Origin of the sequence: Diaphorobacter sp. (assembly GCF_050251835.1) — a bacterium.
Taxonomy (GTDB): Bacteria; Pseudomonadota; Gammaproteobacteria; order Burkholderiales; family Burkholderiaceae_C; genus JBFXIE01.
Genome location: NZ_JBFWLZ010000004.1, coordinates 20,854 through 77,440, shown reverse-complemented (window position 1 = coordinate 77,440; position 56,587 = coordinate 20,854). Strand labels below are relative to the sequence as shown.

Genomic DNA, 56,587 nt, shown 5'->3' with positions numbered 1-56,587 from the left:
TGGTGGTTACCAGGATAGACATTCGCCGTCCACGAAAACGCGCATTTCTCCCGTCTGGAAGGCGGTCCATTGCTCGTTGGATGTGAGTGGCGCAGTCACCACAATGGCTGCTTTGTCGTTGGGTGTGGTGTGGGCGGAGAAGTCCACGCGCAGGTCTTCGTCGCACAGTTGCGCCTGCGAGAACGGATGGCAGCGCTGGATGTAATACAGATGGGTGGAGGCATGCGCCCACAGGGCCTGCCCATTGGAAAGCAAGAAGTTGAAGGTGCCCTGCGGCGCTATGCGTGCGGCCAGCTCGCGCAGCGTGAGCGTGAGCTCCTCGATGCGGGGCATGCCTGCGTGGGCCTTTGACAGCTCCTGCATGAGCCAGCAAAACACGTGCTCGCTGTCGGTGGTGCCTACGGGATGGAAGTGCGCGTGCAGGCGCGGGCGAAAGTCCTTCAGGTCGCCATTGTGTGCAAACACCCAGTAGTGGCCCCACAGCTCGCGCACGAAGGGGTGGCAGTTTTCCAGGCTCACCACGCCCTGGGTGGCCTTGCGGATATGGGCGATGACGTTGCGGCTCTTGATCGGATAGCTGCGGATGAGCTGTGCCACGGGCGAGTCGGTGGCGCGCTCATGATCCACGAAGTGGCGCAGGCCGCGTCCCTCGAAGAACGCGATGCCCCAGCCGTCGGTGTGGTCGGCGGTGTTGCCGGCGCGCTGCGCGAACCCTGTGAAGCTGAAAGTCACGTCGGTTGGGGTGTTGGCATTCATGCCGAGCAATTGGCACATGGGCGGAGCTGCCTGCGGTACGGAAGCTGTTTACTGGCGATCCAGCCAGAGCTTGCCGCCGGTGGCCCAGTTTTCACGTTTGACGTCGGTGATCACCACGTCCACCGACTCGGGCGAGCCGCCCAGCACTTCAACCGACACTCGGGTGATTTCTTCGACCAGTTTGCGTTTTTGCTCGACGGTGCGGCCTTCCAGCATTTCGACATGGTAGGTGGGCATGGTGTTGGACTTGCTAGGTTTCAGGGGGCGGCAATGATATCTGTGGGTGCCCCGGGAGGCGTTGATGCGCCGTGGGCGGGGGACGGTTCGCGCGCGCAGTGCGGGCAGATGCACGATGGCTCCCGCGCCTGCTGTGGCAAGCGCTCCAGCGCCTGGGCACAGACGTCTTCATGCATGCACCAGCATTCCTGGGCGGGCCGGCCGGCGGCGATGGCGCACTGGTTGGGCTGATGGCACAGCGGGCAGCGCGCGGTGTCAGCCTGGGCGTTGAGGGCGGTGGCGGGCATGGGTGGGACCGGTCTGGGTTTCAAAAACGCGGCAGATCGGGGTGGTGCAGTTGACCGCCGCGCACCAGCATCTTGCCGTATTCGGCGCACCGGTGCAGCGTGGGGATGGCTTTCCCGGGGTTGAGCAGGCCGGCCGGATCGAAGGCGTGTTTCAGGGCGAACATCTGCGCGTTTTCCTCGGGGGTGAACTGGGTGCACATGCTGTTGAGCTTTTCCACGCCCACGCCGTGCTCACCCGTCACCGTGCCGCCCATGGCCACGCTGGTCTCCAGGATGTCGGCGCCGAACAGCTCGCAGCGGCGCAGCTGGTCGGGGTCGTTGGCATCAAACAGAATCAGCGGGTGCAGGTTGCCATCGCCCGCATGAAACACGTTGCAGCAGCGCAGCTGGTATTTCTTCTCCATCTCCTGGATGGCAAGCAGGATGTCCGCCAGGCGCTTGCGCGGGATGGTGGAGTCCATGCACATGTAGTCGGGGCTGATGCGGCCGCTGGCCGGAAAGGCGTTCTTGCGCCCGCTCCAAAAGCGCAGGCGCTCGTCCTCGCTGGTGCTGACCGAGATGGCCGTGGCGCCAGCGCCGCGCAGCACTTCACTCATGCGGGCAATCTCTTCTTCCACCTCTTCGGGCGTGCCGTCGGATTCGCACAGCAGGATGGCCTCGGCCGTCAGGTCGTAGCCGGCCTTGACGAAGTCCTCCACGGCGGCGGTCATGGGCTTGTCCATCATCTCCAGCCCGGCCGGGATGATGCCGGCGGCGATCACTGCGGCCACGGCGTCGCCGGCTTTGCGCACGTCGTCAAAGCTGGCCATGATGCAGCGCGCCAGCTGCGGCCTGGGCACCAGCTTGACGGTGACCTCCAGCGCCACGGCCAGCATGCCCTCGCTGCCGATCACGGCGGCCAGCAGGTCGTAGCCGGGCGCGTCCAGCGCCTCGCTGCCGAAGGTGACGGGCTCGCCCTCGGCGGTGAAGCCGCGCACGCGCAGCACGTTGTGCACCGTCAGGCCGTATTTCAGGCAGTGCACGCCGCCGGAGTTTTCGGCCACGTTGCCGCCGATGGTGCAGGCGATCTGGCTGCTGGGGTCGGGCGCGTAATACAGGTTGTGGGGCGCGGCGGCCTCGCTGATGGCCAGGTTGCGCACGCCGCACTGCACGCGCGCGGTGCGGGCGACCGGGTTCAGGTCCAGGATGCGGTTGAACTTGGCCAGCGACAGCGTCACGCCCATGGCGTGCGGCATGGCGCCGCCCGACAGGCCCGTGCCCGCGCCGCGTGCCACCACGGGAGCGCCCAGGCGATGGCAGGTCTTCAGCACGGCCTGCACTTCGCCTTCAGTCTCGGGCAGGCACACCACCAGCGGGCGCTGGCGGTAGGCGGTGAGGCCGTCGCATTCGTAAGGGGTGGTGTCTTCGGTTTGCCACAGCAGCGCGTGCGGGGGCACACAGGCCGATAGGGCCTGCACGACTTCGGCCTGGCGCCGGGTGCGTTCGGTGGGGGGTGCGCTGGGCACGTCCTGTGGCATGAGCTGACTGTAGGCGGTGTTGTGCGCGAGCGTGAAGAGGGTTGATGCGTAAGAGCGTGTTTACGATCTGAGGCCCGCCCGGCGCCTGGGTCAGCGAAAGACGACGGTCTTGTGCCCGTTGAGCAGCACGCGGTGCTCGCTGTGCCACTTCACTGCGCGTGCCAGCACCAGGCTTTCGGTGTCGCGGCCGCGGGCCGTCAGGTCTTCCACAGTGTCTGTGTGATCCGCTCGGGTGACGTCTTGCTCGATAATCGGCCCCTCGTCAAGGTCGGCCGTCACGTAATGCGCCGTGGCGCCAATCAGTTTCACGCCGCGGTCATGGGCCTGGTAGTAGGGCTTGGCGCCCTTGAAACTGGGCAGAAAGCTGTGATGGATGTTGATGGCGCGGCCTGCCAGCTTGGTGCACATGTCGTTGGACAGCACCTGCATGTAGCGCGCCAGCACCACAAGTTCGGCCCCTTCGGCCTGGATGATCTCGTACTGCCTGGCCTCGGCCTGGGCCTTGGTGGCGGCAGTCACGGGGATGTGGTGAAAAGGGATGTTGTAGCTGGCCGCAAGTTGATAGAAGTCGCGGTGGTTGCTGATGATGGCGCGAATGTCGATGGGCAGCAGGCCGCTCTTGCAGCGAAACAGCAGATCGTTGAGGCAGTGGCCTTCTTTGCTGACCATCAGCACAGTCTTCATGGCCGTGCTGGCGGCATGCAGGCTCCAGCGCATGGCGTGGCCTTCAGCCAGCGTGGCCAGCGCGCTGTGCAGGGCGGCCTCATCGGCGGTGGCGGGGCAGGCGAACTGCACGCGCATGAAGAACAGGCCGGTGCCGTGGTCGTTGTACTGAGCGGCTTCCTCGATGTTGCCGCCGTGCTCCAGCAGGAAGCCGGAAACGGCGTGCACCAGCCCCAGCCGGTCGGGGCACGATAGTGTCAGGATGTATGAATGGGTCATAGGCCGCGATTGTCGCAGTCCAAAGCGACTGCCAATGGAGACAAGAGACAGATATGAAATCAGGCACGCGGATACGGATCACGCCCATGCTCGGCATGGCTCTTTATCTCTTGGTGGGGCTGGCGTGGGTTCTGCTGGGGGACGAGCTGATCGAGGTCTTCGTAGATGACCCGCACCTGCTCACCCGCTACCAAACCTGGAAGGGCTGGGTCTATGTGATTGTCACTGCGGTGCTGGCATGGTGGCTGCTGCGCCTGCGCAGCGCAGACGCCGCGGCAGCGCACCAGGCCCAGCAACGGCTGAACCTGGCAGCGGCGGTGCTGGACAACACCATCGAGGGCGTGGTGGTGACCGACGCGCAAAGCCGCATCCTGTCCATCAACCCGGCAGGCACACGGTTGCTGGGCTATACCGAGGAAGAGCTGCTCGGCCGCAACCCGCGCGCCTTCAAGTCGGGCCGGCACGACAAGGCGTTTTATGACGCCATGTGGGACACAGTACGCCGCACCGGCCACTGGCGTGGCGAGATCTGGAACCAGCGCAAGAATGGTGAGGTCTTTCCCGAGCGCATGTCGATGTCGGCCCTGCGCGGCACCGACGGCGTGGTGACGCACTACGTGTGCATGTTCACCGACATATCGCAGGAAAAATCCCAGCACCAGCGCCTGGAGTTTCTGGCGCATTTCGACCCGCTGACGGGCCTGAACAACCGCGCCTGGTTTGGCGAGCAGCTGGAAGAAGCGGTGCAGCAGGCGCGCGCCACCGGCGAGCAGATGGCCCTGCTGCTGCTGAATCTGGACCGCTTCAAGGACGTGAACGACAGCTACGGCCATGCCGTGGGCGACGACGTGCTCAAGCACATCACCCGCCAGGTGGGGCAGAGCCTGCGCCCGGGTGACCTGCTGGGGCGCCTGGCGGGCGACGAGATTGCGGTGCTGGCGCGACACATGCGACATGCAGACAGTGCTGCCGCAGTGGCGCAGCACCTGATCGCCGCTGCCAGCAAACCCTGGCTGACGCCCGAGGGCATCGAGGTGGTGGTCGGCGTCAGCGCGGGCATCTGCATGTTCCCCGAACATGCCCAGTCGGCAGAGCTGCTGCTGCAGGGCGCGCACTCCGCCGTCTATGGCGCCAAGGCGCGCGGGCGCGGCGCCCACTGCTTTTTCGACGAGTCCATGATCCAGGCCGCGCGCGAGCGCCTGGAGCTGGAGTCGCGGCTGCGCACCGCTATGGTGCATGGGCATTTGCGGCTGTACTACCAGCCGCAGGTGCACATCGCCACCGGCCGCATCGTGGGTGCCGAGGCGCTGCTGCGCTGGCTGGACCCTGCGGAGGGGCTCATCTCGCCGGCGCGCTTCATTCCCGTGGCCGAGACCTCCGGCGTGATCGGTCCGCTGGGCCAGTGGGTCATCGAAGAGGCCTGCCGCCAGGGGCGGCTGTGGCGCGATGCCGGGTTGCCCAGGATCCGCATCGCGGTCAACGTCTCACCGCGCCAGTTTCAGCTGACCGATGTGGCTGCCTGCTGCGCCCAGGCCCTGCAAAGCTGCGCCCAGGCCCTGCAAAGCAGCGCCCTGCCGTCCGATTGCCTGGAGCTGGAGCTGACCGAATCCGTGCTGGCCCAGCGGCCCGACGAGATGCGCCAGGTGTTGCAGCGCCTGCAGGCGCTGGGCGTGCGCATTGCGGTGGACGACTTCGGTACCGGCTATTCGTCGCTGGCCCACCTCAAGCGGTTCCCGATCGACGTGCTCAAGATCGACCAGGGCTTCACCCGCGACATTCCACGCAGCGCCGACGACATGGCCATCAGCGCGGCCATCATCGCCATGGGCCACAGCCTGGGCCTGACGGTGCTGGCCGAAGGGGTGGAAACGCCTGAGCAGCTGGCCTTTTTGCGCGAGCGCGGCTGCGACGATTACCAGGGCTACCTGTGCAGCCGGCCCGTGCCGCCTGACGAGTTTGCCCGCCTGCTGCTGGCGCAGGCAGCGGCCTGATCGCTGGGTGCTCGGTCAGCGCTGCGCACCCGGCGGCCGGGCGCGCAGCGCGGCGCAATGGTCCTGCGGGGGCAGGGCAGGCGTCAGGTGGATGTGGTCTGCTTCTGATTTGATAGCTTCTGACGCTGGTTCTGCCTGGGCTATAGCCACTTTTGACGTAAATCCGGCAGGCAGCCAGGTGGGCACGCCGACATCCCGGCGCGCGTGGCCGTAGCCCGCCACCAGCAGCACCGTGCGGCCGTCCTGGCGCGCCTGCACCACGGCGCGTGCCAGGCTGGCGTCGCGTGCCAGCTGCACGCGCACCATGGGCATCAGGCGATCGGCGGGTATCAGGCCGCAGTGACCGTCGTCAATGGCCTGGCGCTGTAGCGCCAGCGCCGCGGGCGGCAGGTGGGTGTCCAGCGCCGTGTCGTGCATGGCGCCGCGCATGCGGCTGCGCGGCAGGTTGCCGCCGCGCACTGGCACGCCCGCGGCTACCGCCGCCATCACCACGGGGGCGTAGCGCTGCCAGGGCCAGGCCTCGTCGCGCCACAGCAGCGCGGCGCGTACCTGCGCTTCGTCGGCATCCTGCGGCAGACCGTCGGTGCCCGCGCCGGCATCGGCCATCTCCAGCACCACGGCTGCCAGACGCCCGCGGTCGGCAAGCCAGCGCACGGTGCCCTGCTGCCAGCGCTGGTGCGCGTCGGCATCGTGCTGCTCGCCCAGCAGCAGCGCATCTACCGTCGGCCAGCGTTCCAGCCGGGCCAGCCAGGCGGCGTCGGCATCGGCAGACGGCCCCGGGGCGGCGCAGCCTTGCACCAGGCCCAAGGACAGGGCCAGCAGCAGGTAATTCATCAGCCGGGCGGACCAGGCCGGGCGCATGGCAGTGCCGGGGCAACGGCGCAAAAAAGGCAGCAGAAAAGTGCGCAGCGGCAGTGACGGCAGGGGCGGGTGCATACCGCGATCGTAGGCGCCAGCGCAAGTGCAATCGCTGGTAACTGTTGCTTGCAGCACTGCGCCGCGGCCGCCCGAGCCGGTGAACCGCATGGCCTGTGGCCGGGGTGCTATCGGAACAAAAGCAAAGGCGGGGTTGGGCTTGTTTCTTGGGGGATGGTCGGGGCAGGGTCTTGGCGGAAATTGGGGGCAGGGCTGGCCGGGCAGTGTGAAAATCGCCGCCTTGCGCGCTCTGACGCGCCCGTCACATTCCTCCACCGGAGCCTCTTTCCATGCAACGTGAAATCACCGACCTCGCCCCCAGCCTGTCCCCACAGCCCATCAGTCTGGACGTGCTGCAGGAAAAATACCTGAAAGACGGCGAGAGCGATGTCGAGGATCTGTTTCGCCGTGTGGCGCGGGCCCTGGCATCGGTAGAGCGCGAAGAGCTGCGCGAGCAGTTCCAGGCGCGTTTTCTGGACAACCTGCGCGCTGGCGCCATTGGCGCCGGGCGCATCATGAGCGCCGCCGGCACCGACATCCAGGCGACGCTGATCAACTGCTTCGTGCAGCCCGTGGGCGACTGCATCCAGGGCGTGGACGAGGAGGGCTTTCCCGGCATCTACGAGGCCCTGCGCGAGGCCGCCGAGACCATGCGCCGCGGCGGCGGCGTGGGCTACGACTTCTCGCGCATCCGCCCGCGCGGCGCGCGCGTCAAGGGCACGGCGTCCATGGCCTCCGGGCCTTGCAGCTACATCAATGTTTTCGACCAGTCCTGCTCCACGGTGGAGAGCGCCGGCGCGCGCCGCGGCGCCCAGATGGGCGTGCTGCGCATCGACCACCCGGACGTGCTGGACTTCATTACCGCCAAGCGCACGCCCGGGCGCTGGAACAACTTCAACGTGTCCGTGGGCGTGCCCGACGCCTTCATGCAGGCCGTGGAGCAAGACGGCGACTGGGAACTGGTGCATATCGCCACGCCCGGCGCCGAGCTGCAGGCCCAGGGCGCCTACCAGCGTGGCGATGGCAAATGGGTCTATCGCAAGCTGCGCGCGCGCGAGCTGTGGGACACGATCATGAAGTCGGCCTACGACTTTGCCGAACCCGGCATCCTGTTCCTGGACCAGATCAACAGCGACAACAACCTGCGCTACACCGAGACCATCCAGGCCACCAACCCCTGCGGCGAGCAGCCGCTGCCGCCCTACGGCTGCTGCGACCTGGGGCCCATCATCCTCACGCGCTTCGTGCGCAACCCCTTCGGCGTGCACGGCGAGGCGTCGTTCGACTTCGACGCCTTCGAGCAGGCAGTAGCCACCCAGGTGCGCGCGCTGGACAACGTGCTGGACGTGACCTTCTGGCCGCTGCCGCAGCAGCAGGCCGAGTCCGCGGCCAAGCGCCGCATCGGCGTGGGCTTTACCGGCATGGGCAACACCCTGGCCATGCTGTGCAAGCGCTACGACCGCCAGGAAGGGCGCGACATGGCGGTGCAGATCGCCGAGCGCATGCGCAACGCGGCCTACCGCGCCTCGGTGGAGCTGGCCAAGGAAAAAGGTGCGTTCCCCAGGTTTGACGCCGACGGCTACCTGGCCAAGGGTACGTTTGCCAGCCGCCTGCCCGCAGACATCCAGAAGGCCATCCGCAAATACGGCATCCGCAACAGCCACCTGCTGTCCATCGCGCCCACCGGCACCGTCAGCCTGGCGTTTGCCGACAACGCCTCCAACGGCATCGAGCCGCCTTTTTCCTGGACCTACACGCGCCGCAAGCGCGAGGCCGACGGCAGCAAGAGCGAGTACGTGGTCGAGGACTACGCCTGGCGCCTGTACAAGACCCTGGGCGGCGACGTGAACCAGCTGCCCGAGTACTTCGTCAGCGCCATGGACATGGCCGCCGCCGACCACGTGGCCATGATGGAGGCGGTGCAGCCCTTCGTGGACACGGCGATCTCCAAGACCGTGAACGTGCCCGCGGACTACCCCTATGACGACTTCAAGGGCCTGTACCTGCAGGCCTGGCACTCGGGCCTGAAGGGCCTGGCCACCTACCGGCCCAACAGCATCCTGGGTGCGGTGCTGGAAGTGACACCCGCGCCCGAGCAGGCGGCGCAGCCCGCCAGCAGCGCCCCGGCGCCCGAGCCCGCCCAGCCCATCGATCCGATGCGCATCATGATCGAAAGCCGCCCCAAGGGTGGACTGGATGCCGTGGCAGAAAAGATCGAATACTGGACCCAGGAGGGCCACAAGCGCCTGTACCTGATCGTGTCCTTCCTGCCCGTGCCCGACGGGCGCGGCGGCACGGTGGACCGCGCCATCGAGTTCTTCATGCCCGTGGGCCAGAGCAGCGAATCGCAGCAGTGGATCACCTCCAGCATGCGGCTGCTGTCGCTGGCCGCGCGCGGTGGCTTTCTGGAGCGCGCGCTGTCGGACATGCGCAAGGTGGCCTGGGATCGCGGCCCCGTGCGTCTGGGCACGCACCAGCGTGCCGACGGCACCCAGGTGCCGCTGTGGCACGACTCCGAGGTGGCGGCCATGGCCTGGGCGGTGCAAAACATCCTGGCGCGCCGCGCCCAGGCGCCGCAGCAACAGGTGCTGCCGCTGGACGAGCCCGAACTGCCCACCGGCATGCCGCCCGCCATGGCCGGCAAGAAATGCCATGAATGCGGCGCGCACGCCGTGATCCGCAAGGACGGCTGCGACTACTGCACGCAGTGTGGCGCGCTGGGCAGCTGCGGCTGATCGGCCAGGTCACCGCCGGGGATGCCCGCCGGCGCGGGAATGACGGCGAGGTGGCCTGCTTTTGCTACGTTATTGATAGCTGCTAGCGCTTGATTCGCAAGGGCTGGGGGTTGATTAGGCATCCTTGCTGGCATTTTCGCGCCGCAGGCCTACACTTTGGCGATGCGCAAAAAGCCCACGCTGTCCACCAAGCTGCTCGCCATGGGCGCGGTGTACCTGCTGGTAGCGCTGGCGTCGATCGGCTTCACCCTGTGGGTCACCTGGCAGCTGGAGGGCGGCGCCGCGGCCGTGAACGAGGCCGGCCGCCTGCGCATGAACGTGCTGCGCATGGAGCTGGCGCAGCAAAGCGAATCCGCCCAAGAGCTTGAGCAACTGCGCCAGCGCTTTGATGCCGGGCTGGAGCTGCTGCGCACGGGTGATCCGTCGCGGCCGCTGTTTGTGCCCTGGAGCGATGAAACCCGCGCGCGCTACGGCGATATTCAGCGCCAGTGGCTGGCCTTGCAGCAGCAATCGGCGTCCACACACCCCGGCAGTGCCGCAGCCACCTTGGATCGCAGCGACGCCTTTGTGCGCGAGATAGACGGCTTTGTCGAGGCCATCGAGGTGCAGATCGTGCGCTGGACGGCGATGCTGCATCTGTTTCAGTTGTTCATGGTGGCGATTGCCATCGGCTCGGCTGTGACCTTCATGGCCTTGAGCTATCTGCTGGTGCTCAACCCCGTGGCGCGGCTGCAGCAGGCGCTGGCCCGCGTGCGCCAGGGTGACCTGGCCACGCGCCTGGAGGTGGAGTCGGACGACGAGTTCGGCCAGCTGGCGGCAGGCTTCAACCTCATGACCCACGCGTTGCAGACCTCGCACGAGGGCCTGGAGCGCAAGGTGCGCGAAAAGACTGCCAGCATCGAGGTGCGCAACGAGCGCTTGTCCGCCCTCTATGCAGTGAGCGCGCTGGCGGCCGATGCGAGCAGCCTGGAGGTGCTGACCCAGGGCTTCGTGCGGCAGATTCGCCGCGTGGCCGGCTGTGATGCGGCGGCGGTGCGCTGGTCCGACGAGGCCAACAAGCGCTACGTTTTGCTGGCCGCCGATGGTCTGCCTCAGTTGCTGGCCGAGCACGAGCAGTGCCTGGACACCGGCGTCTGCGAATGCGGCCAGGCGCAGGCGCAGGCCCGCCTGCGGGTCATTCCGATTGCCCTGGCGGGCGGCCTGCACCTGCCGCATTGCCGTGAGGCGGGTTTCAAGACCGTGGTCAGCATTCCGGTGCAAGTCCATCATCGGGTGCTGGGCGAGGTGACGCTGCTGTACCGCAGCACCCTGGAGCTGTCCCAGGGCCTGCGCGAACTGCTCGAGAGCATGGCGCGCCACCTGGCCAGCGCGATGGAGAGCCTGCGCGCCAGCGCACTGGAGCGCGAGGCCGCAGTAACCGAAGAGCGGCGCCTGATCGCACGCGAGCTGCACGACTCCATTGCCCAGTCGCTGGCCTTTCTCAAGATCCAGACCCAGCTGCTGCGCGACGCCGTGGCCAAGGGCAACGAGCAGGCGCGCGACCGCAGCATTGCCGAGCTGGATGTGGGCGTGCGCGAGTGCTATGCCGACGTGCGCGAGCTGCTGGTGCACTTTCGCACCCGCACGCAAGACGAGGACATCGAGGACGCCTTGCGCTCCACGCTGTCGAAGTTCGAGCACCAGACAGGCGTGGCCACGTCGCTTTCGATGTCGGGCCAGGGGCTGCCGCTGGCGCCCGACGTGCAGATCCAGGTGCTTCACGTGGTGCAGGAAGCGCTGTCCAATGTGCGCAAGCACGCCGGTGCGCGCCATGTGCAGCTGCGCGTGCAGCGCCATCCGCAATGGCGCTTCGAGGTGCACGACGATGGCTCGGGCTTTGACCCGCAGGGCGTGATGCCCGATTCGCTGCATGTGGGCCTGGGCATCATGCGCGAGCGTGCCCAGCGTATCGGCGCCCGGCTGCAGGTGGTCTCCAGCCCCGGTGGCGGGGGCACCCGCGTGATCCTGGAGCTGCTGCCCTCTGAACGGGGCGACGACAGCCGGCTGTCCGGCCCGCCCGCGTTTGCCGGCGCCGCTAGCTGAGCGCCGCGCGAGCGCACGCCAGACCGGCAACGTATAGACAACGTACAGACAACGGATCGACACCCCATCGCCACATGACCCAACCCATCACCCTCTTCCTGATCGATGACCACACGCTGCTGCGCCGCGGGCTGGTGGCGCTGCTGTCGCAGCAGCCCGACCTGCGTGTGGTGGGCGAGGCGGGCGATGCCGCGCAGGCGCTGCGCCTGCTGCCGGCCCTGCGCCCGGATGTGATCTTGCTGGACAACCACCTGCCCGGCGTGCTGGGCGTTGACGCCATTGCCGGCCTGCGCGAGGCCTCGTCCGAAAGCCGTGTGATCATGCTGACGGTGAGCGAGGACGGGCAAGACCTGGCGGCCGCGCTGCGTAACGGGGCCCAGGGCTACCTGCTCAAGACCATCGACGGGGATCTGCTTGCCGACGCCATACGCCGCGCCGCACGTGGCGAGCCCGTGGTAAGCCCCGAGATGATGGCCAAGCTGGTGGCGGCCTTTCAGTCGCAGGGCGCCCCCGAGCCGGAGCCCGTTGCGCAGGAGGGTGAGCCGACGTCGCCGCTTTCGCCGCTTTCGCCGCGCGAGGAAGATGTGCTGCGCGAGATTGCCCGCGGCGCCAGCAACAAGGAGATTGCGCGCCAGCTGTCCATTGCAGAGACCACGGTCAAGATCCATGTGCAGCACATCCTGCGCAAGCTGGGCCTGAGCTCGCGCGTGCAGGCGGCCGTGTATGCCTCTGACCGGCAGCGGCAGCCGGAATGACTCTGCCCGCGTGATGTAGTTCTTTGGTAGTACGGGGCCGCGATGGCCCTAGTTCTTTTGCGTTGCCCGCCGTGTACCTGCGAGGGATAGGCACAGTGCCCGCTTTTCCCGACGATGCACCCCATGTCATCCAGAGAGGAAAGCGCAATGGGCAAAGCATCACAGGCGGTGGTTGACGACCCCGGCCGCAGCCGCAAAGCATGGTCGGTGCTGATCGTCAGCACCCTGGCCTTTACCGTCTGCTTCATGGTCTGGATGATGTTCGGCGTGATCGGCATCCCGATCAAGAAGATGCTGAACCTGAACTCCACCGAATTCGGCCTGCTCACGGCCATGCCGGTGCTGACGGGCTCGCTGGTGCGCGTGCCGCTGGGCATCTGGACGGACAAGTACGGCGGTCGCATCGTGATGGCGCTGCTCATGGCCGCCACCGTTCCCGCCATCTGGATGATGGGCTATGCCACCGAGTACTGGCACTTTCTCGTCATCGGCCTGTTCGTGGGGCTGGCCGGCGGTGCATTCTCGGTCGGCACTCCCTACGTGGCACGCTGGTTTCCCAAACACCGCCAGGGCATGGCCATGGGCGTGTACGGCGCGGGCAACTCCGGCGCGGCGGTGAACAAGTTTGTGGCGCCGGTGATTCTGGTGGCCTTTGGCTGGGCGGCCGTGCCGCATGTGTACGCCGCCATCATGCTCGGGGCGCTGGTGCTGTTTTGGCTGTTCAGCCACAGCGACCCATCCCACCGCGTGCCCAGCAACGTGCGCTTTGTGGATCAACTCAAGGCCCTGAAGGACCCCAAGGTGCTCAAGTACTGCCAGTACTACAGCATCGTGTTCGGCGGCTATGTGGCGCTGTCGCTGTGGATGGTGCAGTACTACGTGGGCGAGTACGGCCTGGACATCCGCGTGGCGGCTTTGCTGGCGGCGTGCTTCTCGCTGCCCGGCGGCGTGCTGCGCGCCATTGGCGGCGTGCTGAGCGATAAGTTCGGCGCGCATGCCGTGACCTGGTGGGTGATGTGGGTCAGCTGGATCTGCCTGTTTTTGCTGTCCTACCCGCAGACCGACTTCACCATCCAGACCGTCAACGGGCCCACCACCTTGCACATCGGCCTGAACGTGTACCTGTTCACCGCGCTCATGTTCGTGCTGGGCATTGCCTGGGCCTTCGGCAAGGCCAGCGTGTTCAAGTACATCAGCGACGACTACCCCAAGAACATCGGCGCCATCAGCGGCATCGTGGGCCTGGCGGGCGGCATGGGCGGCTTCATCCTGCCCATCCTGTTCGGCATGCTCATGGACTGGACGGGCATCCGCTCCAGCGCCTTCATGCTGATGTACGGCGTAGTCTGGGTGTCGCTGATCTGGATGTACTTCACCGAGGTGCGCCGCACCGACGTGATGGGTTCCGGGGGCTGCGCACCGGCAGCGCGTTGACTTGCACCGGAGATTTACACATGTCCAACAACAACGTTTCGCAGGGCAGCGGCCGCAAAGGCCGGGTGCTCACGCTCTGGACCCCCGAGGACAAGCAGTTCTGGGAGCGCGAGGGCGAGGCCATTGCCAAGATCAACCTCTGGATCTCGGTGCCCGCGCTGTTCCTGGCCTTTGCCATATGGCAGGTCTGGAGCGTGGTGGCCGTCAATCTGCCCGCGCTGGGTTTCAGGTATTCGACCAACCAGCTGTTCTGGCTGGCTGCGGCGCCGGCGCTGTCGGGCGCCACGCTGCGTATCTTTTACTCGTTCATGGTGCCCGTCTTCGGGGGGCGGCGCTGGACGGCGCTGTCCACTGCGTCGCTGCTGATCCCGGCCATCGGCATTGGCTATGCGGTGCAGGACAACACCACCAGCTACCCCACCATGCTGGTGCTGGCGCTGCTGTGCGGACTGGGCGGGGGCAACTTCAGCTCCAGCATGGCCAACATCAGCTTCTTCTTCCCCAAAGAGCGCAAGGGCTCGGCGCTGGGCGTCAACGCCGGTCTGGGCAACCTGGGTGTGTCGGTGGTGCAGTTTCTGAGCCCGCTGGTCATCACGGCGGGCATCTTCGGCATCTTTGGCGGCGATCCGCAGACCATCGTGAAGAACGGCCAGGAGCAACTGGTGTGGGCGCAGAACGCCGCCTTCATCTGGGTGCCGTGGATTGCGCTGGCTGCCATTGCCGCGTGGTTCGGCATGCACGACATCGCCGACGCCAAGGCCAGCTTTGCGGCGCAGGCAGCCATCTTCAAGCGCAAGCACAACTGGATCATGTGCGTGCTGTACCTGGGCACGTTCGGCTCGTTCATTGGCTTTGCCGCGGGCTTTCCGCTGCTGATCAAGGCGCTGTTCCCTGATGTGAATCCGCTGGCCTACGCCTGGCTGGGCCCGCTGGTGGGTGCCGTGGTGCGTCCGTTCGGCGGCTGGCTGTCGGACAAGGTGGGTGGCGGCGTGGTGACCTTCTGGAACTTCATCGTGATGGCGCTGGCCGTCGTGGGCGTTCTGTACTTTTTGCCCAAAGGCTCGGGTGGCTTTGCGCTGCCTTTCGGCCCCGCAGAGGGCAGCTTCACTGGCTTCTTTCTGATGTTCCTGGTGCTGTTCTTCACCACGGGCATCGGCAATGGCTCCACGTTCCGCATGATTCCCGTGATCTTCCTGACCCAGAAGATGCGCGAGCTGCGTGGCAACGACGAAGCAATGCGCGCCCAGGCCGTCAAGGACGGCAACACCGAAGGCGCGGCCGCCGTCGGCTTCGCAGGTGCGCTGGGTGCATACGGCGGGTTCTTCATTCCCAAGAGCTACGGCAGCTCCATCGCGGCGACGGGCGGGCCGGAGTTTGCGCTGTGGATGTTTGCGCTGTTCTATGTCGTCTGCATTGTGATCACCTGGTGGTACTACTCGCGCAAGAACGCCGAGATGCCTTGCTAAAGCCGCCCCACAAGCCACAAAGATTTCCAAGGAGTTCCACGATGAGTCATTTTCTCGACCGTCTCTCGTACTTCGCGCAGCCGCGCGAAACCTTCTCGCAGGGCCACGGCCAGACCAACGGCGAAGACCGTACATGGGAAGACGCCTATCGCGACCGCTGGGCGCACGACAAGATCGTGCGCAGCACGCACGGCGTGAATTGCACCGGCAGCTGCTCATGGAAGATTTATGTAAAGGGCGGCATCGTCACCTGGGAAACCCAGCAGACCGACTACCCGCGCACGCGCCCCGACCTGCCCAACCACGAGCCCCGCGGCTGCGCACGCGGCGCCAGCTACAGCTGGTACCTGTACAGCGCCAATCGCGTGAAATACCCCATGGTGCGTGGCCGCCTGCTCAAGCACTGGCGTGCCGCACTGGCCATCGCCAAGAGCCCCGTGGACGCCTGGGCCGCCATCGTCGAGAACGACAGCGCGCGCCGCGAATGGCAAAAGCAGCGCGGCCTGGGCGGCTTCGTGCGCAGCACCTGGGACGAGGTCAACCAGATGATCGCTGCGGCGAACGTCTACACCATCAAGAAGCACGGGCCGGACCGCATCATCGGCTTTTCGCCGATCCCGGCCATGTCGATGATCTCGTACGCCGCGGGCAGCCGCTACCTGAACCTGATCGGCGGCGTGCCGATGAGTTTTTACGACTGGTACTGCGACCTGCCGCCGTCCAGCCCGCAGGTGTGGGGCGAGCAGACCGACGTGCCAGAGTCGGCCGACTGGTACAACTCCCACTTCATCATCGCCTGGGGCTCCAACGTGCCCCAGACGCGCACGCCCGATGCGCACTTCTTCACCGAGGTGCGCTACAAGGGCGCCAAGGTCGTGGCAGTGACGCCCGACTATTCCGAGGTCGCCAAGCTGGCCGACCTGTGGCTGCACCCCAAGCAGGGCACCGACGCCGCCGTGGCCATGGCCATGGGGCATGTGATCCTCAAAGAGTTCTACTTCAAGGATGGCGGCAAGGGGCGCTCGGCGTACTTCGACGACTACGCCCGCCGCTACACCGACCTGCCGCTGCTGGTGGTGCTGCAGGAAAAGACACTGCCCGACGGCCGCACGGTGATGGTGCCAGGCCGCTACGTGCGCGCCAGCGACTTTGCCGACAGGCTGGGCCAGAGCAACCACCCCGACTGGAAGACCGTGGCCTACGGGGTCGATGGCCAGGTGGCGCTGCCCAATGGTTCCATCGGCTTTCGCTGGGGCAAGGATGGGCGCGACGACAAGGGTCTGTGGAACCTCGAGTCCAAGGAGGCGCGCACCGGCAACGATGTCAAGCTCAAGCTGTCGGTGCTGGAGGACGGCGCGCAGGCGCATGACGTGACGGACGTCGCCTTCCCGTACTTTGGCGGTATCGAGACGCCCAACTTCCAGTCCAACGACCAGGGTGGCGACGTGATCGTGCGCCGCGTGCCCATCACCCACCTGGAACTGCAGGGCGAGGGCGTATCCGGCCGCGTGGCCGTGGCCACCGTGTTTGACTTGCAGGCGGCCAACTACGGCATCCTGCGCGGCCTGCCGGGCGAAGAGGCGGACGGCGGCTACGATGCCAACGCGCCCTACACCCCAGCCTGGCAAGAGCGCATCACCGGCGTGCCGCGCGACCAGGTGATCGCCATTGCGCGCCAGTTTGCCGACAACGCCGACAAGACCCACGGCAAGTCCATGGTGATCATCGGCGCGGCCATGAACCACTGGTACCACTGCGACATGAACTACCGCGGCATCATCAACATGCTGATGATGTGCGGCTGCATCGGGCAAAGCGGTGGCGGCTGGTCGCACTACGTGGGCCAGGAAAAGCTGCGCCCGCAGACGGGCTGGACCGCGCTGGCCTTCGCGCTGGACTGGATCCGCCCGCCGCGCCAGCAGAACTCCACCAGCTTCTTCTATGCCCACACCGACCAGTGGCGCTACGAAAAGCTGGGCGTCGAGGAAGTGCTCTCGCCCCTGGCGGACCCCAAGGACTACCAGGGCTCGATGATCGACTTCAACGTGCGCTCCGAGCGCATGGGCTGGCTGCCCAGCGCGCCGCAGCTGCAGACCAACCCGCTGCAGGTGGTGCGGGACGCGCAGGACATGGGCATGGATCCCAGGGACTATGTGGTGCAGTCGCTCAGGAACGGCTCGCTCACCATGAGCTGCGAAGACCCCGACAACCCGATGAACTGGCCGCGCAACATGTTCGTGTGGCGCTCCAACCTGCTGGGCAGCTCGGGCAAGGGGCATGAGTACTTCCTCAAGCACCTGCTGGGCACCACCCATGGCGTGCAGGGCAAGGATCTGGGCAAGGACGAGGCCAAGCCGCAGGAGGTCAAGTGGCATGCCAATGCCCCCGAGGGCAAGCTGGACCTGCTGGTCACGCTGGACTTCCGCATGAGCACCACCTGCCTGTATTCAGACATCGTGCTGCCCACGGCCACCTGGTACGAGAAGAACGACCTCAACACCAGCGACATGCACCCCTTCATCCACCCGCTGTCGGCGGCCGTCGATCCGGCGTGGCAGTCGCGCAGCGACTGGGAGATCTACAAGGGCTTCGCCAAGGCATTCAGCGAAGTCTGCGTGGGCCACCTGGGCGTTGAAAAGGAAGTGGTGCTCACGCCCATCATGCATGACACCCCGGCCGAACTGGCGCAGCCCTATGGCGTGAAGGACTGGAAGCGCGGCGAGTGCGATCTGATCCCCGGCGTCACGGCGCCGCAGGTGACGGTGGTGGAGCGCGACTACCCCAATACCTACAAGCGCTTCACGGCCCTGGGCCCGTTGATGGACAAGGTGGGCAACGGCGGCAAGGGCATTGCCTGGAACACCGAGACCGAAGTGACGCAGCTGGGCGACCTGAACGGCCGGGTGCGCGAGGAGGGCGCCACGCAGGGCCGCCCGAAGATCGTCACCGACATCGACGCCACCGAAGTGGTGATGATGCTGGCCCCCGAGACCAACGGCCATGTGGCCTGCAAGGCCTGGGAGGCGTTGTCCAAGATCACCGGGCGCGACCACGTGCACCTGGCGCTGCACCGCGAGGATGAAAAAATCCGCTTCCACGACATCCAGGCGCAGCCGCGCAAGATCATCAGCTCGCCCACCTGGAGCGGGCTGGAGAGCGAGAAGGTCAGCTACAACGCCGGCTACACCAACGTGCACGAGCTGATCCCATGGCGCACCCTCACGGGTCGCCAGCAGTTCTACCAGGATCACCCCTGGATGCGTGACTTCGGCGAGGGCTTTGTGAGCTACCGCCCGCCGGTGCAACTGAAGACGCTGCACGAGGTCGAGGGCCAAAAGCCCAACGGCAACCCCGAGATCGCGCTGAACTTCATCACCCCGCACCAGAAGTGGGGCATCCACAGCACGTACAGCGACAACCTGCACATGCTCACGCTCAACCGCGGCGGCCCGGTGATCTGGCTCAGCGAGGACGACGCCAAGCGCGGCGGCATCGTGGACAACGACTGGGTGGAGCTGTTCAACGCCAACGGCGCCATTGCGGCCCGTGCGGTGGTCAGCCAGCGCGTGAACCCGGGCATGGTGCTCATGTACCACGCGCAGGAAAAGATCATCAACACACCCGGCTCGGAGATCACGGGCACGCGCGGCGGCATCCACAACTCCGTCACGCGCGTGGTGCTGAAGCCCACGCACATGATCGGCGGGTACGCGCAGTACAGCTACGGCTTCAACTATTACGGGACCATCGGCACCAACCGCGACGAGTTCGTGCTGGTGCGCAAGATGCGCCGCATCGACTGGATGGACGATGAGGCATCCACCAGCGCCGCCCACGCCTGAGCGACAAGGAGAGACACGATGAAAATTCGCGCACAAATCGGCATGGTGCTGAACTTGGACAAGTGCATCGGTTGCCACACCTGTTCCGTCACCTGCAAGAACGTCTGGACCAGCCGTCCCGGCGTGGAATACGCCTGGTTCAACAACGTCGAGACCAAACCCGGCATCGGCTACCCCAAGGAATGGGAAAACCAGGACAAGTGGAACGGCGGCTGGGTGCGCAACCCGGACGGCTCCATCGCCCCCCGCCAGGGCGGCAAGTGGAAGCTGCTGATGCGCATCTTCGCCAACCCCAACCTGCCGCAGATCGACGACTACTACGAGCCCTTCACCTTCGACTACGACCACCTGCAGTCGGCCCCCGAGATGAAGGCCGCGCCCACGGCGCGCCCGCGCAGCCTGATCACGGGCCAGCGCATGGAAAAGATCGAATGGGGCCCGAACTGGGAGGAAATCCTGGGCGGCGAGTTCTCCAAGCGCAGCGCCGACGTGAACTTCGAGCAGGTCCAGAAGGACATGTACGGCCAGTTCGAGAACACCTTCATGATGTACCTGCCGCGCCTGTGCGAGCACTGCCTGAACCCGGCGTGCGTGGCGTCATGCCCCTCGGGCTCGATCTACAAGCGCGAGGAAGACGGCATCGTGCTGATCGACCAGGACAAGTGCCGCGGCTGGCGCATGTGCGTCTCGGGCTGCCCCTACAAGAAGATCTACTACAACTGGCAGACCGGCAAGGCCGAGAAGTGCATCTTCTGCTACCCGCGCATCGAGGCGGGCCAGCCCACGGTGTGCTCCGAGACCTGCGTGGGCCGCATCCGCTACCTGGGCGTGCTGCTGTATGACGCCGACCGCATCCAGGAAGCCGCCAGCGTGGAGCGCGACCGCGACCTGTACGAGGCGCAGCTGGACATCTTCCTGGACCCGAACGACCCGGATGTGATCCGCCAGGCCCGCATCGACGGCATTCCCGACGCCTGGATGGATGCGGCGCGCAACAGCCCCGTTTACAAAATGGCGGTGGACTGGAAGGTGGCGCTGCCGCTGCACCCCGAGTACCGCACGCTGCCCATGGTCTGGTACGTGCCGCCGCTGTCGCCCATCACCGCTGCGGCCAACGCAGGCCACATGGGCGTGAACGGCGAGATTCCTGATGTGTCGCAGCTGCGCATCCCCGTGCAGTACCTGGCCAATCTGCTCACCGCCGGTGACACCGGCCCCGTGGTGCGCGCCCTTGAGCGCATGCTGGCCATGCGCGCCTACCAGCGCGGCGTGCATGTGGACAAGGTGCAAAACCTGGCGGTGCTGCAGCAGGCGGGCCTGTCGGTGCACGACGTGGAAGACATGTACCACGTGATGGCCATTGCCAATTACGAAGACCGCTTCGTGATCCCGTCCACCCACCGCGAATACGCCGAAAACACCTTCGACGTGCGCGGCGGCTGCGGCTTCTCGTTTGGCAACGGCTGCTCCGACGGCAGCACCGAGGTCAGCATGTTCGGCGGCAAAAAGCCCCGCACGATTCCCATCAAGGCCGTGGTCTGAGGAGCGCGCACATGTTCAAGAAAACACCCGAATCCCTGCGCCTCACGCTGCGCGCCCTGGCCCGGCTGGTGGGCTATCCCGATGCCGAGCTGCGCGCGCAGCTGCCCGCCCTGGTGGACGCGGTGCGCCTGGAGCAGGCGCTGCCCGCGGCGCGCGTGGCCGAGATCGAGGCCCTGTGCGCCCAGATCGCCGCGCTCGATGCCTTTGAGGCCGAGGCGCGCTATGTCGATACCTTCGACCGCGGCCGCCAGACCTCGCTGCACCTGTTCGAGCATGTGCACGGCGACTCGCGCGAGCGCGGCCCCGCGCTCATCGACCTGCTGCAGACCTATGAAAAAGCCGGCCTGCAGTTCAATGCGCCCGAGCTGCCCGATCACCTGTCGGTGGTGCTGGAGTTCGCCTCCACCCAGCCGCCGGCCGTGGCGCGGGAGTTTCTGGGCGAGATGGCCCACATCCTGAACGCGCTGTTCACGGCCCTGTCCGGCCGCGGCAATGGCTACGCCAGCGTGATTGCCGCGGTGCTTGAAGTGGCGGGCCAGCGCGTGCAGGCCGTGGCCCTTGCCCCCGAGCCAGCGCTGGACGATGCCTGGGCCGAGCCCGAGGCCTTTGACGGCTGCGCCACCAAGGGCCAGAACCGCCCGGGCCAGCCGCAGCCCGTGCATTTCGTGCGCAATGCGCACGCATCCAACCACCAAGGAGCATCGGTATGACCGCCTGGATCGACACCCTGCTGTTCGGCATCTACCCCTACATCTGCCTGTCCGTGTTCTTCATCGGCAGCTGGATGCGCTTTGACCGCGACCAATACACCTGGAAGAGCGATTCCTCGCAACTGCTGCGCACAGGCAGCCTGCGCTGGGGCAGCAACTTGTTTCACATCGGCGTGCTGTTCCTGTTCTTCGGCCATACCGTGGGCATGCTCACGCCGCACTTTGTGTACGAATCGTTCATGAGCGCGGGCGCCAAGCAGCTCATGGCCATGGTCACTGGCGGCATTGCCGGCGTGCTGGCCTTCATCGGCGTCACGCTGCTGCTGCACCGGCGCCTGTCGGACGCGCGCATTCGCGCCACCAGCAAGACCAGCGACATCGCGCTGCTGTGGATTTTGTGGGTGCAGCTGGCGCTGGGCCTGGCCACCATCCCGCTGTCGGCGCAGCACCTGGACGGCTCCATGATGCTGCTGCTGGCCGAATGGGCGCAGCGCATCGTCACCTTCCGCACGGGCGCCGTCGAGCTGCTGGCCAGCGCCGGCTGGGTGTTCAAGGCGCACATGTTCCTGGGCATGACGGTGTTCCTGATCTTCCCGTTCACCCGTCTGGTGCATGTGTGGAGCGGCTTTGGCACGCTGGCCTACATCGCGCGGCCCTACCAGCTGGTGCGTGCGCCGCGCCTCAACCTGCCTGCCGACCACAACCAGTCCAGCAATCACAGTGCTACTCATTAAATAGCAGCTAGCGCTTTATGTAAAAGGGCTGAAGACCCATTTGATGCAAATTTTCTGCGGCACACCCTTGCCGGGAGAACACCATGAACGACACCCCCTGCGGATCAGGCGCCTGCGGTTGCGCCACCCGTGAAGCCCCGGTTGCCGACGCTGCCGTGGCCCGCATCAACGGCGTGCCCCTGCATGCGCCCGGCCAGCAGCCGGCGCCCGAAGAGCTGCGCCAGCGTGCCTGCACCGAGCTGCTGCGCCAGCAGGCGCAGCGCCAGGGCCTGCTGGAGGGCAGCGATGCCCCCGGCACCGACGGCGCCACCAGCGCTGCGGCATCCGCCGCCATTGAGCAATTGCTCGAGCGCGCGCTGCAGGTGCCCGACCCCTCTGAAGACGCCTGCCGCCGCTACCACGCCGCCCACCCCACGCTGGGCGGCCAGGGCGAGCGCCTGCGCCTGCGCCATGTGCTGTTTGCAGTCACGCCGGGGGTGGACGTGAAGCTGCTGCGCCAGCGCGCCGAGGCGCTGCTGCTGGAGCTGCGCTGCGCCAACGACGCGGGTGAGCGCTTTGCCCAGGCTGCGCGCGAATGGTCCAACTGCCCCAGCGGCCAGCAAGGCGGCGACCTGGGCTGGCTCACGCGCAGCGACTGCGCGCCCGAGTTCGCGCGCGAAGTCTTCGGCACCGCCGAGGTCGGCGTGCTGGCCCGCCTGGTGCACAGCCGCTTCGGCCTGCACGTGGTGGAGGTGTGCGAGCGCGAGGCCGGCCAGACCCTGCCTTTCGAGCAGGTGCATGCCTCGGTCGCACTGCTGCTGCGCCAGCAGGCCTGGGTGAATGCGCTGCGCCAGTATCTGCAACTGCTGGCAGGGCAGGCGCAGGTCGAAGGCGTGCAGCTGGACGCGGCCGACACGCCGCTGGTGCAGTAGCGCGGCCGCCAGGGAGACAGCCCATGCCCGACGACGAATTGCTGCAGCGGCTGCGCCGCTTTCATCTGGACGCCTTTCCCCAGTACCGCGAGCAGTTCCAGACCCTGGTGAACGAGGGCCAGCGCCCCTCCACGCTGTTCATCGGCTGTTCGGACTCGCGCCTCGTGCCCTACCTGCTCACGGGCGCCGGCCCGGGCGAGCTGTTTCTGGTGCGCAACGTGGGCGCCTTCGTGCCGCCCTACGACGGGTCGCACGGCCACCACGGCACGGCGGCGGCCATTGAATTTGCGGTGCTCAACCTGCAGGTCAGCCGCATCGTGGTCTGCGGCCACAGCCACTGCGGGGCCATCAAGGCACTGTACGGCGAGGTGTCGCCCGAGGCCCACAACCTGCAGCGCTGGCTGGACCTTGGCCGCGAGGCCACGCTGCCCGTGCAGCCCAGTCCCGAAGCCCTGCGCCGCACCGAGCAGCGCGCCGTGGTGCTGCAGCTGGAGCGGCTGATGGACTACCCCATGGTGCGCCGGCGCGTGCAAGGCGGCGGCCTTACCCTGCACGGCTGGCATTACGTGATCGAGGATGGCGAAGTGCATGTGTTCGACGTTCAGCACGGCGGTTTTGTCGCCGCGTCAAAGGCGCAAAGCAGCGGCACCGGCCCCTATCACCCGTATGTGGAGCATGATGGCCAGGTGCTGTTGGACTGAGGACGCCGTGCTTGCGCCGCTACTGCTGGAAGGCTGTGCCCCATGACTGAAAATCAGCGCCCTGCTGTGCCCCTGCGGGCCGAAGCCCGTCGTGCTGCCGCGCAGCCGCAGCCGGATGACCAGTGGCGGCTGCAGCATGTGGCGCTGGCGCCGCACCGGCTCGGCTTCTTCCTGGCGATGGTGCTGTTGATTGCGTCCGGCCTGTGGTGGGCGCTGGTGCAGGTTGACCGTGTCAGCACGGCGCTGTCCCTGCCATATGCCGTGGCGCCGTCGCTGGTGCATGCGGCCGTGATGAGTTTTGGCTTCTTTCCTTTGTTTTTCGCGGGCTTCTTGTTCACGGCCGGCCCCAAGTGGCTGCATGTCGATCCGCCGCCGGTATCAGCGCTCATGGCGCCGCTGCTGCTGCAGGCAGGCGGCTGGCTGGCCTGGCTTGTGGGCGCCGCCTGGGCGCAGGGCCTGGCGCTGGCGGGCTGCACGGTTGCCTGGGCCGGGCTGTTGTGGATGAGCGGGCTGTTCGTGCGCCTGGTGCTGCGCAGCCCGCAGCAAGACCAGATGCATGCGCGCAGCATTGCCGCGGCCTGCCTGTGGGGCTGCCTGTGCGTGGCCGGCCTGGGGCTGAGCCTGGCGGCAGGGCGCGCAGACCTGGCGCGGCTGTGGGTGCTCAGTGGCCTGTGGGGCTTCATCACCGTGGTGTTTGCCGTGGTGGCGCACCGCATGATTCCGTTCTTTACCGCCAGCGCACTGCCCGCGGTGCAGGCCTGGCGCCCCTACTGGGTGCTGTGGCTGATGCTGGTGGCCCTTGCGGCGCAGGCCGCTGCCGTATGGCTGCAGGCCGCCGAGTGGACGCCCGTTGCGGCACGCGCCGTGCTGCGGGTGCGCGGCCCGCTGGAGCTGGTCGTCGGCATTTTGCTGCTGTGGCTGGTCTGGCGCTGGGGCTGGGTGCAGAGCTTCAGGAACCGGCTGCTGGCCATGCTGCACGTGGGTTTCATGTGGCTGGGGCTGGCCTTCGTGCTTCTGGGCGTGGCCCACGGGTGGGGCGGGCTGCAGGGCGCGTCGGTGTGGGATCTGGGCGCGCTGCATGCGCTCACCATGGGCTGCCTGGGCTCGCTCATGCTGGCCATGGTCACGCGCGTGTCCTGCGGCCACAGTGGGCGCGCCCTGGTGGCCGATCAACTGGCCTGGGGACTTTTCTGGCTGCTGCAGCTGGCGACGGTGCTGCGCCTGGCGGCCACCGCGCCGCTGGCCCTGGCGCCGTGGCTGCTGGCGCTGGCTGCGCTGCTGTGGGCCTTGATCATGGCGGTGTGGGGCCTGCGCCTGGTGGCCTGGTATGGCAAGCTGCGGGTCGATGGAAAACCGGGCTGAAACCGCTATGCGACACATCCACTCCCAAGATCACGCGCAGACCCAGGCCGCGGCCGCGCAGGCTTCCACGGCCGAGCTGGTGTCCGCACTGGTGCAGGCGCGCCAGACCATCCTGCCCAAGCGGCTGGGTGGCCCCGGGCCCGATGCAGCGCAACTGCAGGCCATTTTGGCGGCGGCCGGCCATGCGCCAGACCACGGCTGCCTGCTGCCCTGGCGCTTCATCCTGGTGCCGCAACAGGCGCGCGCCGCGCTGGGCGATGCGTTTGCGCAGGCCCTGCTGGAGCGCGACCCGCTGGCGGCCGCCGCGCAGCAGGAGCAGGCGCGCGAGAAGGCTTTCCGCGCCCCCGTGCTGCTGCTGGCGGTGGTGGACGAGCAGTGCGGCGACCCCGAGATCACCCCCAGCGAGCGCATGGTGTCTGCCGGCTGCGCGGTGCAAAACCTGCTGCTGATGGCCACGGCGCAGGGATTTGGCTCGGCGCTCACCAGCGGCAAGGCGCTGCATTCGCACGCGCTGCGCACCTTGTTTGCGCTGCGCGGCAGCGAGCGCGCGCTGTGTTTTGTCAGCCTGGGCAGCGTGGTGTCGCGCAAACCGGTACGCCCGCGCCCCATGCCGGCGCACTACATAGGCACCCTGGTGCCGGGACAGGGCGTGCAGCCCTGGACATCTTGACGAAGAACCCATGACCGCAACCACCGAGATCCATTGCTTTGACGACCTGCTGCGCGCAGCGCGCACGCTGCGCGAGCGCCAGCGCCTGCTGTTCGTGTTCGCCGGCGCAGAGTTGCCCGCAGACGCCACGCCCGCGCAGCGCGAGCGCTTTGCGCAGGGCGAGGGCGGCGCGCTGGTGCCGCTGATGTGCGTGGACAAACTGCCCGAAGAGCTGCAGTCCTTCGACGCGCTGGTGCGCGAGTCGCAACAGTTCGAGCTGCCCGGCCAACCCTGGCGCCTGGTGTTCACGGCCGCGCTGTCGGGCACGCCCACGCAGGCGCCGTCCGAGGCCGATGCAGAAAAAGTGCTGAACCGCATGGTGGAGGCCGTGAAGAGCGGCGCCCTGGGCGCCTACCTGCCCTTCAACCGGCAGGGCGTGCCCGTGCAGCTGGGTTGATGTGCAACACCCCCCTGCGGCGCTTCGCGCCATCCCCCCGCTCTCGCAGCGCTGCGCGCTGCGGGCAGGGGGACGCAGCCCTCGCTGCGGGGCGGCCCTTGCTTGGCTGCCCTCGCGTGGGCCCACTATGAAAGGCTGATACGGTCATGTCCACCCGCGTTTCCCTGCCCGGCATGCACACGCCGGGCGCCGGTTTTGACGAGCCCTTTGAGATGCTGGACGCCTGCCACGACCGCGTGCGCCGATCGCTGGACTTGTTGCGGCGCCTGCGCCAGCACCTGCACGCGCGAGGCTGCGATGAGTCGGCCCGCCAGGCCGCGCGCGACGTGCTGCGTTACTTTGACATTGCGGCGCCGCTGCACCACCAGGACGAAGAACTGCACGTCTTCCCGCCGCTGCTGGCGCCGGGCGGCGACGAACAGCTGGCGGCGCTGGTGCGCCAGATGCAGCGCGACCATGTGCTCATGGCCGAGCGCTGGGCTGCCGCACGTGGCGCGCTGCAGGAGCTGGCCCAGGGGCGGCTGACAGCCTTCGCGCCCGCGCACGAGGCGGCCTTCGACCGCTTTGCCGACTGCTACGCCGACCACCTGCGCCACGAGGACGACCGCATCTACCCCGCGGCCCGTGCAGCGCTGGCCCCCGACGCCCGCCACGCCATGGGAGGCGAGATGGCTGCGCGCCGCGGGGTGCGCCAAGGCGCTATTTAAATAATAGCTACTGCCGCTTGACTCATAAAGGCTAAAGGCCAAAACAACCACAACCGTCATGCCCGCGCATGCGCGGATTCATGCGCCCCCCCCAACCGGATCGCTGTTGGGTCAGCGCGGTGGATTCCCACCAGCGCGGAAATGGCGGGGTGCAGGCGTCACGTTATGGCAATGACTGCGGCCGCACCCCTGCGCTGAGATACTTGCCGACTTTGCCTGGTGCCGCCAGGCCCGCCCTGCGCTGCAGCGTTTCATCCATGTTCTCGTCACTTTCTTTCGCGGCCCGCGTCGCGTTCACCCTGGCAGGGGCGCTGGCCGCCGCGCTGGCCTGCGTGGCGCTGCACACGCCGCTGCCCTGGATGCTGGGGCCGCTGCTGGCCACGGCCGTGCTGTCGATGGCGGGCGCACCCACCGACAGCGCCGCGCCGCTGCGCAATGCGGGCCAGTGGACGATTGGCGTGGTGCTGGGGCTGTACTTCACGCCCGAGGTGACGGCCCTGGTGGCCGGCCTGTGGTGGGCCGTGGTGCTGGGCATTGCCTGGGCGCTGCTCCTGGGCTGGGCGTTCGGCGCCTGGCTGTACCGCATGCACGCGCCGCGCATGCACGGCGTGCCGGCACCCATGATGCGCGCCACCAGTTACTTTGCGGGGGCCATAGGCGCCGCGTCCGAGATGACCCTGCTGGCCGAGCGCGAGCACGCGCGCACCGACCTGGTGGCCGCCAGCCACAGCCTGCGCCTGCTGATCGTCACCGTCAGCATTCCGTTTGCGTTGCAGTACGGCGGGCTGGCTGACCTGACTGGCCCGATCGGCACGGGCGGCGCACGCAATCTGCTGGCGCCTGCGCTGCGTGCGGTGCAGCCGGCGGGGCTGGCGCTGCTCGTCGCGCTGACGGGCGTGGGAGCGTTGCTCATGCGGCGCCTGGGCCGCGCCAACCCCTGGTTCATTGGGGCGCTGCTGGTGTCCATGGGGCTGACCATGGCCGGCATTACCCTGTCGGCCGTGCCGCAGGCGCTGGTGAATGCGGCGCAGTTGGTGATCGGCGTGAGTCTGGGCGTGCGGTTTCGGCGTGAGTTTTTGCGCACGGCGCCGCGCTGGCTGGCGTCGGTGGCGCTGGGCACGCTGGCGCTGATGCTGCTGTGCGCCCTGTTTGCCTGGGCGCTGGCGCGCGCCACGGGGCTGCCCTGGCCCACGATGGTGCTGGGCACCTCGCCCGGCGGCATTGCCGAGATGGCCATCACCGCCAAGGTGCTGCAGCTGGGCGTGCCGGTGGTAACGGCCTTTCAGGTGTGCCGGCTGGTCGCCGTGCTGCTGCTGGTGGCGCCGCTGTTTCGGCGGCTGTATCCGATGCCGGTGGCGGCTGCGTCGGCGGCTTGAGATCCTCTGTACTCAAAAAAAAGCCGTGGCGTCTGGCCACGGCGTGCAGTGCTTCTTGCGGGGCGGCAGCGGCCGCGAGGGGGCAAAGGCCCCGGGTGTGTCAGTGAATGACCACCGGGTTCTGGGCCAGGCCGACGTAGCCGTCCAGCGTGTCTTCCACCTCCTCTTGCGTGGGGGTGTTGCGCTGCCAGGCCAGGATTTGCTGCTGGAACATTTCTGCCCATGAGCCGTCCAGATAGACCTCTTTGCCCGAGCGCTTGTCCACGATCTCGAAGCCGTGGCGCACCAGCTGGGGTGGCAGCGGTGTCTTGTTGCCGGCGTCGTCTTTGGCAGCGCCCAGGTCAGCATCGGCCAGCATGTGGACAACCACAAACGAATCGGAGTCGTAGAGCATTTGCATTGCGTGTTCCCCCTGTAGAGATTGACTGTCAGATAGCAGCGTGTGGCAAGAGTTCAAGTCCCGCCCCGGGGTGCTGCTGCGACACAGTATTTCATGGAAATCAAAAGTGCGGGCGCTGGCGGGGCACCAGTGCATGTCCGTCACTGGTTGCAGTCGGTTACGGCGGTCTGTCAGTGCGGCTCGTGGCCGGTCAGCAGCAGGTCGGCGAAGTCGCCATTGCTCTGGGTGATGCGGATGCGCACCGGCAGGTAGCCCACGGCGGTGCCCAGCCACAGTTCGGCCTTCTGGTCGCGGCGCTGGTCATCGCGTGGCAGGCGCTGCAGCTTCAGGGCGGGCGTGGTGCCGGCGGGCAGCTCCAGCGTTTCGGGCCCCTCCACGGTAAAGCTCCAGCGATCGGCGGTGCGCGGGCCCACGGTGGTCAGCGTGATCTGCGTGCCGGGCGGGTAGCGTTCGGGCGCGGCGGCCAGCATGGCGCCCAGCTGGATGAATACGCTGAGCCTATCCTGCGCTCCGTCGGTGATGGGCGCGCGCGGGCTGTTGGCGCTGAAGATCACCTCGCCGCGCTCAAAGTCGAAATGCGCCGCGCGCTCGCTGCGGGCCTTGTCGCCAAATCGCGTCGGGCGCAGGCCCTGGGCGTTGATCTGCCCCGTGCTGGTCTGCGTGCGTGAGCCCAGCAAAAACGCCTTGATCTGCTGGCGCGCCTCGTAGCGTGCGCCGTCCTGGCGCCACAGCAGTTCGGCGCTGGCGCTGTAGCGCAGCTGCTTGACCTCGCCCGCCACGTCAAACGACAGCAGGGCAGACGGCGGCAGCCGTACCGGCGGCGGCCCGCTGCTGGCGACGGCGCCCGAGGCGCCCGGCAGGCGGATCTCCACACCCGCGGCTTCGGCCGGTGCTGGCTGCGGCGCGGCGGCGGGCGGTGCGGCTGCCGCCAGATCGGCCGGCGCGTCGGCTGAGGCCCCCGCGGGCGCGGCTGCCGCATCGTGGTGCGGAGGCTGAGGTTCGGTAGCCGACGGCAGGGGGCTGGCGTCCGGCATGGCCGGTGCGGCGGCCTGCGGTATCGCTTCGGGCAGTGTTTCGGCGGTTGCGTCCAGGGGCGGCTGCGGGGTGATGAGGGCGGCAGTGTCGGGCGCGATGCTGGCAGTGGTGTCAGGGGTAGTGGCGGGGGTGACTTCGGCGGCTGCATCGGGCGACGCCGGCGTATCGGGCGCTGGCGAGGTTGGCGCTGGCTGCGGCGGCCGGGGTCGTGGCTTGCGCGCGGGTTGTGGGTGTTGGGGTGGGCGTTGGGGTGGGGGCGCTGCGACCTGCGGTGCGGCTTCAGGCGGGGCTTGGGGGGCGGGTGGCGGCTCCAGCATGCGCGTCTGGAAAGCCAGGCGCTGCGGCGCGCCCTGGCCCGTGCCGCCCAGGGGCAGGCCTGCCAGCGCCAGCCAGTGGAGGGCCAGAACCAGGGTGGTGATCAGCAGCAGGGCGCGGCGCGGCATGAGATGGAGTGCAAAAGGGGCTGAATTTTTCGGTTATGTTCCACCCGCCTCTCCCGTGCGCTGCGTCCTTGGCGCCGCCAGGCCAGGCCTGCATGGGAAGACCGGGTTCCGTTGAATCCGTTCACCATATCCCTATTATTTTCTTGCGCCCTGTGCGGCGCTCGGGCGGCCGCGGTGTGCGCGTGCCCGCCACCCCCTGGAGGGCATTGCCCATGAAACTTGCCACCTACAAGGACGGATCGCGTGACGGCCAGCTCGTCGTGGTCTCCCGTGACCTGGGCACGGCCCATTATGCGACCGGCATCGCCAGCCGCCTGCAGCAGGCGCTGGACGACTGGAACTTCATGTCGCCCCAGTTGCAGGATCTGTACGACCAGCTCAACGCCGGCCGCGCGCGCCACGCCTTTCCCTTCGATCCGCAGCAATGCATGGCGCCGCTGCCGCGCGCCTACCAGTGGGCCGACGGCTCGGCCTACATCAACCACGTCGAACTGGTGCGCAAGGCGCGCAACGCCGAGGTGCCCGCCAGCTTCTACACCGACCCGCTGATGTACCAGGGCGGCAGCGACGACTTCATCGGCCCCTGCGACGACGTGGTGGTGCCCAGCGAGGCCATGGGCATCGACTTCGAGGCCGAGATCGCCGTCGTCACCGGCGACGTGAAGATGGGCGCCAGCCCGGAGCAGGCGCTGGACGGCATCCGCCTGGTGATGCTGGCCAACGACGTGAGCCTGCGCCACCTGATCCCGGCCGAGCTGGCCAAGGGCTTCGGCTTCTTCCAGTCCAAGCCCGCCACGGCCTTCAGCCCCGTGGCCATCACGCTGGACGAGCTGGGCGACGCCTGGCAGGGCGGGCGCGTGCACCTGGCGCTGCAGTCCACCTGGAACGGCCGCAAGGTGGGCATGTGCGACGCAGGGCCGGAGATGACCTTCCACTTCGGCCAGCTCATCGCCCACATCGCCAAGACGCGCAACGTGCGCGCCGGCTCCATCGTGGGCAGCGGCACGGTCAGCAACAAGGACTGGGCCAAGGGCTACAGCTGCATCGCCGAAAAGCGCTGCATCGAGACCATCCAGGACGGCAAGCCGAGCACTGAATTCATGAAGTACGGCGACACCATCCGCATCGAGATGAAGAACAAGGCCGGCCAGAGCCTGTTCGGCGCGATCGACCAGACCATTGCCGCGCCGTAGTAGCCGGGCCGAAGGTGGGCGGCCATTGCCCCTGATTGGCCGCCTCCCTCAGCCCGAACGTTTCGCGGAAGGAGTCTGAGACGTGTTGCCAATCAGGTCAAATCGGCCTATGGCCCAAGTGATTCATGCGCTAAAAGCTATTGTTTTAATAGTGATCAGACCAGCGGCTGCACCTGCACCAGACAGTCGTAGAACGTGGGCCCGCGGCCCAGATCGGTCAGGGCCTGGCTGGTCAGCTCGTTCACGTTGGTGCCGCCTGCCCCCAGTTTGCGCCACCAGATGCCCAGGCCGTTGACCACGCCGCGGCGCGCGCGGCCGTTGATGGCGGCGTGGCATTCGTAGCTGCCGCGGTCGTTGAACACGCGCACCGGGGCGCCGTCGGCAATGCCGCGCGCGGCGGCGTCCTCGGGATGCATCTCCAGCACTGGTCGGCCTTCGGTGTCGCGCAGGCTTTGCAGGTTCACGAAGCTGGAGTTGAGGAAGTTGCGCGCGGGCGGCGAGATCATGGCCAGCGGGTAGCGTGCCGAGCTGCCGGGCGCCTCGTGGTTGGGCAGGTAGTCGGGCAGCGGGTCCAGCCCCTGCGCGGCCAGGCGCTCGCTGAAAAACTCGCAGCGGCCCGAGGGCGTGGGAAAGCCGCCGTCGGCAAAGGGTGCGTCCGCCACGGCCAGGGGCGCGAAGCCCGTTTCCAGCAGCCGCCCGAAGTCCACGGCCTTGCCATAGGCCTGGCGGCACAGCTGCTCGTCGCCGTCAGCAAAACAGGGCTCGGCAAAGCCCATGCGCGCGGCCAGGTCGCGGAAGATGTGCGCGTTGCTGCGCGCCTGGCCCAGGGGCGCGATGGCGGGGCGGTTGAGCAGCACGTCCGTGTGGCCGTAGGACAGGTGCACGTCCCAGTGCTCCAGCTGCGTGGTGGCGGGCAGGATGTAGTCGGCCCAGTCGGCGGTGTCGGTCTGGAAATGCTCCAGCACTACGGTGAACAGGTCTTCGCGCGCAAAGCCGCGCACCACCTTGGCCGACTCGGGCGCCACGGCCACGGGGTTGCTGTTGTAGACCACCAGGGCCTCGATGCGCGGGCCGAAGCCGGGGGAGGTGCCCCGCAGCAGGTCGTCGCCAATCGTGCTCATGTTGATGCTGCGCGGGCTGCGGCCGGCCAGCAGGTCGGGGCGCTGCAGAGCGGCGCGATCCACCGGAAATTGCCCTGAGCTGGACAGCAGCAGGCCGCCCGCGCGGTGGCGCCAGGCGCCGGTGAGTGCGGGCAGGCAGGCGATGGCGCGCACTGCGTTGCCGCCGCCATGCACGCGCTGCATGCCGTAGTTCAGGCGGATGGCGGCGGGCCGCGTGGTGCCCCAGTCGCGCGCCAGCTGGCGGATTTGCTCCACCGGTATGCCGCAGACTTGCGCGGCGCGCTCGGGCGGGAAGGTGAGGGCGCGCTCGCGCAGCTGCTGCCAGCCCAGGGTGTGGCGGGCGATGTAGTCGTGGTCCAGCCAGTCGTGCACGATCAGCTCGTGCATCAGAGCCAGGGCCAGCGCGGCGTCGGTGCCGGGCAGCAGCTGGAGGTGCGCGTGGCATTTTTCGGCGGTCTCGCTCTTGCGCGGGTCAATGCACACCAGCCTGGCGCCATCGCGCTTGGCCTGCTGCGCGATGCGCCAGAAGTGCAGATTGCTGGTGATGGAGTTGCTGCCCCAGATCAGGATGAGTTGGGATTCGGCAAAGAACTCCACCTTCATGCCCACCTTGGCGCCCAGCGTGTGCACCAGCCCTTCGCCGCCGGCCGTGGCGCAGATGGTGCGGTCCAGCAGCGACGCGCCCAGGCGGTGAAAGAAGCGCCTGTCCATGCTCTCGCCCTGCACCAGGCCCATGGTGCCGGCGTAGCTGTAGGGCAGGATGGCCTGCGGGTTGCGCGCTGCGATGGCGCCCAGGCGAGCGGCGATGTCGGCCAGCGCCTCGTCCCAGGTGACGGGCGTGAATTGCCCGCTGCCCTTGGCGCCGCTGCGCTTGAGTGGCGTGAGGATGCGTCCGGGGTGGTAGGTGCGCTCGGGGTAGCGCGCCACCTTGGCGCACAGCACGCCAGCGGTCTGCGGATGCGCCGGGTTGCCTTGCACGCGCGTGGCCACGCCACCCTCCACGGTGGTCAGCAGGGCGCAGGTGTCGGGGCAGTCATGCGGGCAGGCGCCGCGCACCTGGGCGAAGGCGGCGGTAGTGGGGTAAGTCACAGTCATGGCGCTGGGCATCGGTAAACTGGGTGCATCAGTATCCCCGCCCGTGCTGTCGGGTGGGCGATGGGGGGGATTTTTGATGGAGGAAATGTGACGATGACGCAGTTGAATCTGGGACGCAGGCAGTTTTCGTTCGGCCTTGGCGCAGCAGCGCTGGCGGGCTTTCCGGCGGTTCATGCGCAGGGCGAGGGATCCATCGTGCTGGGGCAGTCGGCGGCGCTCACGGGTGCTTCGGGGCAGCTGGGCGTGCAGTTCAATGCAGGTGCGCGCCTGGCCTTTGCGCAGGTCAACGCCCAGGGCGGCGTGGGCCGGCGCCAGATCGAAATCCGTGCGCTGGACGATGGCTACGAGCCCGACCGCTGCGCCGAGAACACCCGCCGCCTGATTGCCGACGACGTGTTCGCGCTGTTTGGCTACATCGGCACGCCCACCAGCCTGGCAGCGCAGCCGCTGTTCACGCAGGCCAGGGTGCCGTTTTTCGCCCCCTTCACCGGCGCCATGGCGCTGCGCCGGCCGTTCAACCGTTTGATCTTCCATGTGCGCGCCAGCTATGACGACGAGACCGAGCTCATCGTGCGCCAGCTCACCAACCTGGGCATGAACCGTATCGGTGTGTTCCACCAGGACGACAGCTACGGCCAGGCTGGACTGGACGGCGTGACCAAGGCGCTGGCCGCGCGCAAGCTGGCGCCCGTGGCCACGGGCACGGTGGAGCGCAACTCGGCCAAGGTGGGCGAGGCGGTGGCCCGGCTGGTGGCTGCGCGGCCCGAGGCCATCGTGCAGATCGGCACCTATGCCTCGTGCGCGGCCTTTGTGCGTGCGGCGCGCAAGGCGGGCTATGGCGGCAATTTCTACAACGTGTCGTTTGTGGGCACACAGGCGCTGGCCGATGCACTGGGCGCCGAGGGCGCAGGCGTGGTGGTGTCGCAGGTGGTGCCGTCGCCCTACCAGCAGTCGCGCCAGATCACGCGCGAGTTTCACGAGGCCATCAAGAAAAACGGCGGCGTGCAGGCCAACTATTCCAGCATGGAGGGCTACCTGGCCGCGCGCGTGCTCATCGAGGGGCTGCGCAACGCCCAGGCGCAGGGCGGCAAGCTGACGCGCGAGTCGCTGATCGCGGGGCTGGAGTCCATCAACGGGCAGGTGGGGGGCTTCCAGGTGGGCTTCAGCGCCAGCAACCATGCGGGCTCGCGTTTTGTGGAGATGTCCATGCTCACCGGCGACGGGCGCGTGCGCACCTGAGGGCGCGCGTGGCCTCGGCGGCCGCGCGCAGGGCTAGACTGTGATGCCACAGCAAGACAAGCCCTGGACACGCCATGAACATCATCGACTCCATCGCCCGCGAGGCCGCTGCCATTGCCCAGGTGCGGCGCGACATCCATGCCCATCCCGAGCTGTGCTTTCAGGAGGTGCGCACTGCCGACCTGATCGCCGCCAGGCTCACTGAATGGGGTATTCCCATCCACCGCGGCCTGGGGCAAACCGGCGTGGTGGGCATCGTGCACGGGCGCGATGGCGGCGCCTGCGCTCGCGCCGTGGGCCTGCGCGCCGACATCGACGCGCTGCCCATGCACGAGTTCAACACCTTTGCCCACGCCAGCCGGCACCCGGGCAAGATGCACGCCTGCGGCCACGACGGCCACACGGCCATGCTGCTCGCTGCGGCGCAGTATTTTGCGAAGCACCGCGACTTCGACGGCACGGTGTACCTGATCTTCCAGCCGGCCGAAGAAGGCGGCGGCGGCGCGCGCGCCATGATCCAGGATGGCCTTTTTGAGCAGTTTCCCATGCAGGCGGTGTTTGGCATGCACAACTGGCCCGGCATGCCTGCCGGCACCTTCGCCGTGAGCCCGGGGCCTGTCATGGCGTCAAGCAACGAGTTCAGGATCACCATCCACGGCAAGGGCAGCCACGGCGCCATGCCCAACCTGGGCATAGATCCCGTGCCAGTGGCCTGCCAGATGGTGCAGGGCTTTCAGAACATCATCAGCCGCAATAAAAAGCCCATCGACGCCGGCGTGATCTCCGTCACCATGATCCACGCGGGCGAGGCCACCAACGTGGTGCCCGACAGCTGCGAGCTGCAGGGCACGGTGCGCACTTTCTCCACCGAGGTGCTGGACATGATCGAGCGGCGCATGCGCCAGGTGGCCGAGCACACCTGCGCGGCTTTCGAGGCGCGCTGTGAATTCGAGTTTGTGCGTAACTACCCGCCCACCATCAACTCCCCGGCCGAGGCAGAGTTTGCCCGCCAGGTGATGGCCGCCATCGTGGGCGAAGACAAGGTGCTGGCGCAAGAGCCCACCATGGGCGCCGAGGATTTCTCCTTCATGCTGCAGGCCAAGCCCGGCGCCTACGTCTTCATTGCCAATGGCGACGGCACGCACCGCGACATGGGCCACGGCGGCGGCCCCTGCATGCTGCACAACCCCAGCTACGACTTCAACGACGCGCTGATCCCGCTGGGCGGCACCTACTGGGTGGAGCTGGCACGCCAGTGGCTGGCACGGCCCGCAGCGGCCTGACGCGGCCTGGCGCCGCTTGATGTTGGCTTCACACGGCTGACACGCCCCGGCCCCACCGTTGCGCGGTGGGGTTCTTGTTGATGCACAAGGGGGTTCGATGATCGCCATATCGCAGGCATTTGCCGCCAGTTACGCCCAGGCGCGGGCCAGGTTTGTGGGCGCCGCAGCCACGGCCGGGCTGGCGCTGCAGCCCCAGGTGCATCCGCTGCGTGGCCCCGATGGCGAAACCCTGGCGCTGGACGTGGTGCGCGACGGCCCGCCCGACGCGCGGCGCCTGCTCATCGTGAGCAGCGGCTGCCACGGCGTGGAAGGCCTGTGCGGCAGTGGCGTGCAAGTCTTCGCATTGCACGACGCGCAGTGGCGCGCCAAGGCCCGCGCGCAGGGCGTGGCCGTGCTGTACCTGCATGCGCTCAACCCCCACGGTTTTGCGCACTGGCGCCGCGTCACCGAAGAGAACGTGGATCTGAACCGCAATTTTGTGGACTTCAGCCAGAGCCTGCCCGCCAACCCGGCCTACAGCGCGCTGCACCCGGTCTTGCTGCCGCCCGAATGGCCGCCCACCGATGCCAACACGCAGGCCCTGATGGGCCTGTTGCAAACGCAGGGCCTCAAGGCGCTGCAGGCGGCCATCACCCAGGGCCAGTATGCGCACCCCGACGGCCTGTACTTTGGCGGCGCCAGCCCCACCTGGAGCCACCGCACGCTGCGCGACGTGCTGCGCCGCGAGGGCGCGCAGGCCCAGCGCATCGCCTGGGTGGATTTGCATTCCGGCCTGGGCCCCGCGGGGTATGGCGAGCGCATTCACGACGGGCGCGAGGTGGATGAGCACGGCCGGGACAGCGGCGCCCTGGCGCGCGCGCGCCGCTGGTGGAGCGGCGGCGCAGCCACGCCGGTCACATCCACGCAAGACGGCAGTTCCAGCTCGGCGCCGGTCACCGGGCTGATGTGCCACAGCGCCTACGACGAATGCCCGCACGCGCAGCTGACGGCGCTGACGCTGGAGTTTGGCACCCAGCCCGCGCCCGCCGTGCTGCAGGCGCTGCGCGCCGACCATTGGCTGCACCTGCACCCCCAGGCCTCGCCCACGCTGGCCGCGCTGATCCACGCCCAGATGCGCGAGGCCTTCTACACCGACACCGACGCCTGGCGCGGCCAGGTGATCAGCCAGGCGCGGCAGGTGCTGTTTCAGGCGGTGGATGGGCTGGCTGAGTGACGCAGCGATTGAAAAGAACGGTCGTTCGCATGTTGGCTACACTGTGCGGCGACCGCCACTATCACACCAAGGAGACAAACCATGACCGACCTGAACAGCGCCTTCGAGGCCGCCGTCGCCCAATCCAAACTGCTGACCGAGCGCCCCGACAACCCCACGCTGCTCAAGATCTACGCCTTGTACAAGCAGGCTACGCTGGGCGACAACACTGAGAAGAAGCCCAGCTTTTCCGACGTTGTGGGCCGCGCCAAGTGGGACGCCTGGGACAAGCTCAAGGGCACGGCTGCAGATGCCGCCAAGCAGCAATACATCGACCTGATCGGATCGCTGCGCGGCTGAAAAACAGCTGATCAAGGGCTGATCAAGGGCTGATCAAGGGCTGGCCGTGATGCCGGGTACCGCGGGGGCTTCATCAGGTGCATCGGGCATCAGCGCCCTGATCGCCGCGTCGCGCTCGGCCTGCGGCGCCCGCGCCAGCGCCTGCACGGCCTGATGAAAGCGTGGCCAGTCGCTGCCCTCGCGCTCGAACAGCGCCACAAACGCCGGCACCAGGTCATCGTAGGCCCCTTGCGCCGCAAAGCTGGCGTTGTTGGCGTTGCGCACCCAGCGGTCCAGGCCGGCGATCTGCGCGGGCTGCGTTTGCCCGGCCAGCCAGCGCGTGCGCAGCGCTTCGTAGTCTGCGCGGAAGGTTTGCATTGCTTCCGATTTCATAGCTGTCAGCGATTGATGGTCAAGGGCTAGAGCCTCTTTTGATTCATAAATGGCTGATAGCCGCTCGCGGGTGGCACGGGTGAGGGCGCGCCACTGGGCGCGCCGCTGCTCGCTGGCGGCAAACTGCGCACGCGCCGCTGGCGAGGAGTGCAGGCCCAGCCAGCGCTGCACGCCCAGGCGCTCCACGGCGGTGGCGTACGACTCGTTGAACGCCGTGTCGTTTTTGGCATAAGCCACCTGGTGCGCCAGCTCGTGGAACAGCAGGCGCACAAAGTCGCCCTCCTGCCAGTGGATGAAGGTGGACAGCAGCGGGTCGCCCCCCAGCCAGTTGCTATAGCCCAGCGTGGAGTAGGCGGGCACGCCATACACGCTGACTTCCAGCCCCGTGGCTGCCAGGCGCGCAGCCTCGGCGCGTGCGTCAGCTTCGGCGTAATAGCCGCGGTAGCCGATGCAGCCGGTCACCGGGAAGCACCAGCGGTGCAGCGTGAGCGAAAAAGGCCCGGCCGCCACCACGTTCCACACGGCTGCGTTGCGCTGCAGCGATGCATAGCGCCGGTAGCTGGCGTTGTCGGGCAGGGCCAGGGCGGTCACCGCAAAGTTGCGGGCCTGCTGCGCCAGCTGCAGCCGCGCGCGCAAAGGCTGCGGCGTATCGGGGCTGGCAAGCCACTCATCCAGGGGGCGGGCGGCAGTCATGATCTGCAGATGCCCGCGCAGCGCCTGCCAGTAGTAGCCCAGCGTGGCGCCGCTGTGCGTGGCTGCGCCGGGTGAGTCGCCGTTCTGTGCGCCGCCGTTCTGTGCGCCGCCGTTCTGTATGCCGCCGTTCTGTGCGCAGCCGCCCAGCAGCAAGGCAGTGGCCAGAACCAGAAAAAGGCGGGGCAAAGAAACGGTGCGGGCGTTCATGACAGCGATCAGCGGGGAGGTCAAACAGAAGTCAGGGCCAGCATAGCAAGCCGCCGCTGGCGGTGTTGGCGATGCGCCGATCCGCGTTTCACAATGCAGCCATGCCCGAGACCATTCGCGCCCCCGCTGCCTCTGGTGCCAGCCACTCCCCCGACGCCAGCGGCCTGTTCACCGACGAGGCTGGCCATGCGCGCTGCGGCTGGTGCCGTGCCTCGCCCTTGTACCGCCATTACCACGACCATGAATGGGGCTTTCCCGTTGCGGACGATCGCCGACTGTTCGAAAAGCTGTGCCTGGAGGGCTTCCAGGCGGGGCTGTCGTGGATCACCATCCTGAACAAGCGCGAGGCTTTTCGCGCCGCGCTGGCGCATTTCGATGTGGTGCAGCTGGCCTGCTTCGGCCCTGCAGAGGTCGATCGGCTGATGGCCAACGCCGCCATCGTGCGCCATCGCGGCAAGATCGAGTCAGCCGTCAACAACGCGCGTCGCGTGCTGGAGCTGCAGCGGGAGTTTGGCTCGCTGGCACGCTATGTCTGGGGCTGGGCGCCGCTGGCCGCGCAGGGCCGGCCCGGGCGCATGACGCTGGAGGCAACGCGCGCGCTTACGCGGTCGGCGGCGTCGGTTGCCTTGTCAAAAGACCTGAAAAAGCGCGGCTGGAGCTTTGTCGGCCCCACCACGGTGTATGCCTTCATGCAGGCCATGGGCCTGGTCAACGACCATGTAGAGGGCTGCAGTGTCCGCGCGCGGGCCGATGCGGCGCGCGCCGCATTTGTGCCTCCACCATGAAAAACAGCCCTTGGCAAAGGGCTGTTGCGTGCATTGGCGCCGGGGCAGATCAGCCGTGGCGCTTGCCGGGGTTCTTCTTGCTGCGCGTGGCCACGCCGCGCTCCAGGCTCACGCGCTGGCCACGGCCATGCGTCACTGCGGGCATGCCGGGCATGGGGGTGGGGCGGGGGGTGCGCTTGCGGTCGGCTTCGGTGACGATTTTGTTACCCATGATGACTCCAGAAATAAAAAAACGGGAAAAGCCCGCTATTAGGCCATAGACGCAAAGCCTTTTCAGTGTGGGCAAGCGTTCGGGCCGGGCCAAAAGCTCTATCCGGCCCCCGGTGTTTGCCCATTGACGGGTGTTGCATGCACTTCAAGAATGCCGGCTGTCGCAGCGCACGAAAGACATGCCATGAAGCATTTGCTCCGTTCCCTGGAGTCCAGCCTGGCCCTGTCGCCGGTGGGCATTGCCCTGGAGCTGCCCGGCGGGGTGCGGCTGGGTGACGCCAACGCAGACTTGCGATTGCATTTTCGTGACCGCACGGCTTTGGTGGCTCTGGCGACGGGCGAGATTGGCAGCGTGGGCGCCGCCATCGTTGAAGGCCGGGTGGCGCTGCAGGGCAGCATGCGTGAGCTGATGGCGGTGGCCGCGGCCATGCTCAAGGCCGATCCGGCGCGCGACGGGCAGGTCGGCTGGTGGCGGCGTGCGCTGGTGCAAGTGCGTTCGATGGCGGCGCATTCCTTGACGGCCGATGCGCGCGACGTGCAGGCCCATTACGACCTGTCGGATGATTTCTATGCCCTGTGGCTGGATCCGCTGCGTGTTTATTCCTGCGCCTACTTTCGCGCGCCAGACATGACGCTGGCGCAGGCGCAGCAGGCCAAGCTGGAGCACATCTGCAAAAAGCTCATGTTGCGCCCGGGCGATCGTTTTCTGGACATCGGCGCGGGCTGGGGCGGCCTGCTGCTGTGGGCTGCCGAGCATTACGGGGTGGATGCCACCGGCATCACCCTGTCGCGCAACCAGCACGCCCATGTGCAGCGGCTCATCGATCAGCGCGGCCTGCAGGCGCGGGTGCGCGTGCAGCTGATGGACTGGCGTGCGCTGCAGGTGCCGCAACCCCTGGACAAGATCGCTTCGGTGGGCATGTTCGAGCATGTGGGCCGCGTGCAAATGACCCGTTACTTTTCCACCGTGCGCCGCTTGCTGCGCCCCGGCGGCCTGCTGCTGAACCACGGCATCTCGGCAGGTGGCGTGGACAATGCCCAGCTGGGCGCCGGGATAGGCGACTTCATCGGCCGTTACATCTTCCCTGGTGGCGAGCTGCTGCACGTCAGTGCGGCGTTGCACCACATGGCACGTGCCGGGCTGGAGATGCTGGACAGCGAAAACCTGCGCCCGCACTACGCGCGCACCCTGTGGGCCTGGTCGGACGCGCTGGAGGCCCGGCTGGAGCAGGCGCGGCGCATCCTGGTGGCGCAGCACGGGCCGGACAAGGGCGACAAGGCCTTACGCGCCTACCGCCTGTACCTGGCGGGCAGTGCCATGGCGTTCGAGCTCGGCTGGATTGCGCTGTACCAGACGCTGGCGGCCCACCCCAGCGGCCGCATCGATACAGGCGCGATGGCCGGCGCGCAGTGCGACTATCCTTTCAACCGCGCATACATGTATGGTGATGAAGCGGCCCCGCGCGCCGCGTCCTGACTTTGCTGGGGAACCCCGATGCTGATCAAATTCAAATCCCGCGCCACGGCCGACCTGATCATGCTGCCGCACAACGGCCGGCAGCTGCTGGAGATCATCGGCAAGTCGCCGGACGAGCCGCACGGCATCGTGACCGTGGCGCAGATTCCGGCCGCCATCCAGGCGCTGGAGGCGGCCGTGGCCGCCGACGAGGCGGCGCTCAAGCAGGTCAGCACGCCGCCGCCTGACGAGGATGAGCGCGCCGAAGAAGACCGGGAGCCGCCCGTGCTGCTGCGCCAGCGCGCCGCGCCCCTCATCGACATGCTGCGCCGCAGCGCGGCCGAAGACTGTGACGTGATCTGGTAGGGGCGCACGGCGCTCGAGCAGGTCTGGGGGCGTGCGCCTGCGGGGTGTCGTCAGGCGGGCGTCACGCCCAGGTCAGTCGGCGTAAGTGCCGGCCGCCTTGATGACCGCGCCCCAACTGGCGATCTCGGCTTGCACAAACTTCTTGTGCTCGGCGGGTTCCACGCGTTTGTCCCTGGCGATCACGGCGCCCAGGGCTTCTTCGCGCTTGACGAAGTCGGGGTCTTTCAGGGCCACCTTCAGCGCGTCGTTGATGGTCTTGACGACGGATTCCGGCGTGCCCTTGGGTGCGTACAGAGCATGCCAGGTCGTGACCTGGAAGCCCTTGACACCCAGCTCCTGCATCGTGGGCAGGCTCTTCAGCGCGGGCGTGCTCAGGCGCTTGGGCGTGGTCACTGCGAAGGCTTTGACCTTCTTGGCTTCGATCTGGCTGGTGGTGTTGGTGGTCTGGTCGCACATCAGATCCACCTGGCCGCCCATCAGATCGGCAATCGCAGGGGCGGCGCCTTTGTAGGGCACGGACGTCATCTCGGTCTTGAGTTCGCTTTGCAGCATCAGGCCGCACAGGTGCGAGGCGGAGCCCACACCCGCGTTGGCCAGGTTGACCTTGTCCTTGTTGGCGTTGATCCAGGCAATCAGCTCTTTGTAGTTATTGGCCGGCAGCGTGGGCCTGCCGATCAGCGTCATGGGCACGTCGTTGATCATGCCCAGGTACTCGAAGTCGGTCTCCACATTGAAGGGCAGCTTGCGGTACAGGCTGGGCATGGTGGCCATGGCGATATGGTTCACCAGCAGGGTGTAGCCATCGGGGGCGGCGCGTGCCACTTTGGCGACGCCGATGGAGCTGCCGGCACCGCCGACGTTCTCTACAACGATGGTGGCGCCGCCCAGGGGCTTGCGCAGGGCTTCAGCCAGGTCGCGGGCCACGCGGTCGGAGGGGCCGCCCGCGGTGAAGGGCACCACGATGGTGATGGTCTTGCCCGCTGCGGGGAAGGTTTGGGCGCTGGCGCCAAAAGCGGCCAGCATGGCGGCTGCGCCGAGGGCGATCTTGAAGGACGGTTGCATGGATGATCCCCAAAAAAAGGTTGATGATAGAAACGAATGATTTGCCATGCACCGACAAAAATCAAATTGCCTGCTCGAATTTCTGATCCGCCAGCAGGCCCGTCCGCACCGCCAGCGGTCAGCGGTCAGCGGTAGCTTCGCGCGTCCTCGATCACCTTGCCGTCGTTGGGCAGGCTGCCCGGGGGCACCATCAGCACGTCTCCGCGCAGCTTGGTCACCTCGCGCAGCGCATCCTGCACTTGCTGGGCCATGCCTGGGGCGGTTTCCGTGGTTTCGACCTGCAGCACCATCTGGTCGTTGGCCATTTCGCCGCTGACAACCAGGCGCGCGCGCTGCACCTGCGGAAAGCGCTTGACCACGGCGGCGATCTGCCCGGGGTGCACGAACATGCCGCGCACCTTGGTGGTCTGGTCGGCGCGGCCCAGCCAGCCCTTGATGCGGGTGTTGGTGCGGCCGGTGGGGCACTGGCCCGGCAGCACGGCCGACAGGTCGCCGGTGCCAAAGCGCACCAGCGGGTAGTCGGGGTTGAGGGTGGTGATGACCAGCTCGCCCACCTCGCCCTCGGGCACGGGGTCGCCGGTGCCGGGGCGCACGATCTCGACGATCACGCCCTCGTCCAGCACCAGCCCTTCGCGGGCGCTGGTCTCGTAGGCGATCAGGCCCAGGTCGGCCGTGGCATAGCACTGGTAGCCGGCCACGCCGCGCTCGGCCAGCCAGTCGCGCAGACTGGGCGGGAAGGCCTCGCCGGACACCAGTGCCTTGGTCACGCTGGGCAGGGCCACGCCTTGCTCGTGCGCCTTGTCCAGGATGATCTTGAGAAAGCTGGGCGTGCCGATGTAGCCAGCGGGGCGCAGCTCGGCCATGGCCTGCACCTGCTGCTCGGTCTGGCCGGTGCCGCCGGCAAACACCGTGCAGCCCAGCGCGTGGGCGCCGGTTTCCATCATGGAGCCGGCGGGCACGAAGTGGTAGCTGAAGCTGTTGTGGATCAGCTCGCCGGGGCGAAACCCCGCGGCGTACATGGCGCGCGCCATGCGCCAGTAGTCGGGGCGCGCGCCCTCGGGCTCATAAATGGTGCCGGGGCTGGCGAACACGCGGGGCATGTGGCGCCCGAACTGCAGCGCGCTGAAGCCGCCAAACGCGTCCTGGCCGCGCTGGGCCTGCTGGCGCTCCAGCAGTTCGTACTTGCGCGTGACGGGCAGGCGGGCCAGCGCGGCGCGGTCGGTGATGGTGGTGGCGTCCACGCCCGCCAGAATGCCCGCGAAGGCGGGGCTGGCCTGCTGGGCGTGGGCGATCTGCCGGGGCAGTGCCGCCATCAGGGCGGCTTCACGGTCGGCGGGGGCGCGGGTTTCCAGGGCGTCGTAGAACATGCTCATGCCTGGGGCTCCTGTGGTGGGGCGGGTGGTTTGGGGTTAAATTGGCCTGCAGCGCCTATCTATCAAGCGCTGGCAGCTATGAATCAAGTAGCAATCAGGCCAGCCAGCGCTTGCGCCGCTTGTAGCTCTTGACGTCCTTGAAGCTTTTGCGCTCGCCGCCGCCGACGCCCAGGTAGAACTCCTTGACGTCTTCGTTGCTGGCCAGGTCGCTGGCGGCGCCGTCCATCACGATGCGGCCGCTTTCCATGATGTAGCCGTAGTCGGCGTACTTCAGGGCCATGTTGGTGTTTTGCTCGGCCAGCAAGAAGGTGGTGCCTTCCTTGGCGTTGAGGTCTTTGACGATGTTGAACACCTCTTCCACGATCTGCGGCGCCAGGCCCATGGAGGGTTCGTCCAGCAGCACGATGCTGGGGTTGGTCATGATGGCGCGGCCAATGGCGCACATCTGCTGCTCGCCGCCCGATGTGTAGGCCGCCTGGCTGGTGCGGCGGGTTTTGAGGCGCGGAAAGTAGGTATAGACCTTGTCCAGGTTGGCGGCGATTTCGCCCTTGTCGGTACGGGTGTAGGCACCGGTGAGCAGGTTTTCCTCGATGGTCAGGTGGGCAAAGCAGTGACGGCCTTCCATGACCTGCACCACGCCGCGCTTGACCATGTCGGACGGCGTGAGGTTCTGGATGGGTTCGCCGCGCAGCTCGATGCTGCCTTTGGTGACCTCGCCGCGCTCGCCGCGCAGCAGGTTGGAGATGGCGCGCAGCGTGGTGGTCTTGCCCGCGCCGTTGCCGCCCAGCAGGGCGACGATGCCCTTTTCGTGTAACTGCAGCGACACGCCCTTGAGCACCAAAATGACGTGGTTGTAGATGACTTCGATGCCGTTCACCACGAGCACGGGCGGGGCGGAGTTGGGGGCGGTGGCGGTTCGGTTGTCGGTCATGGTTTCACCGTGTGTCATCAAAATGAATAGCTGCCTGCGCTGAATACACGCCGGCTTGAAGCGTATCCGGCATGTACTCAGGCAGGTGTTTCAGAGGCGGGTCAGTTGCAGGTGCGCACCTTGACGTTCTTGTCCTTGGCGTAGCGCTCGGCGTACTCCTTGACCAGCGGCCCGATCAGCGACTTGTCGGCCTGGTACCAGTCCGACGTCACTTCCCACTTGCTTCCGTTCCACTGCGCGATGCGCGCCCAGTCGGTGCCCAGGTGGTTCTCGCAGCTGGTCTTGACAGGGCGCAGCAGCTTGCCGAAGCCCAGCTCGTTCAGGCGCTCTTGCGTGAGGTTGAGGTTCTCCAGGCCCCAGCGCACCTGCTCGGGCGTCATCACCTTGCCCTTGCCGTATTTTTCCTGGGCGGTGCGGATGCCCTCAACCTGCAGCATGGCGATCACCATGCCGCGCGTGTGGGCCAGCGCCCCCAGCTCCCTGGCGTCGCTGGCGGAACCCTGGCCCTTGTCGTACAGCGTGGCCTTGACTTCGTCGTGCACCTTGTCGCGCTCGGCGGTGTTGTGGATGGTGACGGTGTTGTAGCCCTTGGCGCCGTCGATGCCCTTCACGTCATGGTCGGAGCCAGCCCACCAGATGCCGTAGAGCTTCTCGCGCGCAAAGCCGGTGGCCTGCGCCTCGCGGATGGCGGTGGGCGTCATCACGCCGGCCGACCACAGGATCACGTAGTCGGGGCGGTTCTGGCGCACTTGCAGCCAGGTGGCTTTTTGCTCCACGCCCGGCGCGGTGACGGGCAGCAGCGACAGTGCAAAGCCTTCCTTCTCGGCACGCTTTTGCAGCAGCGGAATCGGCTCCTTGCCGTAGGGCGAGTCGTGGTACACCAAGGCGATCTTCTTGCCCTTGAGGTTGCCTTTTTCCTTTTTCAGGATGTCCTGAATGATGGAGTCGGCCGCCGTCCAGTAGGTGCCCAGCAGCGGGAAGTTCCACTCGAACACCTTGCCGTCCACCGACTGCGACAGGCCGTAGCCGGGGGTGATGACCGGAATCTTGTCGATGGGCGCTTTTTCCGACACGGCAAAGGTGATGCCGGTGGACTGGGTGTCAAAACCCGCCGCACCACCGCCCTTGCCCTTGAGGCGCTCGTAGCACTCCACCCCGCGGCTGGTGTCGTAGGCGGTTTCGCATTCCTCGAAGGCGATCTTGACGCCGTTGATGCCGCCTTTGGCGTTGACCAGCTTGAGGTAGTCCAGTTTTCCGTCTGCCCATGGAATGCCCAGCGGGGCAAACTGGCCGGTGCGGTAGGACAGCAGCGGAACGAATTGCTCCGGCGCTTGCGCAGATGCGCTGGCGGCGAAGCCCATGCCTGCAAAGGCGAGGGCGGCTGCCACGGTCATGCGGTTGAGTTGCATGCTTGTCTCCTAGTCGTTGGTGTGGATACAGCGGGGGGGCACAAGGCCCGCGCGGCGTTGCGCGCGGGCCGAGTCTGGTTTTGCCTACTTGCAGTCGGTGCGGCGGGCGATCTTCTTGTCGGCCAGGTATTTGTCACCGTGTTCCTTGATGAGCGGATCGATCACGCTCTTGTCGGCCTGATACCAGTCGGAGGTGAACTTCCAGTTCTTGCCGTCCCAGGCATAGACACGCGCGCTGCTGGAGCCCATGTGGTTGGCGCAGCTGGTGGCAAAGGGCTGCATCACCGTGTCAAAGCCCAGCTCTTTCAGGCGTTTGGCGTCGAGCTTGAGGTTTTCCATGCCCCAGCGCACCTGCTCGCCGGTCATGACCTTGCCCTTGCCAAACTTTTCCTGCGCGGTGCGCACGGCCTCGACAGCCAGCATCTGCGTGATGACGCCATGCACGTAGAGCACGGTGCCCACCTCGTCGCGCGGGCCGGTGCCCTGCTTGCCGTCGTGCACCACCTTGAGGATGTCCTGCATCACCTTGGAGCCGGTGCCGTGGGTGTACAGCGACAGTGCGTTGAAACCCTTGGCGCTGTCGCCCACGTCGCGCACGGCCGGCTCGGTGCCGCCCCACCAGATGCTGTACATCTTCTCGCGCGGAAAGCCCGTGGCCTGCGCCTCTTTCAGCGCGGTGCTGTTCATCACGCCCCAGCCCCACAGCAGCAGGTAGTCGGGGCGGTTCTGGCGCACCTGCAGCCAGGTGGACTTTTGCTCCACGCCGGGCGCGGTGACGGGCATCATCTGCAGGGTGAAGCCGTGCATCTGCGCGCGCTTTTCCAGCAGCGGAATGGCGTCCTTGCCAAACGGGCTGTCGTGATAGACGTAGGCGATCTTCTTGCCCTTGAGCTTGTCCAGGCCGCCCGCTTGCCTGCCCAGGTGCTGGATCAGGATGTCGGCGGCCGTCCAGTAGCTGCCCAGGAAGGGGAAGTTCCACTGGAAGGCGTTGCCGTCCTGCGAGATCGACAGGCCGTAGCCCTGCGTCATCAGCGGGATCTTGTCCACGGGCGCCTTTTCGGTCAGCGCAAAGGTGATGCCAGTGGCCAGCGGCTCCACCACGGCCACGCCGGGGCGGGTCTTGAGGCGCTCGTAGCACTCCACGCCACGGTCGGTCAGGTAGGCGGTCTCGCACTCCTCGTAGGTGAGCTTGACGCCGTTGATGCCGCCGTCGCGCGCGTTGACGAGCTTGATGTAGTCCAGCTTGCCGTTGGACCATGGAATGCCATACGCCGCGTAGGCACCCGTGCGGTAGGTCAGTTGCGGAAAGAACTGCTCGCTGCCCTGCGCGCTGGCGCTGGACGCAAAGCCCAGACCTGCTGCCGTCAGTGCGGCGGCAAGCGCCAGGCGGGTGGTTTTCTTCATGGGTGTCTCCTTGGTCTCTAACAAAGTGGTTTCAGGGCAAATAGGCCTGTAGCCCTTGTAATCAAAGCGCTGACAGCTATGCTTGTTGTAGCTATTTCAGTGCGGGAAGGGCCACACGCGCATCTTTTGCTTGCCGGTGGACCACAGCTTGGCAATGCCGTGCGGCTCGACGATCAGGAACCAGACGATGAGCGCGCCGAAGATGATGAACTCGGCATGCGAGATGCCCGCGGTGGAGATCTCCATGCCAAACAGCCCGGCCACGGCGGGCAGCAGCAGGTTGAGCACGATGGGCAGCACCACGATGAAGGCCGCGCCAAAAAAGCTGCCCATGATGGAACCCAGCCCGCCGATGATCACCATGAACAGCAGCTTGAAGGACATGTCCACCGAGAAGGCCGCCGGCTCCCAGGCGCCCAGGTGCACGAAGCCCCACAGCGCACCGGCCATGCCGACGATGAACGAGCTGACGGCAAACGCCGACAGCTTGGCGTACATCGGGCGGATGCCGATCACGCTGGCGGCCACGTCCATATCGCGAATCGCCATCCACTCGCGGCCGATGGCGCTGCGCACCAGGTTCTTGGCCAGGACGGCCATGATGACCAGCACCGCCAGGCAAAACAGGTACTTGGACTGCGCCGACTGGATGGGCAGGCCCAGCACTTCCAGGTTGCTCACCGACACCGAGCCCGAGGGCGAGTCGTTGGTGAACCACTTGATGCGCAGGAACATCCAGTCGCTGAAGAACTGCGCCGCCAGCGTGGCCACCGCCAGGTACAGGCCCTTGACGCGCAGGCTGGGCAGGCCGAACAAAATGCCGAAGAAGGTGGCGCACAGGCCGCCCAGGATCAGCGCGGGGATCAGGGGCATGTCGGGCACGCGCGCCACGAAGTTGTAGGCGCCATACGCTCCCACCGCCATGAAGGCGCCCGAGCCCAGCGAGATCTGGCCGCAGTAGCCCACCAGAATGTTCACCCCCAGGGCGGCCAGCGACATGATGACCAGCGGCGTCAGGATGGCCAGATAGAAATAGTCGGTGGCCAGCATGGGCACCACGATGAAGGCCGCCGCAATCAGCAGCCAGATGGCCACCTTGTCCTGCAGGATGGGAAAAACCTGCTGGTCGGCGCGGTAGCTGGTCTTGAACTGACCGTTTTCTCTGTAGAACATTCTCTATGTCTCCTTCTTAACCGGGGCGATGATCTTCTGGCTTAGGGCACTGCGTGCCCAGCGCCTAAAAATCATTCTTTGCTTGCGCAAAGTGCCCTTTGGGCAGATCGCGTTACACGCGATCAATGATTTTTTCGCCAAACAAACCTTGCGGCCTGAACAGCAGGAACACCAGGGCCAGCACGTAGGCGAACCAGATCTCGATGCCGCCGCCCACGAAGGGGCCCAGGTACACCTCGGACAGCTTTTCGCCCACGCCGATGATCAGGCCGCCGATGATGGCGCCGGGCACCGAGGTCAAACCGCCCAAAATGACCACCGGCAGGGCGCGCAGTGCTACGGTTGTGAGAGTGAACTGCACCCCCAGCTTGGAGCCCCAGATCATCCCGGCCACCAGCGCCACCACGCCTGCCACGCACCACACGATCACCCAGATGCGGCTGAGCGGAATGCCGATGGACTGGGCCGCCTGGTGGTCGTCGGCCACGGCGCGCAGGGCGCGGCCGGTGCTGGTCTTCTGGAAGAACACCGACAGCGCCGCCACCAGCGCGGCGGCAATCAGGGCGGCAATCACGTCTTCCTGGTTGACCATCACGCCGCCCTCGAAGATGGAGTCAAGCACGAACACCGGGTCTTTGGGCATGCCGATGTCGATCTTGTAGATCTCGCTGCCAAACAGCGTCTGGCCCACGCCTTCCAGAAAGTAGGTGATGCCCAGCGTGGCCATCAGCAGCGTGGCCGCGTCCTGGTTGACCAGGTGGCGCAGCACCAGCCGCTCGATGAACCAGGCGCAGATGAACATCACGCCCGCCGCCAGCACGAAGGCCGCCACGTTGGCGGCGATCTTGTTGTCGATGCCCGTCCATTGCGGAATCCATTCCGCAAAGCGCGCCATCGCCAGGGCGGCGAACAGCACCATCGCCCCCTGGGCAAAGTTGAACACGCCCGAGGCCTTGAAGATCAGCACAAAGCCCAGTGCCACCAGCGCGTAGAGCATGCCGGCCATCAGGCCGCCAAGCAGTGTTTCCAGAAAGAATGCCATTGAGAGTCTCCGGTGTTGCGTGGTGTGTCAGTGGCTGGTGCCCAGATAGGCGCGGATCACGTCTTCGTTGTTGCGCACCTCTTCAGGCTCGCCGTCGCCGATCTTCTTGCCGTAGTCCAGCACCACGACGCGGTCCGAGATGTCCATCACCACGCCCATGTCGTGCTCGATCAGCACGATGGTGGTGCCAAATTCATCGTTCACGTCCAGGATGAAGCGGCACATGTCCTGCTTTTCTTCCACGTTCATGCCGGCCATGGGCTCGTCGAGCAGCAGCACCTGCGGCTCCATGGCCAGGGCTCTTCCTAAGTCCACGCGCTTTTGCAGGCCGTAGGGCAGCTGGCCCACGGGTGTCTTGCGAAAGGCCTGGATCTCCAGAAAGTCGATGATGTGCTCCACCTTTTCGCGGTGGGCAATCTCTTCTTTTTCTGCCGGGCCCCAGCGCAGCGCCTGCAGCAGCAGGTTGCTTTTGATCTTGAGGTTGCGCCCGGTCATGATGTTGTCGATCACGCTCATGCCCTTGAACAGCGCCAGGTTCTGGAAGGTGCGTGCCACGCCCATCTCGGCCACCTGGCGGCTGTTCATGTGGGCGAAAGTCTGGCCGCGGAAGGTGATCGAGCCCTCGGACGGCGTATAGACGCCGTTGATGCAGTTGAGCATGGACGACTTGCCCGCGCCGTTGGGGCCGATGATGGAGCGGATCTCGTGCTCGCGCACGTTGAACGAGATGTCCGTCAGCGCCTTCACGCCGCCAAAGCGCAGGCTGATGTTCTTGATGTCCAAAATGACATCGCCGATCTTTTTCTGTGTCATGGCTGTGCGTCCCGGTCAGGCTTTGGCAGGATGGGTTTTGGCGTCCACGATGGTCAGGGTGGCGCTCACGCTGCCGGTGCGGCCGTCCTCGAACTTGACCTGGGTCTCGATGAACTGCTCCTTCTTGTCCGAATACAGCGCATCGACCAGCACGCCGTACTTTTGCGCGATGAAGCCGCGGCGCACCTTGCGGGTGCGGGTCAGCTCGTCGTCGTCGGGGTCCAGCTCCTTGTGCAGCACCAGAAAGCGCGCCACCTGGGTGTCTGCCATGCCGGGCTCGCCGGCCAGGTCGGCGTTGACCTGTGCAATGCAGTCGGCGATCAGGTCCAGCACCCTGGGCTTGGAGGCCAGATCCACGTAGCCCGCGTAGGGCATGTTCTGGCGCTCGGCCCAGTTGCCCACGGCCTCGAAGTCGATGTTGATGAAGGCGCAGACCTTGTCGCGGTCGTGACCGAAGCACACGGCTTCTTTGACGTACGAGAAGAACTTGAGCTTGTTCTCGATGTAGTTGGGCGCGAACATGGCGCCGCCGGCCAGCTTGCCCACGTCTTTGGCGCGGTCGATGATGCGCAGCTGCCCCTCGGCGTCGATCACGCCGGCGTCGCCGGTGTGAAACCACCCCTCGGCGTCAATCACCTCGGCGGTGGCGTCGGGGCGTTTGTAGTATTCCTTGAGCACCGGCGCGCCCTTGACCAGCACCTCGCCGTTGTTGGCAATCTTGAGCTGGATGCCCGGCGCCGCCTGGCCCACGGTATTCAGGTTCACCTGGCCGTCGCGCTGCAGGCAGACATAGGCGCAGGTTTCGGTCTGGCCGTAGAACTGCTTGAGGTTGATGCCGATGGAGCGAAAGAAGCGAAACAGATCGGGCCCGATGGCCGCGCCCGCCGTGTAGGCCACGCGGATGCGCGACAGCCCCATGGCGTTGCGCAGCGGGCCGTAGATCATGAAGTCGCCCAGCCGGTACTGCAGGCGGTCCAGCAGCCCGACCGGCTTGCCGTCCAGAATGTCAGAGCCCACGCGGCGCGCCAGCGCCATGCATTTTTCAAACAGCCAGCGCTTGGGCGGCGCGGCGTCTTCCATGCGGATCTGGATGGAGGTCAGCATGCCTTCAAACACGCGCGGCGGCGCAAAGTAATAGGTGGGCCCGATCTCGCGCATGTCGATGCTCACCGTGCTGGCCGATTCCGGGCAGTTGATGGTGTAGCCCGCCACCAGCCACTGGGCCAGCGAGAACAGGTGGTCACCCACCCAGGCGGGCGGCAAATAAGAAATGATGCAGTCGCTGGGGCCCAGCTTGTCCACCTCGGTGGCCCCCCGGGCGGCGCCAATGAAGCTGGCATGCGTCTGGCACACGCCCTTGGGCTTGCCGGTGGTGCCCGAGGTGTACAGGATGACCGACACATCATCGGGCTGGTTTTGCTCGACCAGCGTCTGCCAGGCGCCGGGGTGGGCTTTGTCCCACTCGGCGCCGCGCGCCAGCAGCTGCTCCATGCTGATCAGACCGGGCTGGTCGTAGTGGCGCAGGCCGCGCGGGTCGTCGTAGATGATGTGCCGGATGCCGGGCACGGTCTCGCGCACCTCCAGCAGCTTGTCCACCTGCTCCTGGTTTTCGGCGAAGGCGAAGGCGATGTCCGCATCCTGGATGACGAAGGTCATCTCGGCGGCCACCGCGTCCTGGTACAGCGGAATGGGCACGCCGCCCACGCTTTGCACCGCCACGAAGCCCATGTACAGGTGCGGCCGGTTGTCGCTGATCAGCGCCAGGTTCTGGCCCCTGGCAAAGCCCAGGGACAGCAGGCCGCAGGCCATGTGGCGCACCTCGGTGGCGGCGCGCTGCCAGCTCCATGTCTGCCAGATGCCATATTCTTTCTCGCGCAAAGCGGCAGCCTCGGGGCGCTGCGCTGCGTGCTGCAACAACAGATGGGGGAATGTGGACTTCATTCCTGTTCCTATCGGGTTCTATGAAGGGCCGCGGCGCGTCAGCCTGGGGGCAACGTGATCCGCCACACGATTGCAACCGATGGTAGGGGTGACTTTGACGCCATCTTGTCTTCATGGCGACAATCTCAGGGTTATTCCTCAGGGGTCATTCCCTGATGCATGGCCCGGTGCCCGCGGGGGGGCGGGCTGCGCTGCGATGACCCGCCACGGCAAGGGGCGGGTGGGCACGGCGGTATCCTTGCGGCCATGTACGTCCCGTTCTTCGGCCTAGAGCACCCGCCGTTTTCCATTGCCCCCGACCCGCGCTACCTGTTCATGAGCGAGCGCCACCGCGAGGCGCTGGCGCATCTGCTTTACGGGCTGGACGCGGGCGGCGGCTTTGTGCTGCTCACCGGGGACATCGGCACCGGCAAGACCACCGTATGCCGCTGCTTTCTGGAGCAGATCCCGGCCCACTGCAACGTGGCCTATATCTTCAACCCCAAGCTCACGGTGCCCGAGCTGCTGCGCTCCATCTGCGACGAATTCGGCGTGGCCCACCGCCCGGCAGTGCCCGGGGCCGAGACCGTCAAGGACTGCCTGGACCCGCTCAATGACTTTTTGCTGCAGCAGCACGCCGCCGGGCGCAACAACGTGCTCATCATCGACGAGGCGCAAAACCTGGCCCCCGACGTGCTGGAGCAGCTGCGCTTGCTCACCAACCTGGAGACCAGCGAGCGCAAGCTGCTGCAGATCATCCTCATCGGCCAGCCCGAGCTGCGCGCCATGGTGGCGGCGCCCGAGCTGGAGCAGCTGGCGCAGCGCGTGATTGCGCGCTACCACCTGGACGCGCTGAGCGCCGATGAAACCCGCCAGTACATCGCCCATCGCCTGGCCGTGGCGGGCTGGCACGGGCCGCTGCCGTTTCAGCGCCGCACGCTGGCGCGCGTGCATGCCCTCACGGGCGGCGTGCCCCGGCGCATCAATCTGCTGTGCGACCGCGCCTTGTTGGGCGCCTACAGCGCCGGGGTGCGCGAGGTCAGCCCCGCCATGCTGCGCCGCGCGGCGCGCGAGGTGTTCGACCAGTCCGCCGCCGCCCGGCCCGCCGCCGCCCGCGCGATGCCGGGCATGCGCTGGCGCGCGGCCCTGGTAGGCGCTGTGGCGGGCGCGGCTGCGGTGGGCGCACTGGGCTGGGCCGCAGGCTGGTGGCCCCAGCAGACCCTGGCGCCCACCAGTGCAGGCGGCCAGCCCCTGACGCGTGCGCCGGCTCTGGCTGCATCTGCCGCCTCTGCGGCACTCGCCGCCGCGTCTGGTGCACCCGCCACTGCGTCGTCAGCTGCGGCATCTGCAGTATCTGCGGCGTCGGCGCCCGCTGCCACGCTGGCGCAGTTTCTGGCGGCCCAGCCGGCGGGTGAGGGGCTTGCGGCCTGGCAGGGGTTGGCGCAGGCCTGGCAGGCCCGCGTGCCTGCCGCCGTGGCCGATCCCTGCGCCGCGCTGGCGGCAGACGGCCTGCGCTGCTGGCGCAGCCGCCGCGCCAGTCTGGGCCTGCTGCGCCTGATCGACCGGCCGGTGCTGCTCACGCTGCGGCCGGCCGACCAGGCGGGCGGCGTGGCAGCCGTATTGCTCCAACTGGACGGCGATCTGGCCACGCTGCAGGGCGCAGACGGCGCCGCGCTGCAGGTGCCCGTGGCCGATCTTGCGCCGTTGTGGCACGGCGAGATCGCCACGCTGTGGCGGGCACCCGCTTATCTGCCCGAGGGTGGCGACATTACCGTCACCGCCGCCGGCGCCGCCTGGCTGGACCAGCAGCTGGCGCTGGCCGGCGCCGGCCCGTCCCCGACACGCGGGGTGACTGGCGCAGCGCGGCGCGCACGCATTCACCAGTTTCAGCTGCGCCAGGGGCTCACGCCCGATGGCCAGGCTGGACCCATGACCCTGATGTTGCTCAACCGCGCCGCTGGCGTGCAAGAACCACGTCTGCACAGCGGAGCCTGAAACCATGTCCTACATTCTTGATGCGCTGCGGCGCGCCCAGACCGAGCGCGGCCTGGGTAGCGTGCCCGGTCTGCACACGCCCGCAACCCCTGCAGCCGGCCTGCCCGCAGCCAGCGCGCCAGCGGCGCGCGGCGCAGCCGTGGCACTGGGCGCCCTGGTGCTGGGCGCTGGCCTGGCGGGCGGCGGTTGGTGGCTGTGGCGCATGCTGACCACGCCTGCGCCGTCTGCCGTCACCCTGGCGCAGAGCGCGCCTGCCGCCCAACCGTCAGTGGCGCCCCCCCCGGCGCCCCCCGTGGCGGCCGCACCCGCACCTGGGCCTGTGCCTGTGCCTGTGCCTGTGCCGGCACCTGCACCTGCACCTGCACCTGCACCTGCACCGGAACCTTCGCCCCGGTCTGCCGATGCACCGCCGGCGCGCACCCCTGCGGGCGCATCCGCGCAGGCGAAGCCCGAGCGTGTCGAGCGCCGCGCAGCGCCGGCACCGGATGCACCGGCCCCGCCCAAGGCCCCTTCTGCCCGCGAGGCATCACCGCCCCCGCCGGCGCCTGCAGCGCCGGTCTTTGCCCAGGCTGACCTGCCTCCCGTGGTGCGCGAGCAACTGCCCACGCTGCAACTGGCGGGCGTGACCTACTCGTCCAACCCGCAATACCGCATGGTCATCGTCAATGGCCAGGTATTGCACGAGGGCGACCAGGCCGCGCCGGGCCTGGTGCTGCAGCGCATCGAGCCTGAGCGCACTGTCTGGGCGTTTCGCGGCTACCTCTATGCACTGCCATCGCGGTAAGGGCACCACTGGTCGGGCGCGTTGCGGCAGGCACTGGATTGCCGCTGCCTGCCATCACGCCGGTTCGTGGTATTCCCGCTGACCGGGGCGCGCGGGTTTGCCGCATGCTTGCGTCCATGAGCCAAGACGCATCCCTGCACCAGCGGCGGCGCCCACCCACGGCGCCAGAACTCAGCGGCATTCCGTGGCTGGCGCGGCTGCTGCCGCACGAGCGCGAGCGCGCGGTGGCAGCGCTGGTGGTGGGCGAGGCCCGTGCCGGCGACTATCTGTGCCGCGTGGGGCGGCCCGTGACCTACTGGTTCGGCGTGGTGGAGGGTCTGCTCAAGATGAGCGCCGAGAACGCAGACGGATCGCTGATGACCTTCACCGGCGTGCCGCCCGGCGGCTGGTTTGGCGAGGGCACCACCCTCAAGCGCGAGCCCTACCGCTACAACATCCAGGCGCTGCGCAAAAGCGTGGTGGCGGGCCTGCCCACCGACACCTTTCACTGGCTGCTGGATCACTCCATCGGCTTCAACCGCTTCGTGATGAACCAGCTCAACGAGCGCCTGGGGCAGTTCATCGCCGCGCGCGAGATCGACCGCCTGAACAGTCCCGACCTGCGCGTGGCGCGCAACCTGGCGGCGCTGTTCAACCCGGTGCTCTACCCCGGCGTGGGCGAAGTGCTGCGCATCACGCAGCAAGAACTGGCCTACCTGGTCGGCCTGTCGCGCCAGCGTGTGAACGAGGCGCTGGCAACGCTGGAGGCGCAGGGCGCGATCCGCGTGGAATACGGCGGCCTGCGCGTGCTGAATCTGCAGGCGCTGCGCGCCACCACGGGCGCTGCGCGGGGTGGCGCGGCGGGCAGTGCACCGGCCGCACAGGCTTGCAGCGCCTGAGGGCCCAGTAGCACACGCCGGTTGCCCTGGCGCCCAACCGCTGCACGCCGGCCCTGGGTCCGCCAACCCGCTTATTGGACATTCAACGTTTTTCTGCAGCTCTGCGGCGCCCCTGGCGGCGAAAATACCCGCCATGTCTTCGTCCAGCACCCGTCCCCCTTCACCGGCCAGCGCACCCGCGCCTGCGGCGCCCGCACCCCGTCCGGTGCTGCGCCGGCCCACCCTGGGCGTGCGCCCGCCGGCAC

General features: G+C 67.2%; 48 protein-coding genes. 28 read left to right on the top strand and 20 right to left on the bottom strand.

Annotated elements, in window-relative coordinates:
- Window positions 1–6: 6 nt before the first annotated feature.
- The 5 genes from AB7E35_RS02690 to purU all read right to left on the bottom strand — a co-directional run bounded on the left by AB7E35_RS02690 (window position 7) and on the right by purU (window position 3,739).
- On the bottom strand, window positions 7–774 hold the full coding sequence (locus AB7E35_RS02690; RefSeq protein ID WP_428163054.1) for a class II glutamine amidotransferase: 768 nt from the start codon (window positions 772–774) through the stop codon (window positions 7–9).
- Window positions 775–804: 30 nt separating this feature from the next.
- Window positions 805–1,017, bottom strand: coding sequence for a 4-oxalocrotonate tautomerase (locus AB7E35_RS02685; RefSeq protein WP_428163103.1), 213 nt, complete (start codon window positions 1,015–1,017; stop codon window positions 805–807).
- The gene (locus AB7E35_RS02680; protein WP_428163053.1) at window positions 1,014–1,280 is read right to left on the bottom strand and encodes a cysteine-rich CWC family protein; all 267 of its coding nucleotides are present in this window, start codon (window positions 1,278–1,280) and stop codon (window positions 1,014–1,016) included. Before AB7E35_RS02680 ends, AB7E35_RS02685 begins: the two co-directional genes overlap by 4 nt.
- Window positions 1,281–1,300: 20 nt before the next feature.
- Window positions 1,301–2,797, bottom strand: coding sequence for an FAD-linked oxidase C-terminal domain-containing protein (locus tag AB7E35_RS02675; RefSeq protein ID WP_428163052.1), 1,497 nt, complete (start codon window positions 2,795–2,797; stop codon window positions 1,301–1,303).
- A gap of 90 nt (window positions 2,798–2,887) precedes the next feature.
- On the bottom strand, window positions 2,888–3,739 hold the full coding sequence (gene purU, locus AB7E35_RS02670) for a formyltetrahydrofolate deformylase (RefSeq protein WP_428163051.1): 852 nt from the start codon (window positions 3,737–3,739) through the stop codon (window positions 2,888–2,890).
- A 53-nt stretch (window positions 3,740–3,792) separates the two neighbouring features.
- On the opposite strand from purU, the gene AB7E35_RS02665 reads away from it, so the two are divergent.
- On the top strand, window positions 3,793–5,730 hold the full coding sequence (locus tag AB7E35_RS02665; protein WP_428167039.1) for a putative bifunctional diguanylate cyclase/phosphodiesterase: 1,938 nt from the start codon (window positions 3,793–3,795) through the stop codon (window positions 5,728–5,730).
- Window positions 5,731–5,745: 15 nt separating this feature from the next.
- Here the strand turns inward: AB7E35_RS02665 and AB7E35_RS02660 are convergent, their stop codons facing one another.
- Window positions 5,746–6,666: a ChaN family lipoprotein gene (locus tag AB7E35_RS02660; RefSeq protein WP_428163049.1), complete on the bottom strand. Its 921-nt coding sequence runs from the start codon at window positions 6,664–6,666 to the stop codon at window positions 5,746–5,748.
- Window positions 6,667–6,935: 269 nt separating this feature from the next.
- Between AB7E35_RS02660 and AB7E35_RS02655 the strand changes: the two genes are divergently transcribed.
- From AB7E35_RS02655 to AB7E35_RS02580, 16 genes are all read left to right on the top strand, one after another.
- Window positions 6,936–9,380: an adenosylcobalamin-dependent ribonucleoside-diphosphate reductase gene (locus AB7E35_RS02655; RefSeq protein WP_428167038.1), complete on the top strand. Its 2,445-nt coding sequence runs from the start codon at window positions 6,936–6,938 to the stop codon at window positions 9,378–9,380.
- Window positions 9,381–9,542: 162 nt separating this feature from the next.
- The gene (locus AB7E35_RS02650; protein ID WP_428167037.1) at window positions 9,543–11,462 is read left to right on the top strand and encodes a type IV pili methyl-accepting chemotaxis transducer N-terminal domain-containing protein; all 1,920 of its coding nucleotides are present in this window, start codon (window positions 9,543–9,545) and stop codon (window positions 11,460–11,462) included.
- Between the two features lie 74 nt (window positions 11,463–11,536).
- Window positions 11,537–12,217, top strand: coding sequence for a response regulator (locus tag AB7E35_RS02645; RefSeq protein ID WP_428167036.1), 681 nt, complete (start codon window positions 11,537–11,539; stop codon window positions 12,215–12,217).
- A gap of 147 nt (window positions 12,218–12,364) precedes the next feature.
- Entirely contained in the window at window positions 12,365–13,651 is a 1,287-nt protein-coding gene (locus AB7E35_RS02640) for an MFS transporter (protein ID WP_428167035.1), read from the top strand.
- 20 nt (window positions 13,652–13,671) lie between these two features.
- Window positions 13,672–15,117 carry an MFS transporter gene (locus tag AB7E35_RS02635; protein WP_428163044.1) on the top strand — a complete coding sequence of 482 codons (1,446 nt, stop codon included), beginning with the start codon at window positions 13,672–13,674 and terminating at the stop codon, window positions 15,115–15,117.
- A 41-nt stretch (window positions 15,118–15,158) separates the two neighbouring features.
- Complete coding sequence (locus AB7E35_RS02630) at window positions 15,159–18,959, top strand: nitrate reductase subunit alpha (RefSeq protein WP_428167034.1); 3,801 nt, start codon at window positions 15,159–15,161, stop codon at window positions 18,957–18,959.
- Between the two features lie 18 nt (window positions 18,960–18,977).
- Complete coding sequence (gene narH / locus AB7E35_RS02625; RefSeq protein WP_428167033.1) at window positions 18,978–20,501, top strand: nitrate reductase subunit beta; 1,524 nt, start codon at window positions 18,978–18,980, stop codon at window positions 20,499–20,501.
- An 11-nt stretch (window positions 20,502–20,512) separates the two neighbouring features.
- Window positions 20,513–21,211, top strand: a complete 699-nt coding sequence (narJ, locus tag AB7E35_RS02620; RefSeq protein ID WP_428167032.1) for a nitrate reductase molybdenum cofactor assembly chaperone — start codon at window positions 20,513–20,515, stop codon at window positions 21,209–21,211.
- Window positions 21,208–21,945: a respiratory nitrate reductase subunit gamma gene (gene narI, locus AB7E35_RS02615; protein WP_428167031.1), complete on the top strand. Its 738-nt coding sequence runs from the start codon at window positions 21,208–21,210 to the stop codon at window positions 21,943–21,945. Before narJ ends, narI begins: the two co-directional genes overlap by 4 nt.
- A gap of 83 nt (window positions 21,946–22,028) precedes the next feature.
- A complete protein-coding gene (locus AB7E35_RS02610; RefSeq protein WP_428167030.1) occupies window positions 22,029–22,856 on the top strand; it encodes a peptidylprolyl isomerase in 828 nt (275 codons plus the stop codon).
- 23 nt (window positions 22,857–22,879) lie between these two features.
- Entirely contained in the window at window positions 22,880–23,557 is a 678-nt protein-coding gene (locus AB7E35_RS02605; protein WP_428164197.1) for a carbonic anhydrase, read from the top strand.
- Window positions 23,558–23,599: 42 nt separating this feature from the next.
- Complete coding sequence (locus AB7E35_RS02600) at window positions 23,600–24,919, top strand: NnrS family protein (RefSeq protein ID WP_428167029.1); 1,320 nt, start codon at window positions 23,600–23,602, stop codon at window positions 24,917–24,919.
- Window positions 24,920–24,926: 7 nt separating this feature from the next.
- Entirely contained in the window at window positions 24,927–25,589 is a 663-nt protein-coding gene (locus AB7E35_RS02595; protein WP_428167028.1) for a nitroreductase family protein, read from the top strand.
- Window positions 25,590–25,599: 10 nt separating this feature from the next.
- Window positions 25,600–26,025 carry a ribonucleotide reductase subunit alpha gene (locus AB7E35_RS02590; RefSeq protein WP_428167027.1) on the top strand — a complete coding sequence of 142 codons (426 nt, stop codon included), beginning with the start codon at window positions 25,600–25,602 and terminating at the stop codon, window positions 26,023–26,025.
- A 146-nt stretch (window positions 26,026–26,171) separates the two neighbouring features.
- A complete protein-coding gene (locus AB7E35_RS02585; RefSeq protein WP_428167026.1) occupies window positions 26,172–26,732 on the top strand; it encodes a hemerythrin domain-containing protein in 561 nt (186 codons plus the stop codon).
- A gap of 257 nt (window positions 26,733–26,989) precedes the next feature.
- Complete coding sequence (locus AB7E35_RS02580; RefSeq protein ID WP_428164202.1) at window positions 26,990–28,108, top strand: AbrB family transcriptional regulator; 1,119 nt, start codon at window positions 26,990–26,992, stop codon at window positions 28,106–28,108.
- 100 nt (window positions 28,109–28,208) lie between these two features.
- On the opposite strand, the gene AB7E35_RS02575 is transcribed toward AB7E35_RS02580, so the two are convergent.
- Window positions 28,209–28,508, bottom strand: a complete 300-nt coding sequence (locus AB7E35_RS02575; RefSeq protein WP_428164203.1) for a BTH_I0359 family protein — start codon at window positions 28,506–28,508, stop codon at window positions 28,209–28,211.
- Between the two features lie 170 nt (window positions 28,509–28,678).
- The gene (locus AB7E35_RS02570) at window positions 28,679–29,986 is read right to left on the bottom strand and encodes a DUF3108 domain-containing protein (protein ID WP_428167025.1); all 1,308 of its coding nucleotides are present in this window, start codon (window positions 29,984–29,986) and stop codon (window positions 28,679–28,681) included.
- A gap of 212 nt (window positions 29,987–30,198) precedes the next feature.
- On the opposite strand from AB7E35_RS02570, the gene AB7E35_RS02565 reads away from it, so the two are divergent.
- Window positions 30,199–31,179, top strand: coding sequence for a fumarylacetoacetate hydrolase family protein (locus tag AB7E35_RS02565; RefSeq protein WP_428164205.1), 981 nt, complete (start codon window positions 30,199–30,201; stop codon window positions 31,177–31,179).
- A gap of 155 nt (window positions 31,180–31,334) precedes the next feature.
- Here AB7E35_RS02565 and AB7E35_RS02560 read toward each other — a convergent pair whose 3' ends face one another.
- The gene (locus tag AB7E35_RS02560; RefSeq protein WP_428164206.1) at window positions 31,335–33,395 is read right to left on the bottom strand and encodes a molybdopterin-containing oxidoreductase family protein; all 2,061 of its coding nucleotides are present in this window, start codon (window positions 33,393–33,395) and stop codon (window positions 31,335–31,337) included.
- 93 nt (window positions 33,396–33,488) lie between these two features.
- Between AB7E35_RS02560 and AB7E35_RS02555 the strand changes: the two genes are divergently transcribed.
- The 4 genes from AB7E35_RS02555 (at window position 33,489) to AB7E35_RS02540 (ending at window position 37,469) form a co-directional block, all read left to right on the top strand.
- Window positions 33,489–34,634: an ABC transporter substrate-binding protein gene (locus AB7E35_RS02555; protein WP_428167024.1), complete on the top strand. Its 1,146-nt coding sequence runs from the start codon at window positions 33,489–33,491 to the stop codon at window positions 34,632–34,634.
- A gap of 74 nt (window positions 34,635–34,708) precedes the next feature.
- Complete coding sequence (locus AB7E35_RS02550) at window positions 34,709–35,917, top strand: M20 aminoacylase family protein (protein WP_428167023.1); 1,209 nt, start codon at window positions 34,709–34,711, stop codon at window positions 35,915–35,917.
- Between the two features lie 97 nt (window positions 35,918–36,014).
- Entirely contained in the window at window positions 36,015–37,130 is a 1,116-nt protein-coding gene (locus tag AB7E35_RS02545) for a M14 family metallopeptidase (RefSeq protein ID WP_428164209.1), read from the top strand.
- Between the two features lie 81 nt (window positions 37,131–37,211).
- Window positions 37,212–37,469, top strand: a complete 258-nt coding sequence (locus tag AB7E35_RS02540; RefSeq protein ID WP_428164210.1) for an acyl-CoA-binding protein — start codon at window positions 37,212–37,214, stop codon at window positions 37,467–37,469.
- A 33-nt stretch (window positions 37,470–37,502) separates the two neighbouring features.
- On the opposite strand, the gene AB7E35_RS02535 is transcribed toward AB7E35_RS02540, so the two are convergent.
- Window positions 37,503–38,741 (bottom strand): aminopeptidase, encoded by a 1,239-nt coding sequence (locus AB7E35_RS02535; protein ID WP_428167022.1) that lies wholly within the window; start codon window positions 38,739–38,741, stop codon window positions 37,503–37,505.
- A 101-nt stretch (window positions 38,742–38,842) separates the two neighbouring features.
- Between AB7E35_RS02535 and AB7E35_RS02530 the strand changes: the two genes are divergently transcribed.
- Window positions 38,843–39,526 carry a DNA-3-methyladenine glycosylase I gene (locus AB7E35_RS02530; RefSeq protein WP_428167021.1) on the top strand — a complete coding sequence of 228 codons (684 nt, stop codon included), beginning with the start codon at window positions 38,843–38,845 and terminating at the stop codon, window positions 39,524–39,526.
- A 49-nt stretch (window positions 39,527–39,575) separates the two neighbouring features.
- Here AB7E35_RS02530 and AB7E35_RS02525 read toward each other — a convergent pair whose 3' ends face one another.
- On the bottom strand, window positions 39,576–39,737 hold the full coding sequence (locus AB7E35_RS02525) for a hypothetical protein (protein WP_428164213.1): 162 nt from the start codon (window positions 39,735–39,737) through the stop codon (window positions 39,576–39,578).
- 183 nt (window positions 39,738–39,920) lie between these two features.
- Here AB7E35_RS02525 and AB7E35_RS02520 point away from each other — a divergent pair, with 183 nt between their 5' ends.
- Complete coding sequence (locus AB7E35_RS02520) at window positions 39,921–41,213, top strand: class I SAM-dependent methyltransferase (RefSeq protein ID WP_428167020.1); 1,293 nt, start codon at window positions 39,921–39,923, stop codon at window positions 41,211–41,213.
- A gap of 18 nt (window positions 41,214–41,231) precedes the next feature.
- Window positions 41,232–41,558: a DUF1840 domain-containing protein gene (locus tag AB7E35_RS02515; RefSeq protein WP_428167019.1), complete on the top strand. Its 327-nt coding sequence runs from the start codon at window positions 41,232–41,234 to the stop codon at window positions 41,556–41,558.
- 72 nt (window positions 41,559–41,630) lie between these two features.
- On the opposite strand, the gene AB7E35_RS02510 is transcribed toward AB7E35_RS02515, so the two are convergent.
- From AB7E35_RS02510 to AB7E35_RS02470, 9 genes are all read right to left on the bottom strand, one after another.
- Entirely contained in the window at window positions 41,631–42,620 is a 990-nt protein-coding gene (locus tag AB7E35_RS02510) for a tripartite tricarboxylate transporter substrate-binding protein (RefSeq protein ID WP_428167018.1), read from the bottom strand.
- Between the two features lie 125 nt (window positions 42,621–42,745).
- Window positions 42,746–43,993: a phenylacetate--CoA ligase family protein gene (locus tag AB7E35_RS02505; protein ID WP_428167017.1), complete on the bottom strand. Its 1,248-nt coding sequence runs from the start codon at window positions 43,991–43,993 to the stop codon at window positions 42,746–42,748.
- 94 nt (window positions 43,994–44,087) lie between these two features.
- The gene (locus tag AB7E35_RS02500) at window positions 44,088–44,924 is read right to left on the bottom strand and encodes an ABC transporter ATP-binding protein (RefSeq protein ID WP_428167016.1); all 837 of its coding nucleotides are present in this window, start codon (window positions 44,922–44,924) and stop codon (window positions 44,088–44,090) included.
- A 101-nt stretch (window positions 44,925–45,025) separates the two neighbouring features.
- Complete coding sequence (locus AB7E35_RS02495; protein WP_428167015.1) at window positions 45,026–46,333, bottom strand: ABC transporter substrate-binding protein; 1,308 nt, start codon at window positions 46,331–46,333, stop codon at window positions 45,026–45,028.
- Window positions 46,334–46,417: 84 nt separating this feature from the next.
- Window positions 46,418–47,737 carry an ABC transporter substrate-binding protein gene (locus AB7E35_RS02490; RefSeq protein ID WP_428167014.1) on the bottom strand — a complete coding sequence of 440 codons (1,320 nt, stop codon included), beginning with the start codon at window positions 47,735–47,737 and terminating at the stop codon, window positions 46,418–46,420.
- A 96-nt stretch (window positions 47,738–47,833) separates the two neighbouring features.
- Complete coding sequence (locus AB7E35_RS02485) at window positions 47,834–48,910, bottom strand: branched-chain amino acid ABC transporter permease (RefSeq protein WP_428167013.1); 1,077 nt, start codon at window positions 48,908–48,910, stop codon at window positions 47,834–47,836.
- Window positions 48,911–49,022: 112 nt separating this feature from the next.
- The gene (locus tag AB7E35_RS02480; RefSeq protein WP_428164050.1) at window positions 49,023–49,952 is read right to left on the bottom strand and encodes a branched-chain amino acid ABC transporter permease; all 930 of its coding nucleotides are present in this window, start codon (window positions 49,950–49,952) and stop codon (window positions 49,023–49,025) included.
- Between the two features lie 27 nt (window positions 49,953–49,979).
- Window positions 49,980–50,765, bottom strand: a complete 786-nt coding sequence (locus tag AB7E35_RS02475; RefSeq protein WP_428164051.1) for an ABC transporter ATP-binding protein — start codon at window positions 50,763–50,765, stop codon at window positions 49,980–49,982.
- 15 nt (window positions 50,766–50,780) lie between these two features.
- Window positions 50,781–52,706: an AMP-dependent synthetase/ligase gene (locus AB7E35_RS02470; protein WP_428164052.1), complete on the bottom strand. Its 1,926-nt coding sequence runs from the start codon at window positions 52,704–52,706 to the stop codon at window positions 50,781–50,783.
- A gap of 246 nt (window positions 52,707–52,952) precedes the next feature.
- Here AB7E35_RS02470 and AB7E35_RS02465 point away from each other — a divergent pair, with 246 nt between their 5' ends.
- The 3 genes from AB7E35_RS02465 to AB7E35_RS02455 all read left to right on the top strand — a co-directional run bounded on the left by AB7E35_RS02465 (window position 52,953) and on the right by AB7E35_RS02455 (window position 56,342).
- On the top strand, window positions 52,953–54,680 hold the full coding sequence (locus AB7E35_RS02465; protein WP_428164053.1) for an AAA family ATPase: 1,728 nt from the start codon (window positions 52,953–52,955) through the stop codon (window positions 54,678–54,680).
- A 4-nt stretch (window positions 54,681–54,684) separates the two neighbouring features.
- The gene (locus AB7E35_RS02460) at window positions 54,685–55,464 is read left to right on the top strand and encodes a general secretion pathway protein GspB (RefSeq protein WP_428167012.1); all 780 of its coding nucleotides are present in this window, start codon (window positions 54,685–54,687) and stop codon (window positions 55,462–55,464) included.
- A gap of 116 nt (window positions 55,465–55,580) precedes the next feature.
- Window positions 55,581–56,342, top strand: a complete 762-nt coding sequence (locus AB7E35_RS02455; protein WP_428164055.1) for a Crp/Fnr family transcriptional regulator — start codon at window positions 55,581–55,583, stop codon at window positions 56,340–56,342.
- Window positions 56,343–56,587: the final 245 nt, after the last annotated feature.

Excerpts from the sequence above, each read along its gene's own strand:
- AB7E35_RS02575 (WP_428164203.1), bottom strand. The coding sequence starts at position 28,508 with ATGCAAATGCTCTACGACTCCGATTCGTTTGTGGTTGTCCACATGCTG.
- AB7E35_RS02650 (WP_428167037.1), top strand. The coding sequence starts at position 9,543 with ATGCGCAAAAAGCCCACGCTGTCCACCAAGCTGCTCGCCATGGGCGCG.
- AB7E35_RS02605 (WP_428164197.1), top strand. The coding sequence starts at position 22,880 with ATGCCCGACGACGAATTGCTGCAGCGGCTGCGCCGCTTTCATCTGGAC.
- AB7E35_RS02655 (WP_428167038.1), top strand. The coding sequence starts at position 6,936 with ATGCAACGTGAAATCACCGACCTCGCCCCCAGCCTGTCCCCACAGCCC.
- narJ (WP_428167032.1), top strand. The coding sequence starts at position 20,513 with ATGTTCAAGAAAACACCCGAATCCCTGCGCCTCACGCTGCGCGCCCTG.
- AB7E35_RS02640 (WP_428167035.1), top strand. The coding sequence starts at position 12,365 with ATGGGCAAAGCATCACAGGCGGTGGTTGACGACCCCGGCCGCAGCCGC.
- AB7E35_RS02560 (WP_428164206.1), bottom strand. The coding sequence starts at position 33,395 with ATGACTGTGACTTACCCCACTACCGCCGCCTTCGCCCAGGTGCGCGGC.
- AB7E35_RS02475 (WP_428164051.1), bottom strand. The coding sequence starts at position 50,765 with ATGACACAGAAAAAGATCGGCGATGTCATTTTGGACATCAAGAACATC.
- AB7E35_RS02680 (WP_428163053.1), bottom strand. The coding sequence starts at position 1,280 with ATGCCCGCCACCGCCCTCAACGCCCAGGCTGACACCGCGCGCTGCCCG.
- AB7E35_RS02585 (WP_428167026.1), top strand. The coding sequence starts at position 26,172 with ATGTCCACCCGCGTTTCCCTGCCCGGCATGCACACGCCGGGCGCCGGT.
- AB7E35_RS02660 (WP_428163049.1), bottom strand. The coding sequence starts at position 6,666 with ATGCACCCGCCCCTGCCGTCACTGCCGCTGCGCACTTTTCTGCTGCCT.
- AB7E35_RS02595 (WP_428167028.1), top strand. The coding sequence starts at position 24,927 with ATGCGACACATCCACTCCCAAGATCACGCGCAGACCCAGGCCGCGGCC.
- AB7E35_RS02510 (WP_428167018.1), bottom strand. The coding sequence starts at position 42,620 with ATGCAACCGTCCTTCAAGATCGCCCTCGGCGCAGCCGCCATGCTGGCC.
- AB7E35_RS02495 (WP_428167015.1), bottom strand. The coding sequence starts at position 46,333 with ATGCAACTCAACCGCATGACCGTGGCAGCCGCCCTCGCCTTTGCAGGC.
- AB7E35_RS02635 (WP_428163044.1), top strand. The coding sequence starts at position 13,672 with ATGTCCAACAACAACGTTTCGCAGGGCAGCGGCCGCAAAGGCCGGGTG.
- AB7E35_RS02470 (WP_428164052.1), bottom strand. The coding sequence starts at position 52,706 with ATGAAGTCCACATTCCCCCATCTGTTGTTGCAGCACGCAGCGCAGCGC.
- narI (WP_428167031.1), top strand. The coding sequence starts at position 21,208 with ATGACCGCCTGGATCGACACCCTGCTGTTCGGCATCTACCCCTACATC.
- AB7E35_RS02630 (WP_428167034.1), top strand. The coding sequence starts at position 15,159 with ATGAGTCATTTTCTCGACCGTCTCTCGTACTTCGCGCAGCCGCGCGAA.
- AB7E35_RS02580 (WP_428164202.1), top strand. The coding sequence starts at position 26,990 with ATGTTCTCGTCACTTTCTTTCGCGGCCCGCGTCGCGTTCACCCTGGCA.
- AB7E35_RS02525 (WP_428164213.1), bottom strand. The coding sequence starts at position 39,737 with ATGGGTAACAAAATCGTCACCGAAGCCGACCGCAAGCGCACCCCCCGC.
- AB7E35_RS02645 (WP_428167036.1), top strand. The coding sequence starts at position 11,537 with ATGACCCAACCCATCACCCTCTTCCTGATCGATGACCACACGCTGCTG.
- AB7E35_RS02570 (WP_428167025.1), bottom strand. The coding sequence starts at position 29,986 with ATGCCGCGCCGCGCCCTGCTGCTGATCACCACCCTGGTTCTGGCCCTC.
- AB7E35_RS02555 (WP_428167024.1), top strand. The coding sequence starts at position 33,489 with ATGACGCAGTTGAATCTGGGACGCAGGCAGTTTTCGTTCGGCCTTGGC.
- AB7E35_RS02485 (WP_428167013.1), bottom strand. The coding sequence starts at position 48,910 with ATGTTCTACAGAGAAAACGGTCAGTTCAAGACCAGCTACCGCGCCGAC.
- AB7E35_RS02490 (WP_428167014.1), bottom strand. The coding sequence starts at position 47,737 with ATGAAGAAAACCACCCGCCTGGCGCTTGCCGCCGCACTGACGGCAGCA.
- AB7E35_RS02455 (WP_428164055.1), top strand. The coding sequence starts at position 55,581 with ATGAGCCAAGACGCATCCCTGCACCAGCGGCGGCGCCCACCCACGGCG.
- AB7E35_RS02550 (WP_428167023.1), top strand. The coding sequence starts at position 34,709 with ATGAACATCATCGACTCCATCGCCCGCGAGGCCGCTGCCATTGCCCAG.
- AB7E35_RS02535 (WP_428167022.1), bottom strand. The coding sequence starts at position 38,741 with ATGAACGCCCGCACCGTTTCTTTGCCCCGCCTTTTTCTGGTTCTGGCC.
- AB7E35_RS02465 (WP_428164053.1), top strand. The coding sequence starts at position 52,953 with ATGTACGTCCCGTTCTTCGGCCTAGAGCACCCGCCGTTTTCCATTGCC.
- narH (WP_428167033.1), top strand. The coding sequence starts at position 18,978 with ATGAAAATTCGCGCACAAATCGGCATGGTGCTGAACTTGGACAAGTGC.
- AB7E35_RS02690 (WP_428163054.1), bottom strand. The coding sequence starts at position 774 with ATGTGCCAATTGCTCGGCATGAATGCCAACACCCCAACCGACGTGACT.
- AB7E35_RS02500 (WP_428167016.1), bottom strand. The coding sequence starts at position 44,924 with ATGACCGACAACCGAACCGCCACCGCCCCCAACTCCGCCCCGCCCGTG.
- AB7E35_RS02460 (WP_428167012.1), top strand. The coding sequence starts at position 54,685 with ATGTCCTACATTCTTGATGCGCTGCGGCGCGCCCAGACCGAGCGCGGC.
- AB7E35_RS02590 (WP_428167027.1), top strand. The coding sequence starts at position 25,600 with ATGACCGCAACCACCGAGATCCATTGCTTTGACGACCTGCTGCGCGCA.
- AB7E35_RS02675 (WP_428163052.1), bottom strand. The coding sequence starts at position 2,797 with ATGCCACAGGACGTGCCCAGCGCACCCCCCACCGAACGCACCCGGCGC.
- AB7E35_RS02530 (WP_428167021.1), top strand. The coding sequence starts at position 38,843 with ATGCCCGAGACCATTCGCGCCCCCGCTGCCTCTGGTGCCAGCCACTCC.
- AB7E35_RS02665 (WP_428167039.1), top strand. The coding sequence starts at position 3,793 with ATGAAATCAGGCACGCGGATACGGATCACGCCCATGCTCGGCATGGCT.
- AB7E35_RS02545 (WP_428164209.1), top strand. The coding sequence starts at position 36,015 with ATGATCGCCATATCGCAGGCATTTGCCGCCAGTTACGCCCAGGCGCGG.
- AB7E35_RS02565 (WP_428164205.1), top strand. The coding sequence starts at position 30,199 with ATGAAACTTGCCACCTACAAGGACGGATCGCGTGACGGCCAGCTCGTC.
- AB7E35_RS02600 (WP_428167029.1), top strand. The coding sequence starts at position 23,600 with ATGACTGAAAATCAGCGCCCTGCTGTGCCCCTGCGGGCCGAAGCCCGT.
- AB7E35_RS02540 (WP_428164210.1), top strand. The coding sequence starts at position 37,212 with ATGACCGACCTGAACAGCGCCTTCGAGGCCGCCGTCGCCCAATCCAAA.
- AB7E35_RS02480 (WP_428164050.1), bottom strand. The coding sequence starts at position 49,952 with ATGGCATTCTTTCTGGAAACACTGCTTGGCGGCCTGATGGCCGGCATG.
- AB7E35_RS02515 (WP_428167019.1), top strand. The coding sequence starts at position 41,232 with ATGCTGATCAAATTCAAATCCCGCGCCACGGCCGACCTGATCATGCTG.
- AB7E35_RS02505 (WP_428167017.1), bottom strand. The coding sequence starts at position 43,993 with ATGAGCATGTTCTACGACGCCCTGGAAACCCGCGCCCCCGCCGACCGT.
- AB7E35_RS02610 (WP_428167030.1), top strand. The coding sequence starts at position 22,029 with ATGAACGACACCCCCTGCGGATCAGGCGCCTGCGGTTGCGCCACCCGT.
- purU (WP_428163051.1), bottom strand. The coding sequence starts at position 3,739 with ATGACCCATTCATACATCCTGACACTATCGTGCCCCGACCGGCTGGGG.
- AB7E35_RS02520 (WP_428167020.1), top strand. The coding sequence starts at position 39,921 with ATGAAGCATTTGCTCCGTTCCCTGGAGTCCAGCCTGGCCCTGTCGCCG.